Below are 56979 nucleotides of genomic sequence, written 5' to 3' on the forward strand. Positions count from 1 at the left end.
TCGATGCCCGGCAGGTCAGCGTTGTCGCTGTCCAGGATCGCCTCTTCCTTGTCGCTCGCCGGGTTGCCCGCCTGGTCGGTCACGTCCGCCTTCACGGTGAACTTGCCATCCGCCAGGCCGCTGGCGCCCAGGTCTACGGTGGTGCTGAACTTGCCGCCGCTCACGGTCGCCTCGAAGGTCACCGACTTGCCGTTCACGTCGGTCACGGTCAGGGTGACCTTCTGGCCATCTTCCACGTTGCTGGTCGTGCCCTTGAGCTCGACCGCCTTGGCTTCCGCCACCGACAGGTTGCCATCGCCAATCGCCGCCAGGTCGATGCCCGGCAGGTCAGCGTTGTCGCTGTCCAGGATCGCCTCTTCCTTGTCGCTCGCCGGGTTGCCCGCCTGGTCGGTCACGTCCGCCTTCACGGTGAACTTGCCATCCGCCAGGCCGCTGGCGCCCAGGTCTACGGTGGTGCTGAACTTGCCGCCGCTCACGGTCGCCTCGAAGGTCACCGACTTGCCGTTCACGTCGGTCACGGTCAGGGTGACCTTCTGGCCATCTTCCACGTTGCTGGTCGTGCCCTTGAGCTCGACCGCCTTGGCTTCATCCACCGACAGGTTGCCATCGCCAATCGCCGCCAGGTCGATGCTCGGCAGGTCAGTATCCACTTCATAACCTTCGCTGTCGGTCGCGGTGGCGCTGTTGCCCGCCACGTCGGTGCTGGTCACGCTGGCATCGATGGTGCGGTCGCCATCGGCCGCCAGATCGCTGCCCGCCACCAGGATGGTGAAGCGGCCATCGGCAGCCACCTTGCCGGTGTATTCGGTGTTGTTGACGGTCAGGGTGACGGTGTCCCCTACCTTGAACTCGCCCGTCACGGTGCCGCTGACCGGGATCTGCTGACCCGCTTCAGCGGCGTTGATGACGTCGTCGGCGGTGATGTCGGCATCCAGGGTGATGGCCAGGTCAGGGGCCTTGCTATCAACACTGCCATCGTCGGTAGCGGTACCTGTGTTGCCAGACGGATCGGTGATGCTGGCCGTCACCTTATAGCTGCCTTCCGCCAGCGGAGTAGTGACATCTACGCTGTAACCACCACCCGGTTGCACGATGGCGGTCAACGTTTGTTGAGTGCCATTGGCATCGGTCACGACCAGAGTGACCGTGCTGCCAGCAGGTGCATCCGTAGTGCCCGTAATGGTCGGGGTGGTGTCATTGGTATTGTCAGGTGCATCAACAGTAATCACCGGAGCGGTTACATCCACACTGCCATCATCGGTCGCGGTGCCGGTGTTGCCGGCCGGATCGGTCACGGAAGCCGTCACCTGATAGCCCCCTTCGGCCAGCGGTGTGGCGACATCCACGGTGAAGGTGCCATTAGGTGTGACAATAGTGGTCAGGGTCTGCTGATTGCCGTTGGCATCGGTCACCACCAGGGTCACCGTGCTGCCAGCAGGCGCATCCGTGGTTCCGGTCAGGGTCGGAGTGGTGTCATTGGTATTGTCTGGCGCTACCACGGAGATGGTTGGAGGCGTAAGGTCAAATACCTCATCTTCTCCTGCAGCATCCAGCGGTGGCTCGCCATTGGTGTTGTAGGTGGTATCGAAGGTCGCTTCGGCAATGGTTGCGGAGCCGGTACGGTCGATGGTGACAAAACCGCCGTTGCCACTGGCTCCGGCGACACCACCAACCCCGCCACCACCGGCAGCAGGTGCACCGCCTGCGGCGGAGGCTTCAAAGGCCTGGGTCGGGTCAGCGCCACCCAAAATGGCTTCTTGCAGGGCACTGATATCATCGGGTGTGCCTGCGGCACTGTTTTGCGCCAGCTGGGGAGCATCTTCCTCTTCGGCAGGCTCACTCTGCTCGCTGGCAGGTTGCACATTGAAAGACTGTCCGCCGCCCATGAAACTGGCGCCATCCGGCGACATGATCACCGCCCCTTTCGGCAGCACATCCCCTTCCACCAGCAACTTGCGGCTACCATCTGCAGCCACCTGATAAACTTGACCTTTGAGCTGGGTGACGGTTACGCCCTGTTCCAGAGTAACGGAATTGGTAATCATGTTCTCTCCTGAATCCTGATTTGCATGCAAAAAGCCACAGCCTACTCTGCACAGAGAGAGAGCAAATAACCAGTTCGAAAATTCGAAAGAATAGACTGATTTGAGGCTGGACCGTTCAGCCAGACAGAAGGGTGATGAGGGGATTACCGAAAAATAAAAACTAAAATTATCAATATATTACATTATAATGGCAGGAGCATGACAAGGCATGCTCCTGTCCGGTTTAACCCTATGCACCGGCCCAGAGGATGATGGCCAGCAGTTGTGGCGAGATGATCCGCAAGAACATCACCAGCGGGTAGACAGTGGCGTATGAGAGCGCACTGGCACCACTGGTCGGGTGCATGGCGTTGGCAAAGGCCAATGCGGGAGGATCCGTCATGGAGCCAGCCAGCAAGCCACAGAGGGTGAGATAGTTCATCTTGCCATAGAGACGCGCCAGCACCCCGACCACCAGCAAGGGGATCAGGGTAATCGCTGCCCCATATAGCATCCAGGAGGGGCCATCACCGTTGATCAGGGTATCAACAAAGCCGGCCCCTGACTTGAAGCCAACCACCGCCAGAAACAGCACGATCCCGATCTCCCGCAGCGCGAGGTTGGCGCTGGGGGGCATGAACCAGTAGAGCTTGCCGATGCTGCCGATCCGCGACAGGATCAGCGCCACCACCAGCGGCCCCCCCGCCAGACCCAATTTGAGAGCGGCCGGGAATCCGGGCAGGTAGAAGGGGATGGAGCCGAGCAATACGCCGAGGCCAATCCCGATAAATACCGGCAACATCTGCACCTGTTGCAGTTTTTGTTGCACGTTGCCGACCACATTGGTCACGGCCTCGATGGCATCGAGACGACCTACTAGGTTGAGGATGTCACCAAACTGCAGACTGGTCTGGCTGGTCGGTACCAGCTCGATACCGGCCCGGTTGAGGCGCGAGATCACCACGTCATAGCGCTGTTTGATGTCAAGATCGCGGATCTTCTTGCCCAGCACCTGCTCGTTGGTCACCACGACCCGCTCCACCCTCAGGTCGGTACCGCGAGTCGATAGGGAGGTGTCGACCTCTTCACCCAGCACCAGCAACACCTTGTGCAGTGCATGGCGCTCACCAACCAGGTGCAGCAGGTCGCCCAGCTCGATACGGGAATCAGGGCGCGGCACCATCAGCTCGTCGCCACGCTTGAGGCGTGAGCAGATGACATCAGACTCGTCGAGACTCGGGATCTCGCTCAGCATCAAGCCATGCATGTTGGGGTTGCGTACCGCGATGTTGATGGTCTGCAAGCTCTCCTTGGTTTTACCTGTCTGCAACTCGAACTGGGCGGCTTCATCGTCGATCTTGATGCGAAAGAAGACCCTGACCAGCCACATGGTGAGCAAAATGCCGCAGATGCCGAATGGATAGGCCACTGCGTATCCCATCCCCATCAGCCCGGTTGAACCATGGGGAGCTCCCAGCTCCGCCAGGATCTGCTGACCCGCACCAAGAGATGGGGTATTGGTCACGGCACCGGAGAAGACCCCGAGGATCACCGGTAGCGGCACATCAAACAGTTGATGAAGTGCCGCCGCAACGATGCACCCCAGGATAACCAGCAAAGCAGCAAAGGCATTGAGCTTGAGTCCGGAGCTGCGCAGAGAAGAGAAGAAGCCGGGACCAACCTGAATGCCGATGGTGTAAACAAACAGGATCAGACCGAACTCTTGAATGAAGTGCAGGGTTTGTTCATCCAGTGCGAGACCGGAGAGGCCGGCAAAGTGCCCGACTATAATGCCGCCGAACAGCACCCCTCCTATCCCCAACCCGACGCCATAGACTCGCCAGTTCCCCAGCCAGAGTCCCAGCACTGCCACCAGCGACAACATGCTGATGGAAAGCGCGATATCACTCATTGTGTGCATCCTTTGCGAATTGAACTGTCCTTAGCTTGTCAGCAAACGATGCCGCCAACTGTGTGATAACGCACGAATTTATCCTTTGGTGCGGCAAAAATACCAATTAAGGGTTAATTAAACGACATAGCCGTAAATGGCCATAAAGTGACAAATGCTGCCCCCCAGCACAAACAGATGCCAGATGGCGTGGTTGTAGGGAATTCGCTTGGCCACGTAGAAGATCACCCCGAGGCTGTAGACCAGCCCGCCCGCCGCGAGCAGCAGCAGCCCTTCACCAGCCAGATGGATATAGAGCTGATAGATAACCACCAGCGACAGCCAGCCCAGCATCAGATAGGTGAACAGCGACAACTTGTTGAAGCGATTGATGAATATCAGCTTGAACACCACCCCGGCCAGCGCCAGCCCCCAGATCACCACCATCAGCCCGCGCGCCAGCGGCGTATCGAGCGCCACCAGCAGGAAGGGGGTATAGGTACCGGCGATCAGCAGATAGATGGCGCAGTGATCAAACACCTTGCACCAGCGTCGCGCCTTGCCCTCCGCCATGCTGTGGTAGAGGGTCGAGGCGAGATAAAGCAGCACCAGACTGCCACCATAGAGGCTGTAGCTCACCAGCGCTTGCGTGCCCTGCCCCCACCCCTTGATGAGCAGCAGCACCAACCCGGCAATACCCAGCAACAATCCCGCTCCGTGGCTCAGCCGGTTGGCCAGCTCTTCTCGGGGGGAGTAATCCATCACACCACTCATAACATTCACTCCGTCATCATTGGCGACACTCTACCCAGCGCCATTTCAGAGTACAAGTGTTCGCTTAAAAAATGGAGTGGCTGTCACCCGCCCCCCTTTGGTGTATGCTCTGCCGCCGATGCCCGACAGAAGCGGCATAGACACCTACCCCGGTGACCTAGTCTGGAGAACCTGATGAAGTTGACTGAGCTGTTTGCACAAGCGGATCCCGCCTTTGGCGAGGCGATGAGCACCTTGCTGGAGACCTTCCACCACTCCGACGACAGTCAGGCCCCCTACCAGCGCGACCTGTTCACCCATCAGCTCGACCAGTCCCGCATGCCCGCCAGCGGCTGCTCGACCGAGGCCTATCTCGCCCGGCTGGCCACCCTGATACCCGGCGCCTCTCACCTCACCTCGCCACGCTACATGGGTCATATGACGGCACCATTGCCGGCCTTCACTGCCGAGCTATCCCGTCTGGTGGTGATGCTCAACCAGAATCCGATGAAGATGGAGTCCTCACGCCTGCTCAGCTTTCTGGAGCGGGAGGTGCTGGCCAAGCTGCACCGCCTCATCTACGGCATGGACGCTGCTTTCTACGGCGAACAGATGCATGCCAAGGATGCCGCCCTCGGCGTCATGACCAGCGGCGGCACCATCGCCAACGTCACCGCCCTCTGGCTGGCCCGCAACCGCGCCTGCGGCGACAACCTGTTCGCCCTCTACGAGCAGGGCTATCGCGGCGCCGTCATTCTCGGCTCCCGGCTGATGCACTACTCCTTCGACAAGGGAATGGATCTGCTGGGACTGGGCGCCCGCAGCGTCTGGCGCCTCGAGACCGACGAGCAGAACCGGCTCAGTCTGGCCGCGCTGGAGCAGGCGCTGATCCAGTGCAAAGAGCAGAAATTGAAGGTACTGGCGCTGGTCGGTGTGGCGGGCAGCACCGACTTTGGCTCCATCGATCCCCTGCCGGAGCTGGCCGCCATCGCCGAGCGCGAGCAGATCCACTTCCACGTGGATGCCGCCTGGGGTGGTCCAACCCTCTTCTCCCCCCGCTATCAAAACCTGCTGGCCGGGATCGAGCACGCCGATACCGTCACTCTGGATGGCCACAAACAGCTGCTGGTGCCGCTCGGTACCGGCATGCTGCTCTGCCGCCAGCCGGACCTGATGATGGCTGTCAAGCGGGAGGCCCCCTACGCCATTCGTGCCACCTCGTTTGATCAGGGCCGCTTTACCTTGGAGGGCACCCGCCCGGCCAATGCCCTCTATCTGGATGCCGCCTTCCAGCTGTTCGGCCAGCAAGGCTATGCCGACCTCATCGAGGCCAACTACGACCGGGCCCGACTGATGGCCGAGCTCATCACCAGTAATCCGGCCTTCGAGCTGATGTCTGCTCCGGTGATGAATCTGCTCTCCTATCGCTGCATCCCGCTCCATCTGCAGGGTAAGGTGCTGGATGAAGCGGCCAACGAGCAGATCAATACCTTCAACGTGGCGCTGCAAAAAGCCCAGCGCGCCGAGGGGCACAGCTTTGTCTCCCGTACCCAACGCGCCGTGATGCGCTACGGCGCCCAGCCTCTCACCCTGCTGCGCGCCGTACTGCTCAACCCCCTGATTGAAGAGCGCCATATCCGCGACCTGCTGGCCGATCAGCAGCGACTGGGGATCACCATTGCTCGCCAACTGTTTGGCTGCAGCGCGGAACCGGCGTAAAAATGAGCGGTCTTATTCATTTGCCGTTGTCCACCGTGCAGGTAGACTGGGCAAAATTTGCAGGCCATCTTTGAGGACTAGGCGTCAGAAATGAAGCAATTTATTGAATTTATTCCACTTATCGTTTTCTTTGCGGTCTACAAGTTCTACGACATCTACATGGCCACTGGCGCCCTGGTGGTGGTCACCGGTCTGCAGCTCGCCTATAGCTGGATCCGCTATCGCAAGGTCGAGAAGATGCAGCTTTTTACCTTCCTGCTGGTCGGCTTCTTTGGCGGTCTCACCGTGTTCTTCCACGATGACACCTTCATCAAGTGGAAAGTGACCGTCATCAACGCCCTGTTTGCGCTGGGGCTGCTTATCAGCCGCTATGGCTTTGGCAAGAACCTGATCAAGCAGATGCTGGCCAAGGAGCTGCAGGCGCCCGACGCCATCTGGGATCGGGTCAACCTCGGCTGGGCCGGTTTCTTTGCCGTCTGCGGCCTGCTCAATCTCTATGTGGCATTCAACCTGCCGCAGGAGATGTGGGTCAACTTCAAGGTGTTCGGCCTGCTGGGGATGACGCTGGTCTTTACCCTGCTGAGCGGTGTCTACCTCTACCGCCACATTCCGGCTGATCAGAAAGAACAGCTGAAAAAATAACCCTCATCAGAAAAGGATTGTCTCATGTGGTATCTCATCTACTCCGAAGATGTTCAGGGCAGCCTGCCGCTGCGCAAGCAGGTTCGCCCCGCCCATCTGGCTCGCCTGCAAGCCCTGCAGGATGAGGGTCGGCTGCTGACTGCCGGCCCCAACCCGGCCATCGATGCCGAGGATCCGGCTGATGCCGGCTTTACCGGCAGCACCGTCATCGCCGAGTTTGCCTCGCAAGCGGACGCCCAGGCCTGGGCCGATGCCGATCCCTATGTGGCAGCTGGCGTCTATGCCAAGGTCACCATCAAGCCGTTCAAGAAAGTCTTTTAAAACTGCGTCAAATACAAAGAGGCCGGAGTGGGTATGCAACCTGCTCCGGCCTCTTTTTATTGGGCGATGCTCAGCGTACTGGCAAGGTCACGCCCTGGCGACAAACCAGGGGTTGAGGATGTCGGGCTTGTTGTAGGCAAGGGGTGAGCCATCGAGTTGGGTGACGCTGCCCCCCGCCCCCTCCAGCACCGCCTGCGCAGCGCCGGTATCCCACTCGCAGGTGGGGGCGAGGCGCGGATAGAGCTCGGCGCCCCCCTCGGCGATGATGCAGAACTTGAGCGAACTGCCCATGGAGACCAGTTCGATCTCACCAAAGGGAGCCAAGAAATCGAGGGTCTCCAGCGACAGGTGGTTACGACTGCCCACCACCCGCCACGCCTCTCCTTCACAATGAGGCCGGGTCTGGATGGACTCGCGCTTGCCATCGGCGATGCGCCAGGCACCGAGACCCTTTCCGCCATACCAGAGCTTGTCCAGCACAGGGGCATAGACCAGCCCCCAGCGCGGCCCCCCCTCTTCAATCAGTGCGATATTGACGGTGAACTCGCCGTTGCGGGAGACAAACTCCTTGGTGCCATCGAGGGGATCCACCAGCCAGTAGCGTGACCAGCCGTGGCGCGCTGCCATCACCTCTGGCCCCGACTCCTCGGACAATACAGGGATGTCGGGAGTCAGCCGTGCCAACGCCTGAACGATCACCTCATGAGCCCCCTTGTCGGCCGCGGTCAGCGGACTCTCGTCGTTCTTGTACTCCACCGCGAAGGGCTGGCTGTAGATGGCCATGATGGCCGCCCCCGCCGCGCGGGCGACAGGTTCAAGTTCGGTGATCTCGGGGTGGTACATAACAGGCTCGATCAGTGGGTGAGAAACCCAGTCTATCGCGTTTGTCATCAACCGCTTATAGCTGATTGCACTGGATTATATTGCCCCCGCTTCTCCTGTCCCGTGCTGCCATCGGCCGGTACCAGCAGCACTTCGATACCGGCGTTGCGCAGGCCGGAAAGGATATCGGCAGGCACGGCATCGTCGGTAATCAGGGTGTGAATTCGCAGGGTATCGATGATCTTGTGCAGGCTGCGCCGGCCAAACTTGCTGGAGTCGGTGACCACCACAATCCGCTCGGCCACCTGACACATGCAGCGGTTGAGGCGTGCTTCGTCCTCATGATGGGTGCTGACGCCGCGCTCCAGATCGATGCCATCCACCCCGAGAAACAGCATGTCAAAGTGGTAGTTTTGCAGGGACTGCTCCGCTTGTGCACCGTAGAAGGAGAGTGACTTGCGGCGCAGATGTCCGCCCGTCATCAGCAGCTCCACCCCTTCTGCTTCGAGCAGCTCATTCGCCACATTCATACCGTTGGTCATCACCAGGATCTCCTGATGTCCCTTCAGATGACGCGCCACCTCCAGTGTTGTCGTCCCCGAATCGAGGATAATCCGACAACCTGAGGGCACCAGGGTCGCCGCCAGCGCGCCGATCCGCTGTTTCACGGGAGTATTGAGCACACTCTTGTCGGCAATAGTGCGCTCCGGCACCGTCTGGCCCGGTTCACACAGCAGGGCGCCGCCGTAAGCGCGCACGGCCACCCCCTGCTTCTCCAGAAAGGCCAGATCGTTGCGGATGGTCACGGTAGAGACCTGATAGTGACTCGCCAGCTCGTTGACCTGAACGCTGCCATTGCTGCGCAGCTGCTGAATAATCCGCTCCCGCCGCTCGCTGGTTCCGAGCGCACCTTTTTCACTTGTTTGCATAGTTCTTCTGCCGGAATGCTGTAGTGAAAGATCGCTTTCACTTCGTTACGTTTGCATATTAACGCTCAGCGAAGGTGCCAAATCAAGCCTTCATTACGCTTTACCACCACTCTTCCCATCTTTCCTCATCATCCAAAGCCTTTCGATACCTTTCTTTTTGTGATCCCTTTCAAGATCTGACGACTCTTTTGTTTCGTTTTCTTTTCCTCCCTACTACCGTAAAGAAAAGAAATCGAAAGAACCTTTCCATACGCAGCAACCAAGGAACATCAAAATGAAATCCATGCTGGCACTGGTCGAAAGACATAAACAGGGAGAACAGACCGGGATCTACGCCGTCTGCTCCGCTCACCCGCTGGTGCTGGAGGCCGCGCTGCAGCTGGCCGCCGAAGGGGATGAGCTGCTGCTGGTCGAGGCCACCTCCAATCAGGTGGATCAGTTTGGCGGCTATACCGGCATGACCCCCGCCGACTTTCGCGATCGCCTCTACGAGCTGGCGGCACAGTGTCACTTTCCGGCGCAGCGCCTCATTCTGGGGGGCGACCATCTGGGCCCCAACCGCTGGCAGGGGGAACCGGCCGAGCAGGCCATGGCCCATGCCGGAGATCTCATCGCCAGCTATGTCGCTGCCGGGTTCAAGAAGATCCACCTCGACTGCAGCATGTCCTGTCAGGGCGATCCCGTTCCCCTGACCGATGAGCTGGTCGCTGAAAGGGCGGCACGACTGGCGCAGATCGCTGAGCAAACCTGCCTGGCCACTTTTGGCGAGAGCGATCTGGTCTATGTGATTGGCACCGAGGTGCCGGTGCCGGGCGGTGCCCATGAAGATCTTGCCGAGCTGGCGGTCACCACGCCGGAGGCGGCGCACCACACCCTCGAGGCCCATCAAGAGGCCTTCAACAAGGCGGGGCTGGCCCATATCTGGCCGAGGGTGATCGGTCTGGTGGTGCAACCCGGTGTCGAGTTTGACCATACCCGTGTCATCGATTACCGGCCCGAAAAAGCGGCTCCCCTTAGCCGGATGATCGAAGCCTATCCCCACATGGTGTTCGAGGCTCACTCCACCGATTACCAGACTCCCGAGGCCTACCGCCAGCTGGTACGCGACCACTTTGCCATTCTCAAAGTCGGCCCAGCCCTCACCTTCGCCCTGCGCGAAGCGCTGTTTGCCCTTGCCGCCATCGAGGAGGAACTGGTGGTTGCCAAGGCCTGTTCAGGTCTGCGCAAGGTGATGGAAGAGACCATGCTGGAGCGCCCCGACTTCTGGCGCAGCCACTATCAGGGCAGTGCCAACGAGTGCCGACTGGCCCGTGGCTACAGCTATTCGGATCGCATTCGCTACTACTGGCCCGATAGCCGGGTCGATGAGTGCTACGCCAGATTGCTGGCCAATCTGGCGGCGGAGCCCATCCCGCTCCCCCTGCTGAGCCAGCATCTGCCCCTGCAGTATCGCAAGGTGCGTCAGGGCACGCTCTCGGCCAATCCCCATGACCTCATTCTCGATCAGGTGCAGGAGGTGCTGCGGCACTACGCCAGCGCCTGCACTGCGGCCTCTCGCCGCCATTCCCAGCTCGACCCCGTTGTATAAGGAGTTGCAGACATGATCCTTGGTTATTCAGAAGAGATGTTGCGCAGTGCCAATGGCCTGGCGACTGCCCGTGAAATTCGCCAGCAACCCGCCACCTGGCGCGAGACCCTTGCCATGGTCGAAGAGTGCCGTCCTGCACTGACCCGTTTTCTGCCCCCCCTGCTCGCCCGGCAAGAGCTGCGCATCATCCTGACCGGAGCTGGCACCTCCGCCTTTGCCGGTCGGGCGCTCGCCCCCTATCTCTCGGCCCACCTGCATGCCCGGGTCGAGGCGATCGCCACCACAGATATCGTCACCGATCCGGCCGAGTATCTGGCCGAAGATTGCCCGACCCTGCTTATCTCCTTTGCCCGCTCCGGCAACAGCCCCGAGAGCGTGGCGGCGGTCGAATTGGCCAGCCAGCTGCTCAGCCACTGCCACCATCTGGTACTGACCTGTAACGGTGAAGGGGCGCTCTATCGTCGCTGCCAGCAAGATGCCCACTCTCTGGCCCTGCTGATGCCGCCCCAGACCAATGATCGCAGCTTCGCCATGACCAGCAGCCTGACCAGCATGATGCTGAGCTGTCTGGCTCTCTTCCTGCCAGAGCGGTTTAACCGCCAGCGCTGCGAGCAGCTGGTCACCACCAGTGACGCAATTCTGGAGCAGGTTGTGCAGCGCGTACCGGCCTGGAACGAGCCGTTGCCCGAACGGGTCATCTATCTTGGCAGCGGCAGTCTGCAAGGGGTGGCGCAGGAGGCGGCACTCAAACTGCTGGAGCTGACCGCCGGCCGTCTGGTCGCCATGTTTGACTCCCCCACCGGTTTTCGCCACGGCCCAAAATCGGTCGTCAACGAGCAGACGCTCATCGTGCTGCTCATCTCCAACGACCCTTACACCCGGCAATACGATCTGGATCTGCTACGCGAGCTGAGAAGCGATGGCAAGGCCGCACGGGTGGTCGCCATCGCCGACCAGCACCATCCCGCCATCGAGGAGGGGGAGTACATCTATTTGCCCGCCACCCTGCATGGCGACGATGCCCAGCTCGCCTTCTGCTACCTGCTCTATGCCCAGTACTACGCCTTCCATACCTCGCTGGGACTGGGGATCAGCCCGGACAATCCCTGCCCCACCGGTCAGGTCAACCGGGTCGTACAGGGGGTCAATATCTATCCGTTCCACCAAGAAGGAGTGCTGTGATGCCCAATATCGTATTGAGCCGGATCGATGAGCGCCTGATCCACGGTCAGGTCGGTGTCCAGTGGGTCGGCTTTGCCGGTGCCAATCTGGTGCTGGTAGCCAACGACGAAGTGGCAGAGGACCCCATCCAGCAGAACCTGATGGAGATGGTGCTAGCCGAAGGTATTGCGGTGCGGTTCTGGCCGCTCCAGAAGGTGATCGACAACATCCACAAGGCAGCGGATCGCCAGAAGATCCTGCTGGTCTGCAAAAACCCGACCGATTTCAACACCCTGGTTCAGGGAGGTGTCCCCATCTCCCGGATCAACGTCGGCAACATGCATTACGCCGACGGCAAGCGTCAAATCCACAAGACCGTATCCGTGGACGAACAGGACATCACCGCATTTCGCGCCCTGCGGGACGCCCGTGTCGAGTGCTATGTCCAGGGCGTGCCGACCGAACCGGCACAGGACATTTTCAATTTGCTCTGATTAAGGACAATTGTGATGGAAATCAGTTTGTTACAAGGTCTGCTGCTTGGCATCCTGGCGTTTTTCGCTGGACTCGACCTGTTCAACGGTCTGACCCACTTCCACCGTCCCGTGGTGCTGGGGCCGCTGGTTGGCCTCATCCTCGGCGACCTGCCTACCGGCATTCTGGTGGGCGGCACCCTGGAGCTGGTCTGGATGGGGCTGGCCCCGCTGGCGGGGGCGCAACCGCCCAACGTCATTATCGGCACCATAGTCGGCGCCACCTTCGCCATCACCACCGGGGTCAAACCGGATGTGGCGGTCGGGGTTGCCGTTCCCTTCGCAGTGGCCGTGCAGATGGGGATCACCTTCCTCTTCTCGGTGATGTCGGGGGTCATGTCCCGCTGCGATCGCATGGCCGAAGCGGCTGACGTGCGCGGTATCGAGCGGGTCAACTACCTGGCGCTGCTGGCGCTGGGCACTTTCTACTTCCTCTGTGCCTTCCTGCCCACCTACTTCGGAGCCGAACATGCCAAGGCGGCCATCGACGTGCTGCCTGCCCGCCTCATCGACGGCCTCGGCGTTGCTGGCGGCATCATGCCCGCCATCGGTTTTGCCGTGCTGCTCAAGATCATGATGAAGAACGTCTATATCCCCTACTTCATCCTCGGTTTCGTTGCTGCCGCCTGGCTCCAGTTACCGGTGCTGGCCATCGCCGCCGCCGCGCTGGCCATGGCCCTGATCGACTTCATGCGCACCACCACCCCGCAAGCTCGTCCTGTTCAGGAGGAAACCGAAGATGGCATCTAACAACACAGCTGCGCGGATCATCTCCAGCGCCGAACCGCACAATACCCGGCCACAATCCGACGACACCTATGAAGATCAGCAGCTTGGCGCCGAGCTGACCAAGCAGGATATCAACCACTTTGCCTGGCGCTCCCTGCTGCTGCAGGCCTCCTTCAACTATGAGCGGATGCAGGCCTCCGGCTGGCTCTATGGATTGCTGCCGGCACTGCAGAAGATCCACACCAATCAGCGGGATCTCTCCCGGGCCATGAAAGGGCACATGGGCTTCTTCAACACCCACCCCTTCCTGGTCACCTTCGTGATGGGGATCGTGCTGGCGATGGAGCGCTCCAAGCAGAACGTCAACAGCATCCAGAGCACCAAGATTGCCGTCGGCGCACCACTCGGCGGGATCGGCGATGCCATGTTCTGGCTCACCCTGCTCCCCATCTGCGGCGGCATAGGGGCAGATCTGGCGCTGCAAGGCTCCATCATGGGTGCCGTGGTCTTCTTCCTGCTGTTCAACGTGGTCCACTTCGGCCTGCGTTTTGGTCTGGCGCACTACGCCTACCGCATGGGGGTAGCGGCCATTCCGGTCATCAAGGCCAATACCCGCAAGGTGGGGCATGCTGCCTCCATCGTCGGTATGACGGTGATCGGCGCGCTGGTCGCCACCTATGTGCGTCTTGGCACCACGCTGGAGATCACTGCCGGTGATGCAGTCGTCAAACTGCAGGCGGATGTGCTCGACAAGCTGATGCCCGCCTTCCTGCCGCTGCTCTACACCCTGGCAATGTACGCCCTGATCCGCAAAGGCTGGAGCCCGCTGCGCCTCATCGTCATCACTGTGGTACTCGGTATCGTCGGCAAGTTCGCCGGTTTCCTCTAATCCGGAGCCGGCAGCAAGCCGGCCCCCTTTGCAGTAAAGGAACAGACTATGTTGGGCATCATCATTTGTGGTCATGGCGGTTTCGCCAGCGGTCTGGAGCGCGCCATGCTGCAGATCCTCGGCGAACAGGAAGCGGTTATCGCCATCGACTTTCCCGAGAGCTCCACCACCGCCCTGCTGCAGGCACAGTGCGAAGCGGCGCTGGCAGAGGTCGACAAGGGGGATGGCGTGGTCTTCCTGACCGACCTGCTCGGCGGCACCCCGTTTCGGGTCGCCTCTACCCTCTCACTGCACCAGCCAGAGCGGGAGGTCATTACCGGTACCAACTTGCAGCTGCTACTGGAGATGGTGCTGGAGCGCGATGGCCTCAGCGCCCGTGAATTCCGCCGGCAGGCCCTTGATTGCGGCCACCGGGGTCTCACCTCGCTGGCAGATGAGATAGGTAAAGAGCGTCAGGCAGATGCCGCTCTCGTCGAGGAGGGCATCTGATGGCCTCACGGATCCGTGCCCGTCGCCTGCTGACCGAACAGGGTTGGCTGGAACATCAGGAGCTGACCCATGAAGGGGGCATCATCACCGCCATCGCTCCCATCACGGATGGCGATCCGGCGCGGGATGTCGATCTGCTGGTGCCTGCGCTGATCGATGGTCATGTCCACGGCGGTGCAGGTGTCGATGTCATGGATAGCGAGGACAATGCCTTGGCAACCTTGTCGATGGCCAAGGCGACAGAAGGGGTCGGCGCTTTTCTTGCCACCACGGTCACCGCCCCACTCCCCGAGATAGAGCAAGCTCTTGCCCGCATTGCCGATGGCGTTGCCCGTGGCATGCCGGGCGCAGAGCTGCTCGGCTGCTATCTGGAAGGGCCCTACTTCACACCGGACAACAAGGGCGCCCACGATCAGGCGCTGTTTCGGGAGCTGGATATTGCCGAGCTGAACCACCTGCAACAGCTGGCGCGCGGCACCCTGAAGGTGGTCGCGCTGGCACCGGAAAAGCCCAACGCCATCGCGTCCATTCACCATCTTGCCGCAAACGGCGTGCGGGTAATGCTGGGCCACTCGGCGGCGGATCACAATACCACCATGGCGGCGCTGGCAGCGGGCGCCTCCGGGCTGGTGCACTGCTTCAATGGCATGCGCGGCCTGCACCACCGCGAACCCGGCATGGTCGGTGCAGGTCTTGTCCATCCCGCAGCTTGGCTGGAGCTGATCGCCGATGGCAATCATCTCCACCCGAGCGTGCTCAAGCTCTGTCACTGCTGCGCCGGCCAGCGCCTGCTCTTGATCACCGATGCGATGCGCGCCGCCGGTATGCCCGACGGTCACTATCTGCTTGGCAACTATCGGGTCGAGATGAAGAACGGCGTGGTACGCACCGAAACCGGCGGTCTGGCGGGCAGCACTCTCACCCTGCTTGGCGCCGTACGCAACATGGTGCAGCTGGCGGATGTGCCGCTCGATGAGGCCATCACAATGGCCTCGCTGGCACCCGCAAAGATGCTCGGCATTGCCGATCGCCTCGGTTCACTGGCAGTTGGCAAACAGGCCAATCTGCTCGCCCTCACCACTGAACTCAATCAACAACACATCTGGGTGGCTGGCCGGGAGATAAATCCGACCAACCTTTCCTCCCTTTTCTCAGGATCTCGCGTCAATCAGGACGCTCAGGAGTCACTATGTATCTGATCTCTTCCCATGAAATGCTCAAAGATGCCCAGCGCCGTGGCTACGCCGTACCGGCTTTCAACATCCACAACCTGGAAACCGTGCAGGTGGTGGCTCGCACCGCCGCTCGCATGCGCTCTCCGGTGATTTTGGCTGGCACCCCGGGCACCTATCGCCATGCCGGAGTCGAGTATCTGGTCTCCATCTGTCAGGCCGCGGCCCATGAGTACCGTATCCCGCTGGTGCTGCATCTGGATCACCACGAAGACGAGCAGGACATCCACAGCAAGGTCGAAGCGGGTATTCGCTCGGCCATGATCGATGCCTCGCACTTTCCGTTTGAAGAGAACATCGAGAAGGTGCGCAGCGTGGTGACCTTCTGCCACCGCATGGGCGCCAGCGTCGAAGCGGAGCTGGGCCAGCTGGGGGGTCAGGAGGATGACCTCATTGTCGATGCCGCTCATGCCAAATTTACCGACCCGCTCAAGGCGGCCGAGTTTGTCCGCCGTACCGGTATCGACTCGCTGGCGGTGGCCATCGGTACCGCACACGGCCTCTACAAGGAGGAGCCCCGCCTAGACTTCGCCCGCCTCGCCGCCATTCGCGAGCAGGTTGATATTCCGCTGGTGCTGCACGGTGCCTCCGGTGTACCGGAAGCCGATGTGCGCCGCTGCATCGAACTCGGGATCTGCAAGGTCAACGTTGCGACCGAACTGAAGATCGCCTTCGCCGATGCGATGAAAGCCTTCCTTGGCTCTCATCCGGATGCCAGCGACCCGCGCCAGTATCTGGTGCCCGCCATGGCCGCCATGGAGGAAGTAGTCGAGGCGAAAATCCGTATGTGCATGAGCAATAACAAGATTTGATAACAATAAAATTACGGTAACAGGTCTGGGAGATAATAATGATGGCTCGCGCATCCTTGCGAAATAAGGTATGGGAATTTGCCCAGAGTTTGGGGAAAACATTTATGTTTCCCGTCTCTCTGATGGCATTCATGGGATTACTGCTGGGGGTGGGATCATCCATTACCAGCCCCTCCACCATAGATAATTTTCCTTTTCTTGGTGGGGAATATACCCAGCTCGTCTTCAATCTGGTGGCAACCGTAGGCAGCTTCGGCTTTACCTATCTGCCCATCATGTTTGCCATCGGAATTCCGATGGGATTGACCGAAAAGAACAAGGGTGTCGCGGCCTATTCCGGTTTCGTCGGCTACATGGCGATGAATATCGGGATCAACTTCTATCTCGCCAGTACCAATCAACTGGCTTCGCCGGAAAATATCAAACTGGCGGGGCAAGCCATGGTGATGGGGGTTCAGACCCTCTCCATGGGGGTGCTGGGTGGCATAGTGTCGGGGATCGTGACCTACTTCATCCATCGCCGTTTCTATAACCTCAAACTGCACGACGCCTTCTCGTTCTTCAGCGGCCTGCGCTCCGTGCCCATCATCACCGTGCTGGTCATGTCGCTGATAGGTCTCGCCATGCCGCTCTTCTGGCACTATGTGGCGCTCGGTATTACTGCGGTCGGCAACATGATCATCTCTGCCGGCTCTTTTGGTGCCTTCCTCTACGGAGTGGCCATCAACCTGCTCAAACCGCTCGGTCTGCACCACATCATGCTGGCCATGGTGCGCTTTACCCCGGCAGGCGGTACCGAGCTGGTCAATGGCGAAACCATTTCCGGCGCGCTCAATATCTTCTTCGCCCAGTTGAAAGCGGGTGAACCCATCAGCCCGGCAGCAACCGCCTTCCTGTCGCAAGGGTTTATGCCGACCTTTATATTCGGTCTGCCTGCTGCAGCGTTGGCCATGTATATGGCAGCCACGCCCGGCAATCGAACCAGAATCAAGAGCCTGATTATCTCCGGGGTACTGGTCTCTATCGTGACCGGTATTTCCGAGCCCATCGAATTCCTGTTCCTGTTTGTCGCGCCGGTACTCTATCTGTTCCATGTCTTTATGACCGGCGCCGCGCTCTTTGTGGTGGCCATGTGTGGCGTCACCATCGGCAATACCGATGGCAGTGCACTCGACCTGCTTATTTTCGGCATCATGCAGGGCTGGCAAACCAAGTGGTATCTGATAATTCCCATTGGGCTTATCTGGTCTGCCATCTACTTCACCGTCTTCTACTGGTACATCAAGAAATATGACATCAAGACCCCCGGCAGGGATGAGGTCGATGATATCCAGATTGCGAAACACGACCCGGCCGTGATCCTGAGTGCCCTCGGTGGCAAGGAGAATATCGTCAGCCTGGACAACTGCGTCACCCGGCTGAGACTGGTGGTACACGATATGGGCAAGCTGCAGGAGAAGATCCTGAAACAGGCTGGCGCCCTCTCCGTCGTCAAGATCGACGAGCACAGCGTACAGGTCATCATTGGCGCTCAGGTTCAAACCGTGAAGGATAATCTCGATGCTCTCCTGTAAAGATCGGGAGGCCCTGCGCCTCCCAACCCCCTCTGCCGACTTGCAATCCTCCCGTTTCGACGAGCTGGCAGATCGCATCAGCGACAAATGTCGCAAGTGGGATATGAAAGTGATCGAGAGCCGCTTTGGCCCCGTTCCCGCCGACAGCATTCCCATGTGGATTGCCGATATGGATTTCAAATCGCCGCCGGCTGTGGCTCGCAAGTTCAGCGAAATCATCAGCTGGGGCACCTTCAGCTACACCCACTGCATCGATGATTTCTACGAGGCGGTCATCAACTTCCAAGCCCGCCACCACAAGGTCGCAGTGGAGCGGGAGTGGATCACCCTCTCCTACGGCACCGTCTCGACCCTGCACTACACGGTGCAGGCATTCTGCCAGCCGGGTGACAGCATCATCATGAACACCCCTGTCTATGATCCCTTTGCCAAGGCGGCCGAAAGGCAGGGGGTCAAGGTTGTCGCCAACCCGTTAGCCCTGAACAAAGGACGATATCGGATCGATCTGGCGAAGCTGGAGGAGCAGATCATTGGCCACAAGCCCAAAATCTATTTTCTCTGCTCGCCCCACAACCCGTCGGGCAGGATCTGGAGTCAGGCCGAACTGGAAGCCGTTGCCGACATCTGCCTGCGCCATCAGGTGTTGATGATGGTCGATGAAGTGCATGCCGAGCACATCATCCATGGCGAATTCATCTCATTTCTGGCACTGGAGGAGCGTTACCGCAACAACATGATGCTGATGAGCTCGCCCAACAAGGCATTCAATCTGGGCGGATTGAAAACCTCCTACAGCATCATTCCAAATCCGCAGATCAGAAGTCGGTTCAGAGCGCGTCTTGAGCAGAACTCCATCACCTCTCCCAACGTGTTCGGGCTCTGGGGCATTATCACCGCCTATAACGAGTGCGATGAGTGGCTGACCGAATTGAATCTCTATCTGAGAGAGAACTACGCCCTGCTGGCGCGCTACTTCAGGGAAAATCTGCCCGACTTCCAAGTCATGCCGATGGATGCCTCCTATCTGGTCTGGGTCAGCACCAAAGGGAGCGGTATGAGCGCAAGTGAGGTGACCCGCAGGTGGGCAGTCGAAGCGGGTGTCATCATCGAAGATGGCTCCCACTACGTCAGCGATGGCGAAGAGTATGTGCGGATCAACATAGGCACTTCCCGCCAGCTGCTCGGTGAGGCGCTGCAGCGTCTGGGAAAATGGGCGCAGCAGCAGGTCTGACGACAGCGATATTCCCATCGGCAGAAACAACAAAAGGGACGCCATGGCGTCCCTTTTGTTTCATATGACCACTGTGCGTTGCCAGTGCCCGAAGCATCAGATCCCCTGACGGGCTTCCTGCATCAGCAGGCGCATGTCGCTGACCGCCTTGGCCAGACCGTCGAAGGCGGCGCGGCCGATGATGGCGTGGCCGATGTTGAGCTCATAGAGCTCGGGGATGGCGGCGATGGCCTTGACGTTGTGGTAGTGCAGACCGTGGCCGGCATTGACCTTGAGCCCCTTGCCAGCGGCATAGGAGGCACCGGCGGCGATGCGCTTGAACTCGGCGTTGCGCTCGGCATCGGTAGTTGCATCGGCGTAACGGCCAGTGTGGATCTCGATAAAGGGAGCACCACTCTCGGCAGCCGCATCAATCTGAATGGGATCGGCATCGATAAAGAGGGATACCTGAGCCCCCACCGCGGAGAGACGGGCAACGGCATCAGTCACCTTGTCCAGCTGACCGGCCACGTCCAGACCGCCCTCGGTGGTCACTTCGGTGCGCTTCTCCGGCACCAGACAGACGAAGTGAGGCTTGATGCGGCAGGCGATGCCGATCATCTCTTCGGTCACCGCCATCTCCAGGTTCATTCTGGTCTGGATAGTCTGGCGCAGGATCTCCACATCACGGTCGGTGATATGGCGGCGATCTTCTCGCAGATGCACGGTAATGCCATCGGCCCCGGCCTGTTCGGCCACGAAGGCGGCCTGTACCGGATCCGGATACTGGGTGCCCCGGGCGTTGCGCAGGGTGGCGATATGGTCGATGTTCACACCCAGATAGATTTCACTCATTGAGAACTCCTTGAAAGGCTTCATCTGTTGACTGCGCGGTCAGCGAATCACCCCGCGTCAATATCCGTATGTCTGTTATCTGTGTCAGCCTTGCATGCTGGCTTTGCGTTTTAAAAACAGCTCCCGGCTCTTTAGCTGGCGCTTGCCCAGATAGGGTTGCAAGGCCAATCGGCTGAAACGTTTGGCCGCCTGCAGCAAGGGAGGGGTATCGAAACGTCCCTCAGCAAAGGCGAGCAGGTGGGCACCGAGAAACAGGGTACGGGGATCCGGCGCCCGCTCGCAAGCAACAAAGCCCAATTCACGCTCGAAGCCATAGAGCAGGGTCGGCTCGATGGGCGACTCGTCATCCGCCGTGTACTCGAAATCGACCGCATAGCCGAGCGCCTGCAGCAGCAGGAACTCGAAGCGGCGCAGCGGCAGCTCAGGCGTCTCGCCGTCAGCCAGCGCCATGATGGCACGGGCATAGGCATCGAACACCTCGGGGAACGGGGTGTGCGCTTCCAGCAGGTAGTAGACCAGCTCGTTGAGATAGAGACCGTAGAAGAGGCGATCGCCACCAAGTCGCAGGGAGTGGTCGGGACATTCGACCTGGGTGAGGTTCTTGAGATCCCCCTTGCCGCGCCAGGCGATGGTGAGCAGGGTAAAGGGTTGCAGCAGCCCCTTGAGAGGGGAGCGTGGCCCGCGAGAACCGCGAGCCACCAGAGTAAAGCGGCCACTATCCTGGGTAAAAACCTCGACCAGCTGGCTGGTCTCACGATAGGGCCGGCTATGGATGACGAAAGCCGGGGTCAGCAATCAGTCAGCGCCACTTAATCGTCACCGTAGCCAAGACTGCGCAGGGCGCGCTCGTCATCGGCCCAGCCGGATTTGACCTTGACCCACAGCTCGAGGTGCACCTTGTTCTGGAACAGCCGTTCCATATCGAGGCGCGCCTCGGTGCCGATGGTCTTGATCTTCTCGCCCTTGTTGCCGATGACCATCTTCTTCTGGCCATCGCGCTCGACCAGAATGAGGCCGTGGATGTGATAGATACCGCTCTCTTCCACCTTGAAGCGCTCGATCTCCACCGTCACCGAGTAGGGCAGCTCCTCACCGGTGAAGCGCATCAGCTTCTCGCGGATGATTTCGGAGGCCATAAAGCGGGAGGAGCGGTCGGTCACGTAATCTTCAGGGAAGAAGTGGACGTTTTCCGGCAGCAGATCCTTGGCCCACTCGCGGATCTTCTCCACGTTGGTGCCCTTTTCGGCACTGATGGGCAGAATATGGGCGAAATTCATCTGTTGGCCCAGCCACTCGAGGTGGGGCAGCAGATCTTCTTTCTCTTTGACGTTGTCAATCTTGTTGACCGCCAGCACCACAGGGCACTTGAGATTGCGCAGCTTGCCCAGCACCATCTCGTCGTCTTTGGTCCAGTGGGTACCGTCGACCATGAACACCACCATGGCCACATCACCCAGCGAACTGGTGGCGGCACGGTTCATCAGACGGTTGATGGCCCGTTTCTCTTCAATGTGCAGACCCGGGGTATCTACATAGATTGTCTGGTAGTTATCCTCGGTGTCGATCCCCAAAATCCGGTGACGGGTGGTCTGGGGCTTCTTCGAGGTAATGCTGACCTTCTGGCCAAGCAGCTTGTTGAGCAGGGTGGACTTGCCCACATTCGGGCGGCCCACGATGGCGACAAAGCCGCAGTAGGTGGTATCTGTCATGACAGTTTTTCCAATGCTTGCTGCGCCGCGGCCTGTTCGGCCTTGCGACGGCTGGTGCCGACCCCGACGAGGGGACCATCCAGACCTTCCACGTCACACTGGACGGTGAACTCCTGGTTGTGGGCCTCGCCCTTGACGTTGGTCACAGTGTAGGTCGGCAGGGATTTGCGGCTTCCCTGCAAAATTTCTTGCAGACGGGTCTTGGGATCTTTCTGCTCGATGCCTGGCTTGATCTCTTCCAGGCGGCTGGCATACCAGCTCAGCAGCAGTGTCCGCACCGTCTCAAGATTGGTATCCAGATAGACGGCACCGATCACCGCCTCGACCGTGTCGGCCAGAATGGATTCGCGGCGAAAACCGCCGCTCTTGAGTTCGCCGGGACCGAGGATCAAGTGATCCCCGAGGTCGAACTCCCGGCCCAGTTCGGCCAGGGTCTTCTCGCGCACCAGGGTGGCGCGCATCCGGCTGAGATCCCCTTCCGCCGCTTGCGGGAAGCGGTGGAACAGATCGTCGGCAATCACCAGACTCAAAATGGAGTCACCCAGAAATTCCAGTCGCTCATTGTGACGGGAACCGGCGCTGCGGTGAGTCAGCGCGCGGGTCAGCAGTTCCAGATCCGCAAAAACATGCCCGAGACGGGACTGCAGTCTGTTCATCTTGATATTCATTTACTTGATTCCGCCAATGCGGTTGAAGCGCACACCTGTCGGTACCCAACTTGGCAGCAGGGAGCCTTCTTCGCGCTCGAATTCAAAACTTATCCAGATAGCGACCGCCTTGCCGACCAGATTCTGCTCGGGCACAAAGCCCCAGAAGCGGCTGTCGGTGCTGTTGTCGCGGTTGTCGCCCATCACGAAATACTGGCCTTCCGGTACCACCCACTCGTCGGGATAGGTGCCGGGCTGGCGATAGTAACGGCCAACCATGTCGGGCATCAGCGGATTGCGCAGGGTCTCGTGGGAGACATCACCCAACTGCTCGGTATAGCGGTCAAGGGGGATCCCCATCTGGGTAAATTCGCCTCTTTGTTCAAACTTGACGTCGAGCTTCTTGAAGCCCGGGCACGTTTTCCCTTCCTGCTCTTCGCACTTGGGCCGGATCATCAGTTCCTTGTTGCGATAGATGACCCGATCACCCGGCATGCCGACCACCCGCTTGATGTAGTCAACGCGCGGTTCAAGGGGATACTTGAACACCACCACGTCGCCACGCTTGGGCTCGCCGGTCTCGAGGAACTTGGTGTTGGTCACCGGATCCCGCAGACCATAGGCAAATTTTTCCACCAAGATGAAGTCGCCCACCAGCAGGGTGGGCATCATGGAACCTGACGGGATCTGGAACGGTTCAAAAATGAACGAACGCAGGATCAGCACAAAGGTGATGACCGGGAAGACCCCGGCGGTCTGTTCAATCCAGACCGGCACGGGGGCGACCTTGGCCAGGGTCTTCTCATCCAGGTGGGCACCGCCATGGGCACGAGCCACGGCAATCTTGGCGGCGCGCTGCTTGGACCAAATCATCTTGTCCAGACACCAGATAACACCGGTGATCGCGCAGACCACCACTAGGATCAGGGAAAACGTGCTTGCCATCTATTAATCCTTTCCGACGTGGAGAATCGCGAGGAAGGCTTCCTGCGGCACGTCGACACGGCCGAGAGACTTCATCCGCTTCTTACCTTCTTTCTGCTTGTTCAGCAGTTTCTTCTTACGACTCACGTCACCACCGTAACACTTGGCGGTTACGTCTTTACGCAGTGCCTTGACGGTGCTGCGTGCGATGATCTGGTTGCCGATGGCCGCCTGAATGGCGATATCGAACATCTGGCGCGGGATCAGCTCACGCATCTTCTCCACCACCTGACGACCGCGATACTGGGCGTTGTCCTTGTGGGTGATGATGGCCAGGGCATCAACCCGCTCACCGTTGATCATGATGTCCAGACGGACCATGTCGGAGGTTTCGAAACGCTTGAAGCCATAGTCCAGCGAGGCGTAACCACGACTGGTGGATTTCAGACGGTCGAAGAAGTCGAGCACCACTTCCGCCATCGGGATTTCATAGGTCAGTGCCACCTGCTTGCCGTGGTAGACCATGTTGGTCTGTACGCCACGCTTCTCGATACAGAGGGTGATCACGTTGCCCATGTACTCCTGCGGCAGCAGGATATGACACTCGGCGATCGGCTCGCGCATCTCCTTGATGCTGGTGATGGCAGGCATCTGGGCCGGGCTGTCGATGTGGATGGTGGAGCCGTCGGTCAGCTCGATCTCGTACACTACGGTCGGCGCCGTGGTGATCAGATCCAGATCGTATTCACGCTCCAGACGCTCCTGAATGATCTCCATGTGCAGCATGCCGAGGAAGCCACAACGGAAGCCGAAGCCCAGCGCAGTGGAGCTCTCTGGTTCGAAGAACAGGGAGGCATCGTTCAGGGAGAGCTTGTCGAGGGCGTCACGGAACGACTCGTAGTCATCGCTGGAGATGGGGAACAGACCCGCATAAACCTGCGGCTTCACCTTCTTGAAGCCGGCCAGCGCCTTGTCGGCACCGTTCTTGGCCTGAGTCAGGGTATCGCCCACCGGCGCGCCGTGGATGTCCTTGATACCGCAGACAACCCAACCTACCTCGCCACAGCCCAGACCCTGGGTATCCACCTGCTTGGGCGTGAAGATACCGATACGATCGACACCCCACACCTGACCGGTGCTCATCACCTTGATCTTGTCGTTCTTCTTCAGGGAACCGTTCTTGATCCGCACCAGAGAGACAACACCCAGATAGGAGTCGAACCAGGAGTCGATGATCAGCGCCTGCAGCGGGGCATCCGGGTCACCTTCCGGTGCCGGGATCTTGGCAACGATCTCTTCCAGCACAAGATCAACACCCAGGCCGGTCTTGGCGGAGCAGCGCACCGCATCGACCGCGTCGATACCGACGATGTCTTCGATCTCCTCGGCAACCCGCTCCGGCTCTGCGGCCGGCAGGTCAATCTTGTTCAGCACCGGCACCACTTCCAGATCCATTTCCATGGCGGTGTAGCAGTTGGCCAGAGTCTGTGCCTCAACCCCCTGGCCGGCATCCACCACCAGCAGCGCCCCTTCACAGGCCGCCAAAGAGCGGGAGACCTCGTAGGAGAAATCCACGTGGCCCGGGGTGTCGATAAAGTTCAGCTGGTAGGTGTTACCGTCTTGTGCCTGGTAGTTCAGGGTCACACTCTGTGCTTTGATGGTAATGCCGCGCTCGCGCTCCAGATCCATGGAGTCAAGCACCTGAGCCTGCATCTCGCGGTCGGACAAGCCACCGCAAGTCTGGATCAGACGGTCCGACAGGGTCGATTTACCGTGGTCGATGTGCGCAATAATCGAAAAGTTACGAATGTGTTTCATCGAGCAAGAGTCACTCAAAATTAGTTAAGGTCAGTTATGGAGGCGCGATTTTACTGGATAACCCGGCTGACGGCCATTCTTTAGTCGCCAGCGCCAGTGAAATAGCGCCTGTTCGGTCAGGGGAGGATGCGGACAGGGACCACGACGCCGAGCATCTGCGGGCCGTAGCGCCCCTGATCCAGGCGGTTGGAAAAGTAACGAACCAGTAAAAAGCCCAGCACGCCCCCCAGCAGGCAGCAGAGAATGGTAATTCCCTCCCCGCCCGAGAGCAGCGGTGCCAGCCAGAGCTGCCCCAGCAAGGCGCCGGCCAACAGGCAGAAAAGCGGCAGCACATAGACCAGCGCCGCCCCGCGCAGCAGACTCTCCTGCGGGATACCGAGCCTCACTTGCTGGCCAACCCGCACCTCGGCGGTCAGCCTGACCCGCAAGCGGGGAGCTTTCAGGGAAAACGCCTTGGCCACGGTGCCGGTACCGCAGTTGGATTGCTGCTGACAACCACTGCAGGCGGAGCGACGCTCGCACTCCACCCAGGCATGGTCACCCTCAATGGCCACCACGGTCGCCAGCTCTTCACTCATCTCGTTCACGGCAACACCTCGTGCTCATGCAATGGCAGGATCTGAACACGACTCACAGCCAACGGCAAGCCGCACACTACTGTGAACCCAGAACATGGACTCACTGCACCGCTTCGTTGCGAGCCAGCGGCTGCACCGACTCGGCGATGCGTTTGGCTGTCTCGGCAGGCACTTCCCCAACCACGGTGATCTCGACCCCCACCTCGTTGACGTAGCTCACCAGCGAGGTCGCCCCCTGGCGGATCAGCTGCTGGCGCACCGCCTGCTTGGGATCGACCCGAGAGACGTAGACCGAGAGATCCACCAGGCCATCGGAGAGCATCATGTAATCCACCGGTACACTGGTGGTCACCAGCTGGTGCCGGTCTTGCGACAGCACCTTGAAGCCATCGGGCAACCAGGTGATCTGCCAGTTCAACTGCTGTTGCGGTGCAGGATAGGCATCCTCCAGCGCCAGCGCCGAGGGCTGCTTGCTGTTGGCCAGCTTTACCAGCCATGGGGACGGTTTTTGTTGCAATTGCAGATCCACCCCCAGCATCTGCTCCACTAGATTGCCCTCCCGCTCCACCATGTCGACTCGCAGCAACAGGTGACTACGTTCGTCAATCCAGAGCACAAAGCCATACTTGTCAGCTTCCTTGGGCACCAACCTGACGACTTGAGCGACCTCGCCGGCCACCCGGCTACGGCCAGCAAGCACAGGATCATAACTCTCCAGCACCTGTGCCAACGGCATCTTCACCAGGGTCGACCAGATACCGGGAAAGCGGGCATCCTTCAGGGTGTAGGGATCATGGCTGTTTTCAAAGAAGGTGTATTCATTCTGGCGCTGGAGATACTCGATCGCCTTGCCATCGAGATAGCTGAGATGGGCTACCTCCTTGCCATCGATCACGGCATGGCTGATGCGGATCGGTTCAAGACGTCCCTGACGGGCCTTGACCATGGACAATTCGAAGTTCTGTTGCTGCACGGCACTCTGCATCTGCTGCAACAAGGCCTCGGCCGACTTATCGTCGGCCGAGGCCTTGGCACTGATCAGCAGGAGAGAGGCCAGTAAAATACGGCTGTACTGGCGCACGTTGATATCCCTGACGACTCGTTATTGTTGGTTCTGCCTGTCTTGCAACAGGCGTTGTTGCAACTGGTGGTCACGCAGGAAGGCGTTGATCCGCTCCCGCTGTTCCTGCATCTGCTGTTCGGTCAGACCTTGCTGACGGGCACGGGCACCATCCTGTTGCGGATAATGGACGCTCACAGGCGCCGCGCTGCCACCGATTGGAATGGTATTGAGCACCGGATTGGCCGGAACGCCATCCTGTCCCTGATAATGCTGCACTCCGAAGATAACAGCGGCGGCCACGGAGGCGGCAATGGCGTATTGCCCCAGTTGCTGACCGACACGGCGGAACAACGGAACCACATTGGAATCTGTCTTGACAGGTGCAACGACAGGTTGCAGTACGGGAGCCGTCTCGACCGGCTTGGGTGCCAGTATGGTGGGCTCATCCTCCAGCGCAGTCATGATGCTGTCACTGAGATCCAGTTGCAGATTGACCGGCAGGTCACCCCGCATGGCATCGCCGATCAGGTGGTAACGACCCCAAGTATCTTGCAAGTCGGAGTCCATCTCCAGCTCGTTCAGTACCTCTGCGTCACTCAGCTCACCATCCATCAGGGCAGAGATTTGCTCTTTATTTGCCATAAGTTAACCCGTCTTTCCCCAGTTAATTCTCGATCAGAGGTTGCAGCTTTTTATCGATTGCTTCCCTCGCCCGGAAGATACGGGATCTGACCGTACCCACAGGGCAATCCATGATTTCGGCAATCTCTTCGTAGCTCAGCCCTTCCAGTTCGCGGAGGGTGATAGCTGTCCTCAGGTCTTCCGGCAATGCCTCTATGGCTGAAAACACGGTGCGTTTGATCTCGTCAGTCAGCGCCAGGTTTTCGGGGGTTGAGACCTCTTGCAAGGCTTCACCGCCGCCATAAGACTCCGCTTCGTCAGCCTCCACATCACTGCTGGGCGGCCTGCGCCCCTGGGAGGTGAGATAATTCTTCGCCGTGTTCACGGCAATTCGGTACAACCAGGTGTAAAAAGCACTTTCGCCACGGAATGTCGGCAATGCACGGTAGGCTTTTATAAAGGCCTCTTGCGCCACATCGGGCACATCACCGGGATTGTTGACATACCTGGCAACCAGGTTGACCACCTTATGCTGGTATTTTTTTACCAACAGGTTGAAAGCTGCTTTATCGCCGCGCTGGACCCGTTCAACCAGCTGTTCGTCCAGTAGATTCTGGTCGCTCATCAGAGCCGTAAAACCCCCATCAGGTTATCGTTTTTCTTTTCCGGCCCTTCCTAAGCGCACAAGTTCAGACAGGGAGAATCAGAGAAAGTTCGCTTCAATTGAAAAAAATGTGATGCAGGCTGCATCCTCGCCCTCGCTTGGGCTACCATGGTGCCAGTTCTTAATCCAGGCCAATGATACTTATGAAAGCAAGTGTTGAATACCTTTGCGATGTACTGATCATTGGCAGCGGTGCCGCTGGTTTGTCCCTCGCGTTGCGATTGGCAGACCACGCCAAAGTCCTGGTTCTGAGCAAGGGGCCTATCAGTGAAGGGGCCACTTTCTATGCGCAAGGAGGCATCGCTGCCGTTTTCGACGAAACCGACAGCATCGAATCCCACGTGAGCGACACGCTCAACGCGGGCGCCGGGTTGTGTGATCCGGCAGTGGTGGAGTTCACCGCTCGCCACGCCCGCGAGTCCATCCAGTGGCTCATTCAGCAAGGGGTCCCCTTCGATCAGGAGGAGAACGCCGACGGTGAATCCCAGTACCACCTCACCCGGGAAGGGGGCCACAGCCATCGCCGCATCTTCCACGCGGCGGATGCCACCGGCAAGGCGGTGCAGCTCACCCTGATCGATCAGGTGCGCGCTCACCCCAATATCCAGCTGATGGAGCGCTTCAACGCGGTCGACCTCATCACCACACGCAAGCTCAACCTGCCAGGCAACAAGGTGCTGGGCGCCTACGTCTGGAACCGCAACGCCGAGCAGGTCGAGGTGATCCGCGCCCGCTTCGTGGCACTGGCCACCGGCGGTGCTTCCAAGGTCTACCAGTACACCTCCAACCCCGATGTGAGCTCTGGCGATGGCATCGCCATGGCGTGGCGGGCCGGCTGCCGAGTGGCGAACCTGGAGTTCAACCAGTTCCACCCCACCAGCCTGTTCCACCCGGATGATCCCAACTTCCTGCTGACCGAAGCACTGCGTGGCGAGGGGGCCTATCTGCGCCGCCCGGACGGCAGCCGCTTTATGCCGGAGTTTGACGAGCGGGCCGAACTGGCGCCACGCGATATCGTCGCTCGCGCCATCGACCACGAGATGAAGCGGCTCGGGGCGGATTGCATGTATCTGGATATCAGCCACAAACCGGCCGATTTCATCATCAAGCACTTCCCGACCATTTATGAGCGCTGCCTTGCGGTCGGTATCGACATCACCAAGGAACCGATGCCCATCGTCCCAGCCGCCCACTACACCTGTGGCGGAGTGATGATCGACAGCAACGGCCAGACCGATATTCCCGGCCTCTACGCCATCGGTGAAGTGACCTACACCGGGCTGCACGGTGCCAACCGCATGGCCTCCAACTCCCTGCTGGAATGCGTGGTCTATGCCCATCAGGCGGGGGCCGACATTCTGGCCAAGCTGCCGATGAGTGTGGAGCCGCCGCGCCTGCCGGTGTGGGACGAGAGCAAGGTGGAAGATTCCGACGAACTGGTGGTGATCCAGCACAACTGGCACGAGCTGCGGTTGATGATGTGGGACTACGTGGGGATAGTGCGTACCAACAAACGCCTGGCCCGCGCCAAGCGCCGCATCGACCTGCTCAAGCAGGAGGTGCAGGAGTACTACGCCAACTTCCGCGTCTCCAACAACCTGCTGGAGCTGCGCAACCTGCTGCAGGTGGCCGAGCTTATCGTCAACTGCGCTCTGCAGCGCAAGGAGTCCCGCGGCCTGCACTACAACCTGGATTATCCGGATATGCTGCCGGACTCCAAACCGACCGTGCTGACCCCGGAGCGGGATTAATCCCCTTCCCGCAAAGCGTTACAGCAATCAGTGACCCCGCCCCGGCGGGGTCACTTGTTTTCAACCGCTTTTCAGCCACAAAAAGAGTGCCGCCAACCACATGGCAGCAGCTTATCGCGATAAATCAGCGCATGGTCATCACGGGAAGCAGGGGTCAGCGCCGGGATGGCAGAAAGTGGATGGCTCGCGCCAGCAGGCGGTAATGTTCGGGGGGAAGGGCGTCGGAGAAGAGCCACAGTTGTCGTGGCGACACGGCTCCACTCTCTTGCGGCTCGGGGCAAAGCGCCAGCCTGAGCACACCGGGCAGAATGCGGCTTTTCTTGTCGAGCTGATAGCGACGACCTTGCCACTGCAACCACTGACCATCCCAAACAAGCTCGAACGGGGGCTCGGCGAGCGCCCGCCAGCTCAACCAGAGCGTCGCCAGCCAGACGGGCAGCAACAGCGCCCACTGCCAACCGGCAATCAGGCCAGCCACCGGCCAGAGCAGCAACAGAAAGAGGGCCACCAGCCAGTAGCGCTGATGGCGGGAGGGGTGAACAGGGATGATCACCCGCTCCACGGCATCAGGCCTGACGGTCGTGACGGGCCTGATTGCGCTCCAGGATCATCTTGATCATGGCGCTGAAGGCGGGATCGGCCGGTACTGCGTGCCCCATGGTCCAGCGGAACAGGTCCGGATCATCGCTCTCCAGCAGGCGGATAAAGGTCTGCTGATCGGCTTCGCTCAGGGAGTCGAACTCGTGTTCGAAAAAGGGCATAAAAACAACATCCAGCTCGAGCATGCCACGGCGGCAGGCCCACTTCAGGCGGGATTTTTCAACTGGGCTCAACATGGAACTCTCCTTACAAAGACCCGGGGATGGTACCAGCTGGATTTTCCGGCTGACAAACATTAGTTACGTCTTTACCATGCAGGTCACATACTTTCTCTCTGGAATACCATCGTGAGCCTGCAACCCCCTGTTTTTCCTGCCGAGCCGACCCGCTTCGCCCTGACCAAGATAGCCATCACCCGACTGAGTGGTCAGGATCGCGTCAAATATCTGCAAGGTCAGGTCACCTGCGACGTCAACGCCCTGCAACCGGGGCAGAGCACGCTGGGTGGTCACTGTGATCCCAAGGGCAAGCTGTGGAGCGATTTTCGCCTGCTCTGCCTTGAAGAGAGCCTGCTGCTGCTGACTACCCCTTCGGTGCTGGAGCGCCAGCTGCCGGAGCTGAAAAAATTTGCCGTCTTCTCCAAGGTGGAGATTGCTGCCGACGAACGCCACGCCACCGGTCTGGCAGGCAAGGGCACAGATGCGTGGCTCGCCGCGCAGTTTGGTCTGGAGCAGAGCGGCCTTATCGCTGGCGGCATGGCGGTGAAGATCGAACAGGATCGCTGGCTGCTGGTGAGCAGTGAGCAAGCCGATGCGCTGCCGGCGGGTGACGAATCCCTCTGGTGGGGTCTCGAGATCAAGGCCGGTCTGCCGCACATGGAGGCGGTGCATCAGGGCGAGTTCATCCCGCAGATGCTCAACCTGCAGACACTGGACGGCATCAGCTTCAACAAGGGCTGCTACATGGGGCAAGAGACGGTGGCTCGCGCCAAATATCGCGGCGCCAACAACCGCGCCCTGTTCCTGCTGGCGGGCAGTGCCAACGAGCCGGTCAATGCGGGCGATACCCTGGAGATCCAGCTCGGTGACAACTGGCGTCGCAGCGGCATGGTGCTCAACGCCTGGCAACATCAGGGTCAGGTATGGCTCACCGCCGTACTGCCGAAAGATACCGAGGCTGACGCCCGTTTTCGCCTCAAGCAGGAGGAGAGCTCCCAGCTCACCCTGCAACCTCTCCCCTACGAACTGACCGAGTAAGGTCGGCTAGCGAGGCACCCGCGCCAGCAGTGCCTCCTTCAGCCAGCGCCCCGCCTGCCCCAGCGGGCGGGCGCGATGCCACTGCAGTTCCAGCGCCAGCGCGTGGCTGGCGATAAAGTCCGGCTCCAGCACCACCACTTCGCCGCGAGCCAGCGGTTGATGCAGCAGAAATTCCGGAATGGCGGACCAGCCAAGGCCCCGCTTGACCAGCTCCAGTACCCCGAGATCCCCCTCGACCCACCACACCTGAGCCGAGATGCGAAAACGCTGGCGCTCGCTCCCTTCCCGTCTACCGGTCACCATCAGCTGGCGTGCCCCCTGCAGATCGACCTCCCGCAGCGGCTGCTTGCGGGCCAGCGGATGATCCGGTGACACCACCAGCGGCATGGTCACCTCCCCCAGCGAATGGGCGACAATCTCCCGCTGGGGATGCACTTTCTGATAGCTGATGCCGAGCTGGGCCCGCCCGGTCACCAGCATCTCGGTCACGTCCTCCATCAACGGGAAGAGCAGCTCCAGCTCCACGGTCGGATAGCGAGTGGCGAACTCCTCCAGCAGGGTGCCGAGCCAAGGTAGGTGGGAATCATCATCGATAGCCAGGGTGAGGCGCGTCTCCACCCCGGCCGCCAGTTCACCGGCGATGGACTGCAACCGCTCGCTCTGCGCCAGCAGGATCCCCGCCTCCTGCACCATGCGGGCCCCCGCCTCCGTCAGCTGCGGATAGCGGCCGCTGCGGTCAAACAGGGTGAGCGCCAGATCGATCTCCAGATTGGCGATGGCGCTGCTCACCACCGACTGCGCCTTGCCCAGCTTGCGGGCGGCAGCGGAAAACGAGCCGGTTTCGGCGGCCGCCAGCAAGATCCTCAGTTGTTCCAGTGATGGCGTCATCTTATGGCCCTCCGGCAAGCTCTCTCATCCATCTATTTTAGCGATGGATACCAACATGAATCTATCGCTAAAGATCTATAGATTAACCAGCAATCCGTGAATGAACCTGATTGAGAGAGTGACTTATGCGTACCCGTAACGATCGCCTGCGCCATGCCATTGGCTTTGAATTCATTGGGCTGCTGATTGCCGCCCCGCTGGCCAGCTGGGTTACCGGGGTCGGGCTCAACCATATGGGCCCGCTGGCACTGTTCTTCTCGGTGCTGGCCACCGTCTGGAACTACATCTACAACATCGGGGTCGACAAGCTGCTGCTCAAATATCAGGGCCATACCCACAAGACCCTGTGGCAACGGGTGCTGCATACCTTCGGCTTTGAGGGCGGTCTGCTGATCGTCGCGCTGCCGGTCATGTCCTGGTGGCTGAGCGTCAGCCTGCTGGAGGCGCTGGTGCTGGATCTGGGCTTCGTCGTCTTCTACCTGATCTATGCCTTCGTCTACAACTGGGGCTATGACAAGGTGTTCCCCATCCCCCGCGAAGTGCCGCACGGCATGCCACAAGAGGCGCGCTAAGGCACGAATCCGTTGGATTGAAACCGAGAAATGAAGGGCAACAAGGAAAGACTACAGAAGAAACGACACGGCCCCATCATGGCAGACATGATGGGGCCGCAAGAGGGATCAGCGCTGGCAGGCCGGCTGATTCAGAGGTAAGGATTCAGGCCTGCCCGTCGCTCAAGCCTGTGCCTTGAGCTCTTCGCCGCTCTCGTCAGTTGCGACAGCCTCTTCAGGCTGGGCCTGAGCGGCCTGCAGCGCTTCCAGCTCGCTCTGATAATCGCTCAGGATCTGCTGGGCAACCGCCATATCTCCCTTGTGTTTGCGCTCGAACAGATGGTGCTGCACCACGCCGTTGAGATACTCCACTGTAATGGGCTGCTCCAGGGTGGCCATCAGCTCCTCTTTCTCCAGCTCGGCATTGATTTCATCGGCGGTTGTGCGCAGCAGCCCGGCCAATTGAACCAACATGCGGCGCTCACCTTCGCGCAGCAGGCTCAACATGCGGTTTCTCTGCTGCTCATTCTGTTGGGTCATACATTTCCTTACGTCAATTGGGAACAAGCCCGCTCATTCTGCCCTGTCCCCATGACAGCGTCTATCTCATGCCCCCCACAAATTTTTGGCGCTGGCTCACAAATGGCTACAGATGCTATTTGAAGCGGCTCTGGGGTATAGTAGCCGCTGATTTTCAGGCGCTTTTTTCACCTTCATCCGCAGAAAAGGATGACACGGCAAGGGCGCCTGCCCGGTTTACCCCAACGAGGTGAAGATCCGCTTTATGACCGACGCCATTGTGGTGCTCTGCACCTGCCCAGATCAAACCAGTGCCGACCTTCTCTGCGAACAGCTGCTGAACCAGCGGCTGGCCGCCTGCATCAATCAACTGCCGGGCATTACCTCTGTCTATCGTTGGCAAGGCAAGGTGGAGCGCGCCACCGAGATCCAGCTCATCATCAAATCCCGCCAGCCACTCTTTGCCGAGCTGCAGGCATGTATTCAAGCCAATCACCCTTATGAGGTGCCCGAGCTGCTGGCCCTGCCGGTGAGTGCCGGACTACCCGCCTATCTCGACTGGCTCAATGGGGAGACCTCATGACATTCACTCGCTTGCTCTCTCCACTGCTGCTCTGTGCCCTACTGATGATAGCGGTGGGCAGCGCCCCTGCCCACGCCAGCGGCGCCGACCTGCTCAGCTCGCTGGGCATTGAGGCCAACGCCAAACCCAAATTTTTGCAGGTCGATGAGGCCTTTCAGATCGAGAGCGAACAGCGCGGCGATCAGCTGCTGCTGACCCTCCACATCGCCGACGATTACTACCTCTATCGCCACAGCCTGCGCTTCAAGGGGAACAACCTCACCTTCAGCGAGCCGACCCTGCCGGAAGGCACCGAGCACGAGGATGATTTCTTCGGCAAGACCCGGGTCTACTACCAGCAGGTGAGCATCGCGGTGCCGCTAAAGGAGGTGGGGGAAAATGCTACCCTGCGGGTGCGCTATCAGGGCTGTACCGACGGCCTCTGCTATCCACCGACCGACAAACTGATCGATGTGGCCCCGCTGGTCACGGCAACCACAGCGTCAACTGCTGATACGGCACAAAGCGTCGCACCGGTTAGCCAGCAGGATCAGCTCGCCGCCGCCCTTGGCAATCAGGGTTTCTGGCTCAGCATCGTCGCCTTCTTCGCGCTGGGGCTGGGGCTCGCCTTCACCCCCTGCGTCTTCCCCATGTACCCGATCCTGACCGGCATCATCGCCGGTGCCGGCCATCGCCTCTCCACCGGTCGCGCCTTCCTGCTCTCTCTGGTCTATGTGCAGGGGATGGCGGTCACCTACACCCTGCTGGGGCTGGTAGTGGCCTCGGCAGGTCTTAAATTCCAGGCGGCGCTGCAACACCCCTATGTGCTGATCGGCCTCTCGGTGATGTTCGTGCTGCTGGCCCTCTCCATGTTCGGACTCTACACCCTGCAACTGCCGAGCAGTTTGCAAACCCGGCTCTCCGGTCTCTCCAACCGCCAGCAGGGCGGCTCTGTGGTCGGGGTCGCTATCATGGGAATGATCTCCGGGCTGGTCTGCTCCCCCTGCACCACAGCACCGCTCTCGGGGGCACTGATCTATGTTGCCCAGAGCGGCGATCTCTGGCTCGGCGGGGCGGCGCTCTATTCGCTGTCACTGGGGATGGGTCTGCCGCTGCTGCTGCTCGGCACCTCGGGTGGCAAGCTGCTGCCAAAAGCGGGCGCCTGGATGGATGTGATCAAGCAGCTGTTTGGCTTTGCCCTGCTGGCAGTGCCGATCCTGCTGCTGTCACGGCTCTGGAGCGATCAGATTGCTACTCTCGCTTGGCTCGGCTGGGGGCTGCTGCTGTGCGGCTATCTCTATCACCACAACCAGCACCAGCCCCACTCGGTGGCCAGAAGTGTGCGCGGCTTCGTGCTGTTGCTGGCGATGATCAGCGCCGTGGTGGTGGGCAAGGATCTGCTGCAACCGGCCGGTCCTGCTGCCGCCACGGCGGATGCCAGTCAAACGGCGCCGCAGTTTATCCGCGTCAAGACGCTGGATGATCTCAAGGTGCAGCTGGCCGCCGCCCGCGGCAAGCCGGTGCTGCTCGACCTCTACGCCGACTGGTGCGTCGCCTGCAAGGAGTTCGAGCACAAGACCTTCAGCGACCCGGCGGTGAGGGTGCGCTTCGGCCAGATGGTGCTGCTGCAGGCGGATGTCACCGCCAACGACGATGCCGATGTGGAGCTGCTCAACAGTCTCAATGTGCTGGGGCTGCCGACCCTGATCTTCTTCGACCGCGAGGGCAAGGAGCTGACAGGGCAGCGGGTCACCGGTTTTATGGGGCCTATCCCCTTTGCCAAACATCTCGAGATGGTAAGTGATGCACACTGAGTTGCGTCGGCTGCAGACAAGCGATGCACCTGCCTTGCAGCGGCTGTTCGAGCAGGCCCCCTCCTATCAGGCGGCGGTGAGCAATGACCCTCTCTCTGCACAGGCAGGAGAAGAGGAACTTGTCGCCTGCCCACCCGGCCTGCCTCTCTCCGACAAACATCTCATCGGCCGCTGGGAGCAGGGAGAGCTCACCGCTGTCATTGATCTGCTGCGCGGCTACCCCAATCCAGACACCGCCTATCTGGGTCTGTTACTGGTGGGGGAACCCTGGCAAGGGAGTGGCCGTGGTCAGTCGCTCTATCTTCACGCCTGCACGCTGGCAAGCTCATGGGGGGCTACCCGGCTTCGCCTGTCAGTGATTGCCAGCAATGAGAGTGCTCTATCCTTCTGGCTGCGCAGAGGCTTCACCGAGTGCTATCGCCGCGAGCTTGCTGATTATCGGGCCGAGGCCATCGTGCTGGAACGTTCACTGGAACCGTGAGCCGAGGTTTGCCGCCGCGCATTCGCGTGGCACAATCGCCCCTCTCGTTTTGCACTTGTCCGGAGTTTTGATGAAAAAGTGGTTCATCCCCCTGCTAGCCCTCTGGCTTTATGGCTGCAGTGCAGGGCCCGGTGAAGAGGATATCCGCCAGCAGGTCACCGCCAAGCTACTGGCCGAGACAGACGCCAACCTGTTCGATATCAGCGACTTCACCATCCTCGGCAAGGAGGAGCGGATGGAGGGGGTCTATCTGGTCAAGGTGAGTTACCAGCTCCACTTCAAGCAGGGGCTCGATCAGTTGCAGGTATTGCACGACGAGGATCTGGTCTACGACCGGGTTGGCCCCTTCCAGCAGGAGATGGGTCTGATGGAGCTCGAGCGTAAATATGGCGAGTTCGAGGCGGGCCAGGTGCTGCCGCAAGAGGCAGAGGTGTGGATGATGAAGAGCGAACAGGGCTGGCGGCTGGCGGAATCAGCGCAATAAAAGGCAACAAGCCCCTCATGTCTCTGCAACGGCGGGGCTGCCGTTGCCAACCAGCTCAAACCTGGGTATCGACCCGATACCCTTTTCGCTCGGCAGGTTCGTTCGGCAGCTTGCTGGCCAACCCTGACAGTACCTCCTTGAGGGTGACCCCGCTCTCTGCCGCACCGCTGCTCTCCAGCAGCTTGGTCAGCTGGCTCTGCAAGGGGTTCACCGCTTCGATCTCGGCTCCTGGTTCGCTCTCTTTTCCCTGCCCGCCCTGTTGATCCAGCGTCTCCAGCAGGCGCTCCAGATCCCGCTTGAGCGGATTTTCGCTGCTGTCGGCGATGGCGAGTTTGCGCTGTTCCTGCTCTTGCCGCTGTTGTTGCTGCAATGCCAACTGTTGTTCCTGCTGCTGTTGCAGGGCGCCCATCATGGTGTTGATGAACGCTTCCAGCGAATCTCTGATTGAGATGCGGCTCCCGCTGCTATCCTCCCCTTGCGGCGACAGCCCGAGCTCATCCAGCACGGCGCCAAGATCGCGTACCATACGGCTGTCACTGCCCGTTGATGGTGAGGTCACAGCCCGCTCCTGTGCCTGCGCAGCGGGAGATCCCTGCCGTTGCGCCAGCGGGGTGAGCCCGCCTGACGCGACCACATTTATCTCCATCTTGGCCCTCCTTCACATCTTTTTCGGCCAGCGAACCCGCTCTTGTTCGCCTGGCCCGGCATCACGCTCACACCTAAAAGATAGCGCCAACCAGCAGGGATTGGCGCGAATGCATCTTTTGGTCTATCAGGCGGGATAATTGTGCCAACCCGCTATAAACAAGGGGCTGGCAAGAGTGCCTCGTTCAACCATCACTACGCAGGCTGATAATCGGAGTCAGAAGATATCCTTCATCCGGTGCCACAACATTCCCAGTGCCAGCAGCGGGGAGCGCAGCGCCGGGCCGCCGGGGAAGGTGATATGGGGCACGCTGGCAAAGAGATCGAAGCCCCGGCTCTCGCCGCGGATCGCCTCGGCCACCAGCTTGCCCGCCATATGGGTGGCATTGAGGCCGTGACCCGAATAGGCCTGGGCGTAGAGCACGTTGGGGTGTTCCTTGAGACGGCCAATCTGCGGCAGCCGGTTGGCGCCGATCCCGATCATGCCTCCCCACTGAAACTCGATGGCAGTGCCAGCGAGCTCGGGGAAGACCCGCAGCAGCTTGGGCAACATAAAGGCCTTGATATCGCGAGGATCCCGGCCGGAGTAGTTGCAGGCGCCGCCAAACAGCAGGCGGCCGTCGGCGGAGAGGCGGTAATAGTCGAGCGCCACATTCTGATCGCACACCGCCATGTTTTGCGGCAGCAATCGCTGGCGCAAACGGCGATCCAGCACTTCGGTGGCGAGGATGTAGGAACCGGCCGGCAGCACCCGCCCCCCCAGCTCCGGATTGAGGTCGTTGAGATAGGCGTTGCAGCCGATCACCAGATAGTCGGCAGTGACCCGCCCATGAGCCGTGGTCACCTCGACCTGCTTGCCGTAATCGATATGGGTCACTCTGGAGTGTTCAAACAGGGAGACCCCGAGGCTGGCGGCGGCGCGCGCCTCGCCGAGCGCCAGATTGAGGGGATGGAGATGGCCGGAGCCCATGTCGATAAGGCCGCCGATGTAGCGATCCGATCCCACCACGCTATGGATATCTTCCCGCGGTACCAGCTTGAGTTCGTGCTCATAGCCGAGGCTCGCCAGATGGTCGAGAGCTTCCTCGAAGCCGGCCAGATGGCGCTGACGGGTGGCCAGATCGCAGTAACCCCAGGTGAGGTCGCAGTCGATATTGAAACGCTCAACCCGCTCGCGCACCAGCTGCACCGCCTCCAGCCCCATCAGGTCGAGTTCGCGCACCCCTTCCTCACCAATCCAGCGGGCGAACTGGCTGGTATCGTGACCGATACCGCGAATAAGCTGGCCGCCGTTGCGCCCGGAGGCGCCCCAGCCGATACGGTTGGCCTCCAGCAAGGCGACCTTGTAACCGGCATCAGCCAGATTGATGGCGGTATTGAGACCGGTAAAGCCGCCGCCGATGATGCAGACGTCAGCCTTGTGCTCCCCCTCCAGCTCGGGCCACTGTTGCGAGTCGTTGCGGGTGGCCGCGTAGTAGGAGGCGACGTGCTCCTGATATCCGTTGTGCTTTCCTGCCTGCATACTCAGCATCCTGCCTTGGTTGCAAATTGTTTAATAAAATAAGCAAAGTTGTTTCGATAATACCCAGTTCCTCCTCCACTCACCAACCGGTGCGGATCACAGAAATGCAAAAGGCGCCCCGAAGGGCGCCTTTTCATGCAATCAAGGTGCTGTAACGAATTACAGTACGTCGATGGCGTTCAGGTCGGAGAATGCTTTCTCCAGACGAGCGATCATGGAAGTCTGACCTTCACGCAGCCATACGCGCGGATCGTAGTACTTCTTGTTCGGCTTGTCGGCGCCTTCCGGGTTGCCCAGCTGGCCTTGCAGGTAAGCTTCGTTCTTCTTGTAGAAGTTCAGCAGACCTTCCCAGGTTGCCCACTGGGTGTCGGTGTCGATGTTCATCTTCACTACGCCGTAGGAGATGGACTCGCGGATCTCTTCCAGAGTGGAACCTGAACCACCGTGGAATACGAAGTCCAGAGACTTGGCTGGAACGCCAAACTTCTCAGAAACGTACTTCTGGGAAGCGTCCAGGATGGACGGGGTCAGTTTGACGTTACCCGGCTTGTATACACCGTGTACGTTGCCGAAGGAGGCAGCGATGGTGAAACGCGGGCTGATCTTGGACAGACGCTCGTAAGCGTAAGCAACATCTTCCGGCTGGGTGTACAGAGCGGACTGATCCATGTGGCTGTTGTCGACGCCGTCTTCTTCGCCACCGGTGCAACCCAGTTCCAGCTCCAGAGTCATGTTCATCTTGGCCATGCGGGTCAGGTACTCGCAGCAGATGTCGATGTTCTCTTCCAGAGACTCTTCGGACAGATCCAGCATGTGGGAGGAGAACAGCGGCTTGCCGGTTTCAGCAAAGTGCTTCTCGCCCGCTTCCAGCAGACCGTCGATCCACGGCAGCAGCTTCTTGGCAGCGTGGTCGGTGTGCAGGATTACCGGCACGCCGTAGGCTTCGGCAACAGCGTGAACGTGCTTGGCACCGGAGATGGCACCCAGGATGGCAGCTTTCTGACCTTCCAGCTTCAGACCCTTACCGGCGGTGAACACGGCACCACCGTTGGAGAACTGAACGATAACCGGCGCTTTAACCTTGGCGGCAGCTTCCAGTACGGCGTTCACGGAGTCGGTACCAACGCAGTTTACGGCCGGCAGAGCAAAGCCGTTCTCTTTAGCGATGGCGAACACTTTCTGAACGTCATCACCAGTGATCACGCCGGGTTTTACGAAGTCGAAAATTTTCTTAGACATGTTTAATCGTCCTGTCTCGTATGCCGTTAATAAAAAATGGGGGGTTCATCATGAACCGGCACAGCGGGCACATGATAAACGAAACGGGAGGCTTTTGCCCCCCGTTCCGGGTCAATTAGGCTTTGGCGCGCTGTTCCAGAATCGCAACAGCCGGCAGAACCTTGCCTTCTACGAACTCCAGGAAGGCGCCGCCGCCAGTGGAGATGTAGGAGACTTTGTCAGCGATGCCGAACTTGTCGATGGCAGCCAGGGTGTCACCACCGCCAGCGATGGAGAAGGCCGGAGAAGCAGCAATGGCTTCAGCGATAACCTTGGTGCCTTCAGCAAACTGGTCAAACTCGAATACACCAACCGGGCCGTTCCACAGGATGGTCTTGGCGTTCATGATGATGTCAGCCAGGGCCTTGGCAGAATCCGGGCCGATGTCGAAGATCATGTCGCCGTCGGTCACATCGTTAACAGACTTGATGGTAGCCGGAGTGGACTCGGAGAACTCGGCACCTACAACCACGTCGGTGGTCACAGGAATGTTGGTCTCGGCAGCCAGTTTCTTGGCGGTGTCGATCAGGTCGTGCTCGCACAGGGACTTGCCGACGTTGTGACCGGCAGCAGCGATGAAGGTGTTGGCGATGCCACCACCGACAACCAGCTGGTCAGCGATTTTGGAGAGGGATTCCAGAACGGTCAGCTTGGTGGAGACCTTGGAGCCGCCAACGATGGCAACCATCGGGCGCTCGGGCTTCAGCATGGCTTTGCCCAGGGCTTCCAGTTCACCCGCCAGCAGCGGGCCGGCACAAGCGACCGGAGCGAACTGAGCCACACCGTAGGTGGAACCTTCGGCGCGGTGAGCAGTACCGAACGCATCCATTACAAAGACATCACACAGGGCGGCGTATTTTTTGGCCAGCTCTTCGGTGTTCTTCTTCTCGCCTTTGTTGAAGCGGCAGTTTTCCAGTACAACCAGCTCACCGGCAGCGACTTCTACGCCATCCAGGTAATCCTTGGCCAGGCGAACCGGGCAGGACAGAGCGTCTTTCAGATAGTTGACAACCGGAGCCAGGGAGAATTCTTCGTTGTATTCACCCTCGGTCGGACGACCCAGGTGGGAGGTGATCATCAGCTTGGCGCCCTTTTCCAGAGCCAGCTTGATGGTCGGCAGAGTCGCAACGATACGTGCATCGGAGGTGACCTTGCCGTCTTTTACCGGTACGTTCAGGTCAGCACGGATCAGAACGCGTTTACCCGCCAGATCCAGGTCAGTCATCTTGATAACAGACATATTCAGTCCTCTATATTTTCCAGGTAATGTTAAAAACAGTAACCTTTCGCCCGGGGCAGGCTCAGCCTGCGGCCATCATGGCCCGGGTGGTATCCAGCATCCGGTTTGCGAAGCCCCATTCGTTATCGCACCACATCAACATCTTGACGAGGTTGGCATCGCTCACCCGGGTCTGGGTACCATCAATGATGCAGGAGTGTGCATCATGATTGAAGTCTACGGAGACCAGAGGTTCTTCCGTGTAATCCAGAATACCGTGTAATGTACCTCTGGATGCCCGTTGCAGGGCTTGATTTACGTCAGTAACTGTCACTTTTTTACGAACAGTAATACTGAGATCCATCGCTGTTACATTGATGGTCGGCACCCGCACCGCGATCGCCTCAAACTTGCCGGCGAAGTGGGGCAGGATACGCTCCAGCCCCTTTGCCAGCTTGGTGTCCACCGGAATGATGGACTGACTGGCAGCGCGGGTTCGGCGCAAGTCACTGTGGTAGGCATCGATGACTTGCTGATCATGCATGGCCGAATGAATTGTCGTAATAGTACCACAATTTATCTCGAATTCTCGATGCAATGTTTCAATCACCGGCACCACGCAGTTGGTGGTACAGGAGGCGTTGGAGACGATCCGCTCCGCTCCGGTGAGGGTATGATGGTTGACCCCGTAGACCACGGTGGCATCCACATCGGCATCCGCCGGGTGGGAGAAGAGCACCTTGCCCGCCCCCGCAGCCAGATGCAGCTCGGCATCGGCCCGCGAGCCAAACACCCCGGTGCAATCGAGCACCACATCCACCCCCAGCGCCCGCCACGGCAGCTTTGACGGATCCCGCTCGGCAAACAGGGAGATGAGATCCTCCCCCACCAGCATGCTGTTGCCCGCCAGTTGCACCGGATGGTGGAAGCGACCGTGACTGGTATCGTAACGGGTCAGGTGCACCATGGCCTCGGGGGCCGCCAGCTCGTTGATGGCGACGATCTTGATGGTCTTGTCGCGCCCGCTTTCATAGAGGGCTCGCAACACGTTGCGACCGATCCGCCCGTAACCATTGATGGCAATCTTGATCATCGAGAATCCGTTTCCTTTAACCAGCAACAGGGCGGCACACCGGCCACCCGGGAGCCCCGGCTACGACAGCAGGGCCTCCTTGAATTCACCGCGGGCCAGCAGTGCGGCCCCGAATACCCCGGCACTGTCACCCAGGGCAGGAGCAATAATGGGGGTTGCGAAGCGGGGATTAAAGAGGAAGGGCAAAATTGTCTGCCGTCCGGCGCTGTAAAGGCTCTGCACATTGCCCACCCCACCGCCGATGACGATCACATCCGGGTCGAGAATGTTGACCACATTGGCCAGCGCCTGACCAAACAGCAGGTGCAGCCGGTCGATGGTGAGCTTGGCCACATGATCGTGAGCCGTGGCGGCCGCGATTTGGGCGAGCGAGAGGTGGCGCTTGGCCTTCGCCTCGTACCAGGCCTCCAGCGCCGGACCGCTGATCAGGGTCTCGACGCAGCCACGCTTGCCGCAGTAGCACTCGGGGCCATCAGGGGAAAGCACGTTGTGGCCCCACTCACCGGCGATGCCGTGGTGGCCGTTGAGGATCTGGCCGTTGATGACGATACCGGAGCCGACCCCGGTGCCCATGATGATGCCGAATACAACCTTGGCATCGGGGTGGTGCTGGCGCACCGCCCCCAAATGGGTTTCTGCCAGCGCGAAGCAGTTGGCGTCGTTGGCAATCAGTACCGGCACGCCCAGCTTGCGCTCCAGATCCTCCTTGAACGGCTTGCCGTTGAGCTCGGTGGTGTTGCAGTTCTTCATCAGGCCGGTCTGCGGATCCCGCGCCCCCGGCGTGCCCATGCCGATGACAGTCGGGCGCTGGCCAATCTTCTCGGCGCACTCAGCTACCAGCTTGGCGATCTGGCCGATCATGTGCTCATAACCGCCAGCCCGCTCGGTGGGGATGCGGTGGCGCAGCAGCACCTCGTCGCCATCCAGCACCACGCATTCACACTTGGTACCGCCAAGATCGATACCCCAATCCAGTGACTTGCTGCTCATCTTGCCTCCTGCACGGCCGCCACGCTCTCGTCATCGCGGCGCCATTTTTTAATGTAAAACGGGGCCTGACGGCCCCGGATTTCAAACAAACTATTCTTCTCTCACCCCGGCCTTAGCGACCGTGGTACTGGGCGGAGAGCTCGTGTACCGCGTTGACAAACACGCCAGCGTGTTCCGGGTTCACATCCTGATGGATGCCGTGGCCGAGGTTGAATACGTGGCCATTACCGTGACCGAAACCGGCCAGAATGGAGGCGACCTCTTCACGGATGCGAGCAGGAGTGGCGTAGAGCATGGAGGGATCCATGTTGCCCTGCAGCGCTACCTTGTCACCGACCCGACGCTTGGCGTCGGCAATGTCTGTGGTCCAGTCCAGACCCAGCGCATCGCAACCGGTGGCTGCAATCTGCTCCAACCACTGACCACCGTTCTTGGTAAACAGGGTGACCGGCACGCGGCGACCGTCGTGCTCGCGGATCAGGCCATCGACAATCTTGTGCATGTACTGCAGGGAGAAGTCGCGGTAATCGCGCGGGGTGAGCACGCCGCCCCAGGTGTCGAACACCATGACAGCCTGCGCACCCGCCTTGATCTGGGCGTTGAGGTAGGCAATCACGCTGTCGGCCAGCTTGTCGAGCAGCAGGTGCAGGGTTTGCGGCTCTGCATACATCATCTGCTTGATCTTGGTGAACGCCTTGGAGCTGCCCCCCTCCACCATGTAGGTGGCCAGGGTCCATGGGCTGCCGGAGAAGCCGATCAGCGGCACTTCGCCCTTCAGCTCGCGGCGGATGGTGCGCACCGCGTTCATCACGTAGCCCAGCTCATCTTCCGGATCCGGAAGGGGCAGCGCCTGCACATCGGCCATGGAGGTGATCGGACGCTCGAAGCGCGGGCCTTCACCCTGCTCGAAGTAGAGACCGAGCCCCATGGCATCGGGCACGGTGAGGATGTCGGAGAAGAGGATGGCGGCATCGAGCGGGTAGCGGCGCAGCGGCTGCAGGGTGACTTCACAGGCCAGCTCGGCGTTGCGGCACAGGGACATGAAATCCCCCGCCTGGGCGCGAGTCGCCTTGTATTCCGGCAGATAACGGCCAGCCTGGCGCATCATCCATACCGGGGTCATATCCACGTCCTGACACAGCAAAGCGCGCAGGTATCGATCGTTCTTCAGCTCTTTCATCCCAGTTCCTGAGTTCGTATCACGCATAAAATGGCGGCCATAATACCACTTTGCCCACCGGATCGGACTGCCCAAAACGTGGCAAATGGGCGCACGGTTGCAAAGATGTGAAGGGGCGCAAACCAGATCGCCCCGTTTTTAAAAAGAAGTGCAAAAAGGTTGGCGAAAAGATAAGCGCCTCGTTACCCCTCGCCAGCCAGTGACAACTCGATCAGCCGCCGGGCAATGGTGCCGTGAGGCGGCAAACGCGGCAGCCGGTCGGCGGCAAAGAAAGCGGCAGCGACCAGTTCGTCATCCTGCACCCGGATCTCGCCGCTCTCGTAGTCGGCGGTAAAGCCCATCATCAGGCTGTGAGGGAAGGGCCAGGGCTGGCTCGCCACATAGCGCACATTGCGCACCCGGATGCCGCTCTCCTCGAACACCTCCCGTGCCACGCACTGCTCGAGGTTCTCCCCCGCCTCCACAAAGCCGGCCAGCACGGTATACATGGGATCGTCCGCCTGATAGTGACGGCGATGAGCCGCCAGCAGGATCTCCGGCCCCTTGCGCACCGCCACGATAATGCAGGGGGAGATGCGCGGATAGACGCTGTGCCCTTGCTGGCACACCTGCGCCCACTCCCCCGCCTTCGGGGTCATGGGGGCGCCGCACTCGCCGCAGAAACGGTGGGTGCGGCGGAAGGTGGCGAGCTGCCAGGCGCGGCCAGCGAGACGAAAGCCCTCTTCGTCCCCCGCCACCATCAGCTGGCGCAGAGGGCTCATAGCGCTCGTGTCAGCCTCATCACCCAGATCGAGCAGATAGCAGGGCAGCCCCTGCCACTCGTCAAAACGCTCGAAAGGGGCGTCAGCCAGCGCTGCGGGCAGGCACGCTTTACTACCCTGTGGCACCTGACCCTGCTGATCGAGCAGTACCAGATGATCGCCCCCCAGCACGAACCAGCGGGCTTGTTCAGTTAATGACATCGGATAAACACTCTCGTTAAAACAGAACCCTGACCACGGCTGGCCGAGCAAGGGGCAAACGCCGCGCGAATGGCTCCCATCTTACGACCAGCACGGGTCGCTGACGACCCCGTCGTGGCCGATTGTCCCATTCGTAAAAAACGGATGGTGCAAATAAAGAGGCCGCCCGAAGGCGGCCCGTTGTTATCCGGCATCCCGTATCCGGTTTCTATCGACGCGGATCAGGCATCGCCCATCGCCAGCAGGGAGGCGTTGCCGCCCACTGCAGTGGTGTTGATGGTGCGGGTCTTCTCGGTAACGAAGCGGCTCAGGTAGTGGGGGCCGCCCGCCTTGGGGCCGGTGCCGGAGAGCCCCTGGCCGCCGAACGGTTGCACCCCGACCATGGCGCCGATCTGGTTACGGTTGATGTAGACGTTACCCACATTGATGCGGCTTGCCAGCTCCTCGGCGTGGGATTCGTTGCGACTGTGGATCCCGAGCGTCAGGCCATAGCCGGTGCCGTTGATGTCGCTGATCACCTTGTCCAGATCCCGGGTGGCGTAGCGCACCACGTGCAGGATGGGACCGAACTGCTCCTTCACCAGCTCGCGGATGGAGCCGATCTCCAGCGCGGTCGGCTGGACGAAGTGTCCCTCCATGGTCGCGGCGGGCATCGGCGCCTGGGCAATCAGGCGAGCACGCGGGATCATGTAGGCGAGGTGAGCATCGAGACCGGCCTTGGCATCGGCATCGATCACCGGGCCGACGTCGGTGTTGTGCTCGGCCGGGTTGCCCACTTTCAGCTCCTGCATGGCGCCGGTGAGGATCTCCAGCACCCGCTCGGCAATCTCCTCCTGCAGGTAGAGCACCCGCAGGGCCGAGCAGCGCTGACCGGCGCTCTGGAAGGCGGCGCTCACCACGTCGCGCACCACCTGCTCCGGCAGGGCGGTGGAATCAACAATCATGGCGTTCTGACCACCGGTTTCAGCGATAAGCGGCAGGATGGCACCATCGCGCTGGGCCAGGGTCATGTTGATGAGCTTGGCGGTCTCGGTGGAGCCGGTGAAGCAGACGCCGCCGATACGCGGATCGGCTGTCAACTTGGCACCTACGGTGGCACCGTCACCGGGCAGCAGTTGCAGCACGTCGCCCGGAATACCGGCCTGATGGGCCAGAGTCACCGCCAGATGGGCGATAAGGCCGGTCTGCTCCGCCGGTTTGGCGATGACGGTGTTGCCGGTGGCCAGCGCCGCAGCGATTTGGCCGAGGAAAATCGCCAACGGGAAGTTCCACGGGCTGATGCAGACAAAGACGCCGCGCCCCTGCAGGAACAGCTCGTTCTGCTCGCCGGTATAACCGGGCAGCAGGGTCGCCTGCCCCATCAGGCTGCGGGCCTGCACCGCGTAGTAGCGGCAGAAATCGACCGCTTCACGCACCTCATCGATGCCATCTTGCAGCAGCTTGCCCGCCTCGCGGGTACAGAGGGAGACAAACTGCTCGCGGTTAGCTTCCAGCAGATCCGCCAGCTTCTCCAGCGCGGCAGCACGCTCGCTCACCGGGGTTTCACGCCAGCGCGGGAAGGCAGCATAGGCAGATGCCAAGGCCTGCTCCACCGCCTGCTCGTCGGCCCAGTGGATCTTGCCGACGGTGAGGCTCACATCCTGCGGGCTCAGCACGGTTCGTGCCTCGCTGCGCTTGAGGGTCTCGCCATCGACGATGGGGCCCGCCAGCCACTGCTTGCTCTCCAGCTCTTTCAAGCGGGCGAAGAAGGGGCGCTGGATGGAGAGGATGTTCATGTTGACGCCGCTGGAGTTCTTGCGGTCGCTGAAGAGGTTCACCGGCTGCGGAATGCGGTCGTTGGCAAAGCCGGAGTAGCGCTTGAGGGTGCGCAGCGGGTGCTCGGCCAGCGAGTCCACCGGGGTATTGGGATCCACCAGCTTGTGAACGAAGGAGGTGTTGGCCCCGTTCTCCAGCAGGCGGCGCACCAGATAGGGCAGCAAGTCCTTGTGGGCGCCGACCGGCGCGTAGATGCGGCAGTGCAGACCGGGATTGTCGCTCAGCACGGCGTTGTGCAGCTCCTCGCCCATGCCGTGCAGACGCTGGAATTCAAACTGGCGATCACCGGCCATCTCCAGAATGCTGACCACGGTATTGGCGTTGTGGGTGGCGAACTGGGGAGCGATAAAGCCGCGGGTCGGCTCGCTCAGCAGGTAGCGGGCGCAGGCGAGGTAGGATATATCGGTGCCCGCCTTGCGGGTAAAAAGCGGGTAGCCGGGCAGGCCCGCCTGCTGGGCATATTTCAGTTCGCTGTCCCAGTAGGCGCCTTTTACCAGTCGCACCGGAATGAGGTCACCCTGCTCGCGGGCCAGCGCGGTGAGCCAGCAGAGTACCGGCAGGGCGCGCTTGGAGTAGGCCTGCACCACCATGCCGAGTTTGCCCCAACCACGGTTGGCGTCGGAGCGATAGAGCTGCTCGAACAGATCGAGAGAGAGCTCGAGGCGGTCCATCTCCTCGGCATCGATGCTGATGGCCACATCCTTGTCGCGGGCCAGACGCACCAACCCCACCAGCCGCTCGCACATTTCGCCGAGCACCCGCTCGCGGTTCGCCACGTCATAGCGCGGATGGAGCGCCGAGAGCTTGATGGAGATGGAAGGGGCCGGGCCGCCGTCGCTGATGCGCTCGTTGCCGACAGCCTCGATGGCGTTACGATAATCGGTCAGATACTTGTCGGCATCCTGCATGGTCAGCGCCGATTCGCCCAGCATGTCGTAGGTGTGGGTGTAGCCCAGCTCGCGGGATTTGCGGCTCGCCTTGAGCGCCTCCTTCATGTCGCGCCCCAGCACGAACTGCTTGCCCATGATCTTCATGGCGGCATACATGGCAGAGCGCACCACCGGCTCCCCCAGCTTGTTGACCATGCGCCCCAGCAGGTTGGCCGGGTTGCCGTCCAGCTTTTTGTCGAGCTTGATGATCTTGCCGGTCAGCATCAGCCCCCAGGTAGAGGCGTTGACCAGAGTGGAATCGCTCTTGCGGAAATGGGAGGACCAGTTGGCGCCGGAGAGCTTGTCCTTGATCAGGGCATCGGCGGTCTCGGCATCGGGAATCCGCAGCAGCGCCTCGGCCAGACACATCAGGATGATCCCCTCCTGGGTATCCAGACTGTACTCCTGCAGGAAGGCGTCGATACCGTCACCGGAGCCGCTCTCCTTGCGCACCTTGGTCACCAGGGTACGGGCACGCTGGGTCACCTGCTCCAGCGAGGCGCCATCTCCCGGGAGCATGGCCGACAGTTCGGCCAGATAGGCATTTTCATCCACCACGTAGTTTTGGGTGATGGCTTCGCGCAGGGCGGCCAGATCGGAGGGGATATAGTCAGCGGCAAGCACTTGAGTAGCTTTGAACATATGGGGTCTTCCTGTACGCCCTAGGGCTGATATCGACAAAGGCGGACGCGCCGCCGAAACGCCGATAATGTATACAATGTTGCACCCTATATGAAATGAATTTGTTGCCACTCTTTAACAAAGATCGCTCATTCCCCCTATGAATTCCCTTTTGAAGCCAATACGCCAGCAAGCGTGAGGGTCATCTGACTTCATTTTGTATACGATCTGCCGCTGCTCTATCGCAAAGCAGCCACGCATTCCGCCCAATGCGCCCCAAAAAAGAAGGGTCGCCACGGCGACCCTTCTCAGCAATTCATTCAGCCAGAGGCTGTCAGTTCATCCAGCGATCGCCACGACTGCGACGACGGGGCAGCATGGGCAGCAGGATACCAAGCAGGATACCGGCCCCCACCATGGCACCACCACGGATAAACCAGTCCATCTGCATGTCGTGCTCCTGGTTGTCGTAGCTCTGGGTCAGGGCATCATTCTGCTCTTTGAGATTGCTCATCTCCTCACCCTGACTGACCAACTGGGCCTTGAGAGCGGCGATCTCCTTGCTCTGGGCAGCGATCTGGCCATCCTTTTCGGTAAAGCGTTTCTCGTTGTCACCGTTGAGATTTTGCAGGCGGGCCTTGAGCTCATCCCGCTCCTTTTCAACCTGAGGGAGCCGCTCACGCAAGCTGGGCTCACTCTGTAGTTCGCTGCTTTTTATCCACCCTTCGCGGCCACGCCCGTCCACCACCTGGGTGAATCCGGCCTCGCCGTTCACCGCCTTCACCTCCAGCGGTTCACCAGCCTTGACGCTACCGAGGATCCGGTACTGGGTACCCGGACCATTGTGGATATAGGTAAAGATGTTGTCTGAAACATAACGGGTATCGGCCAGTGCCTGTTGGGCACACAAGCAGATCAAAATCCCGAGAAGGGCGCGCATGGTCGATCGGTTCTCTTTTTCTGGTGTGGACAAGAGGTTGAATGTTAAGCCGCCAGCAGGCTAAAGGACAAGCAAAGAAAAAGCACCTCCCCCGCTCTGCCACAACCGATAGCTGGGAGCTGGCTCGCAACTTGCGCTCCCGTGCGACAACCTTACTTCTTCTTGAGCTCGCGCACCTCGCTGCGCAGGGCGCGGATCTCTCGCAGCAACTCCTCTTGCTGGTTATTGTAGTGATGACGCCACTTGTCGGTCTCGCTCTCCTTGGCAGGCTGCAAAAAGATGCTGGCCATAAAACCGCTTATGGCACCAAACAGACCGACCCCGAACAGGATCAGCAGGCTGGCGACAAAACGCCCCTCCTCGGTCTTGGGTACCAGATCGCCATAGCCCACGGTCGACAGGGTCACCAGCGTCCACCAGAAGGCGTCATAGGGGGTCTCAATCTGGCTGCCGGGCTGGCCCGACTCAATCCAGTACATGACGCCGGAGCCCAATCCCAGCAGCAGGACGAAGAGGAAGAGGATGCCGGAGAGGGTGGTCTCGTTGCGCTCGCGACGGAACATGGCCCAGAGATCCGGGTGCTCCTTGAACAGTTGATAGACCCGCCACAACTGGAGCAGTCGGGCCCAACGCAGCTGCTCCACCATCGGCAGACTACCCGGCAGATAGAACCAGTTTGCCTTGAAGTAGGCTTTGCGGTCTGGAGCACGGATCCAGCCATAAGCAAAATGCGCGAGGAAGAAGTAGCAGATCAGACTGTCCAGGTCATAGAAGAGCTGCAGGGTCTGGGGAGTCAGGGTTTCGTGGCCCCACCAGCGGGCCGTCACCAGCAGAACCGAGACAATCGACAGAAATGCCATCAGCAGATCCATCGCCCGTAGATGAGTTAAGTGATGTCGCATACATTTTCCAACTTTAAGCACAGTGCGAATTAATAAAAGAGAAGATAATGCCGATAGCCTTGAGGGCAAAGGAAAAGCGATATTCAAAGGAGATTATACGATGCAGTTGAACCTGCTGGAGAAGCGGATGAGCAACATTCGGCTGGTGCCGAAAGTGGTGTTGCTGATGGTGGTGAGTACCATTTTGCTACTGACCAAACTCTGGTTTGATACCAACAATCTGGAGACCACCCTGCTCAGCGAGGGGCTTGATCCGGACAAAGCCAACGCCATTGCCGACCGCCTGCTCTGGAGCGGCCTGATGGAGACCACCATCATGGGTCTGCTGTTCGTGATCCTGCTGATGACCGGTTCCCGCCTGATGGTCAAGCAGGTGCACTATCTGGTGGATCTGCTGGAGCGCTTCGCCAAGCGGGATCTCAGTCACAAGGTGTTGCTCAAATCTCGGGATGAATTCGGTGACATCGCCAAGGCGGTCTCCCACTCGCAGGAGAACCTCAAAGCAGTGTTTAACAACCAGCGCGCCGCCTGCAAGGAGCTCAACGACATCGCCTCTCAGGTCACCCTCTGCATGGAGGAGACCAACGAAGCGATCAACGAAGAGTTCACCCAGATCGAACAGCTGGCGAGCGCCATGAGCCAGATGGTCGGCGCCATTCGCGAAGTGGCTGCCCATGCGGATCAGGCCTCTCACGCCACCGCCGAAACCAGCCAGCTGGCGGAAGAGGGAAGCCGCTGCGTCGCCGATACCGTCAGCACCATCGACACCCTCTCCGGCAACATCCAGCGCTCCGCCACCGTGGTCAACGAGGTGGAGCAGGGGGTCGAGCGCATTGGCTCTGTGGTCGACACCATTCGCGGCATCTCGGAGCAGACCAACCTGCTGGCACTGAACGCCGCCATCGAAGCGGCTCGCGCCGGTGAAGCGGGTCGTGGCTTTGCCGTGGTGGCCTCCGAAGTGCGCGAGCTGGCCAACCGGGCTCAGGCCGCCACCGTCGAGATCCAGAAGATGATCGAACAGCTGCAGGGCAATGCCCATCAGGCTGGCGAACTGATGGCCCAAAGCGTACAGCAGGCCGACAAGGGGGTGGAACAGGTGACCCAGGCCGGTACCCAGCTCGCCACCATAGTGCAGCGGGTACAGGGTGTCGCCGACATGAACCGCCACATCGCCGCCGCCTCCGAGCAGCAGAGCTCGGTCGCCGAAGAGATGCGCGGCAATCTGGAACAGGTCAAGCAGATTGCCGAAGGCTCCGTCGTGGTGCTGCGCGAGCTGCAAGAGGCCTCCGAGCTGGTCGAACAGCACAGCAAGGAGCTCGACAGCCAGATCCACTCCTTCAAGCTCGCCTGACTGCTCGCCCTGGTCGGGCATGACCGCGTTGTGCCCTGCCGCCGCTCCCGGCCATAAAAAAATCCGAAACCAGTGGTTTCGGATTTTTTCTATCGGACAAAGGGCAGGCTCGGCTATCGCCTTGCCCACTCTTGCACAACTTACTCGGCAGCCATACGGGCTTCGATGTAAGCCAGTGCGCGGTCGATACGCGCCAGTACGCGCTCCTTGCCCACCAATGCCATTACGGCGTCGATGGCAGGGGATTGACCCAGACCGGTGACGGCCACACGCAGCGGCATACCAACCTTGCCCATGCCCTGACCCAGCTCGGCGGCAGTGGCTTCAATCAGCTCGTGCAGCGCTTCGGTAGTCCAGCTATCCAGTGCAGCCAGCTTGGTTTTGGCCAGAGCCAGCGGCTCGGCAGCCACGCCGCGCAGGTGCTTCTTGGCAGCGGCTTCGTCGATGGCCTCGCACTCTTCGAACAGGTAGCGGCTCTGGGCGGCCATCTCGACCAGGGTGTTGCAGCGCTCGGCCAGCAGGGTGACCACGTCGGCCAGCGCCGGGCCATTGCTGGTGTCGATCTTCTGGTTTTCCATGTGCCATGCCAGATGCTTGGCAACATAGGCCGGATCCAGGCTGCGCATGTAGTGGTTGTTCAGCCACAACAGCTTGTCGGTGTTGAAGGCGGAGGCAGACTTGGAGATGGCATCCAGGCTGAACAGCTTGATCATCTCTTCCAGGCTGAAGATCTCCTGATCGCCGTGGGACCAGCCCAGACGCACCAGATAGTTCAGCAGCGCTTCCGGCAGGTAGCCGTCGTCGCGGTACTGCATCACGGAGACTGCACCGTGGCGCTTGGAGAGCTTGGCACCGTCGTCACCCAGGATCATGGATACGTGGGCAAACTCAGGTACCGGCGCGTTCAGCGCCTTGTAGATGTTGATCTGGCGCGGGGTATTGTTGATGTGGTCTTCACCACGCACCACGTGGGTGATCTCCATATCCCAGTCATCGACCACTACGCAGAAGTTGTAGGTCGGCGCGCCGTCGGTACGGCGGATAATCAGATCGTCCAGCTCGGTGTTGGCGAACTCGATGCGGCCACGGACGTGGTCATCGAACACCACGGAACCTTCGGTCGGGTTGCGGAAGCGAATCACGTGCGGCGCATCGGCCGGGTGATCGTGGGCGTGGTCGCGGCACTTGCCGTCGTAACGTGGCTTCTCGCCGTTGGCCATCTGGCCTTCGCGCAGCGCTTCCAGACGCTCTTTGGAGCAGTAGCACTTGTAGGCGCGGCCATCGGCCAGCATCTCGTCGATCAGAGCGTTGTAGCGATCGAAGCGCTTGGTCTGGTAGTAGGGGCCCTCATCCCAGTTCAGCTCCAGCCATTCCATGCCCTCAATGATGGCGTCGATTGCCTCCTGAGTGGAACGTTCCAGATCGGTATCCTCAATACGCAGCACGAACTCACCGCCCTGGTTCTTTGCAAACAACCAGGAATAGAGTGCGGTACGGGCACCGCCGACATGCAAAAAGCCGGTCGGGCTGGGAGCAAAACGGGTTTTGACTTTCATCTTTAAGCCTTGTGTAGAGGGCCTTGGGCCAATTCGTTAAAAAAACCGTCGCATTTTAGCACCGACAATCACGGATGGGAAAACCATGACGCCATTGCGGGCTAAAGTAGGGGGTTAAATCTGTCGCCATTTGCATCTGTAGCCCGATATTTGAAGAGGATCGCAAAACAGAAGCCCCGTTTCCGATTTGCTATGCACAATGCTGGAGAGCTGCCTCCTCCGGTCGATACCCAAATAACGCTCACCACACTTCTCACGAACAAGGAAGAGACGATGCAGTTCCGTTCTATCCAGAATCGCATTCTAGTGATGGCCGGGATCGCCATGACCGCAGCCCTGGTCATCCTGATCCTGCTCAACCAATACTCCGGCCAACAGACCCAACAACTGACCATCAGCTCCAGCCGTGAAGCGCTGCAGCAGGAGGCATGGCAGAAGGTCAGCGCCAATGCCCGCGCCGAGGCGGCCACCATCACCCAGCTGCTGCAAAAAGGGCTCTCCTACACCCAGCAGATGGCCAGCGCCCTCGCCCTGCAACAACAGGGCAAACTACCGCTGGATCGCCAGCAGGCCACCGACCTGCTCAAGGCACAATTGGCGTTGGAGCCCCAGCTCTATGGCGCCTTTGCCGGCTTCGAGCCCAACGGTTTCGACGGTCAGGATGCCAGCTTTGCCGGTCAGACCGCGCTCGGTAGCGACAGCAAGGGGCGCTTTGTCCCCTATTTCTATCGCGACAAGGATCAAATCGGCACCGATCTGCTGCTCTCCATCGAAAAAACCGACCCGGACGAATTCGGCAATCCCGCCAACGACTACTACGCCTGCCCGAAACGGGAAGGACGGTCTTGTCTGATCGATCCCTTCAAGGTGGATATCAACGGTCAGCAGGTGCTGGTGAGCACTATCACCACCCCCATCATGGTGGATGGTCAGTTCAAGGGGATCGCCGCGCTGGATCTGGCGGTGGACTCCATCAGCCGTCAGGCACAGTCCCTCAACAGCAACATCTATGACGGCAAGGGGGAAACCCTGATCGTCAGCGCCGCCGGTGTCATCACAGGCACCAGCGGTGATGCCAGCCTGCTCGGCAGCAGCGCAAGTAAGGTGCTGGGCAACCAGTGGCAGCAGTACCTGAAACCGGAAGTTCAGCGTCAGGAGCTGGACGAGTCATTCCGTATTTCCGTCCCCATCATGGTGCCGGGAATGAGCCGCAACTGGGCCATCATCGTCACCCTGCCCTACAAGGTGGTACTGGCGGGGGCCGATCAGCTGGAGAGCCAGCTCAATGAGATGAACCGGGCCGCGGTGACCCAGCAGCTGGTCGGTGCCTTTATCGTACTGGTACTGGCGCTGGCCACCATGCTGGTGATTGCACGCAGCATCACAGGCCCCATCCGTCAGATGGTCAGCCTGGTGGATGACATCGCCGATGGTGAAGGGGATCTCACCAAACGCCTCACGACCCGCTCGGTGGATGAGCTGGGGGATCTCGCCAAGGGGATCAACCGCTTTATCGACAAGCTGCAAGGGTTGCTCGGGGATGTGCTCAAGACTGCCAGCGAGGTGAACCGCTACGCCGGTGACACCGATCGCATTGCCGGTCAGACCGACAACAATCTGCAGCATCATCAGGCCGAGATGGAGCAGATGCTGACCGCGGTACAGGAGATGTCCTACGTCAGTCAGGAGGTCGCCACCCACGCCAACAATACCGCCGACTCGGCTAAACAGGCGCAAAGCGCTGCCGATCAGGGCAAGGAGCGCTTCCAGCAGGTGATCCAGTCGATGCACAAGGTCGCGGCAGAAGCCGGTAAAGGGGCCGAAGTGGTGGAAGGGCTGGCTCACGACAGCGCCCAGATCACCAGCATCCTCACCGTCATTCAGGGAATTGCCGACCAGACCAACCTGCTGGCCCTCAACGCCGCCATCGAGGCTGCCCGGGCTGGCGAACAGGGCCGCGGCTTTGCGGTAGTCGCCGACGAGGTGCGCAAACTGGCGGGCAATACCCAGCAGGCGGTACAGAACACCCAGGAGTTGATCGAGAAGATCCGCCTCAGCTCCACCAATGCAGTCAACGCCATCAACCAGAGCCAGCAGCTGACCCATCAAGCGGTGGGCGAGGCGGATCTGGCGGAAGAGGCGCTCGGCAGCATCTACCAGGCCATCTCCACCATCAACGACATGACCTATCAGATCGCCTCCGCCGCCGAAGAGCAGAGCTCGGTCTCAGAAACCGTCTCCGGCAACCTGTCAAAAACCAACGCACTGGCCAACGACATTGCTCAGGATGCGACCGAAACGGCCAAAGCCAGTCAGGCATTGCGTCAGGCGGCCGACAAATTGCAGCAATTACTGGGTCAATTTCGTCTCAGCTGATAATTTTCCGCCTCAGGACTCTCCCCCTCGGGGGCGAGTCCGTTTACCATAGGCGACGAATTTGCCTGATGGCAGGCAATGTAGTGAGAGGTAAATGCCGTGCCCACCCCGGACCGTCGCCCACGAGGCCATAACAGACGAGCCCAGCAGCGTCGCCAAGACGAATCACAAGGCTCCCTGCTCCATCGCATCAATGCCGCGACCCTGTCCCTGCGCCAACGTTTTGGCCAAGGGATGAGCAACCTCGGCCAACGTCGCCAGGATGCCAAAGCAGGCAAATTCAAGCTGTCCAGCCCGCTGCCGCGTAAAAACACCATAGGTCTGCTGATCCTGATCCCGCTCTGGTTGCTGGTGCTGGCCTGGGAGCCGGCACCATCCGCCCCCAAAGCCGCCCCTTCCGGCTCGCTGGAAGTGCCGCTGGCCGTGCCTGCTCAAGCTCTAACTGTCGGTAATGGCGCGGCAGGTAGTGCCCCCGCGGCAGCCAAGCCGGTCGAAGA

At 60.1% G+C, this 56979-nt stretch carries 54 protein-coding genes (1 of these 54 only partly in view); 23 read left to right on the plus strand and 31 right to left on the minus strand.

From position 1 onward, the window contains the following. The 3 genes from G5193_RS10440 to trhA form a co-directional block, all read right to left on the minus strand. A partial coding sequence (locus tag G5193_RS10440) for a retention module-containing protein (protein ID WP_421205946.1) occupies positions 1-2045 on the minus strand: 2045 nt, incomplete at its 3' end. A gap of 229 nt (positions 2046-2274) precedes the next feature. Then, positions 2275-3936, minus strand: a complete 1662-nt coding sequence (locus G5193_RS10445; protein ID WP_421205947.1) for a putative transporter — start codon at positions 3934-3936, stop codon at positions 2275-2277. A 117-nt stretch (positions 3937-4053) separates the two neighbouring features. After that, complete coding sequence (gene trhA / locus G5193_RS10450; protein WP_421205948.1) at positions 4054-4689, minus strand: PAQR family membrane homeostasis protein TrhA; 636 nt, start codon at positions 4687-4689, stop codon at positions 4054-4056. 174 nt (positions 4690-4863) lie between these two features. Between trhA and G5193_RS10455 the strand changes: the two genes are divergently transcribed. The 3 genes from G5193_RS10455 to G5193_RS10465 all read left to right on the plus strand — a co-directional run bounded on the left by G5193_RS10455 (position 4864) and on the right by G5193_RS10465 (position 7350). Next, a complete protein-coding gene (locus G5193_RS10455) occupies positions 4864-6387 on the plus strand; it encodes an aminotransferase class V-fold PLP-dependent enzyme (protein ID WP_421205949.1) in 1524 nt (507 codons plus the stop codon). 90 nt (positions 6388-6477) lie between these two features. Beyond that, complete coding sequence (locus G5193_RS10460) at positions 6478-7029, plus strand: septation protein A (protein WP_041210614.1); 552 nt, start codon at positions 6478-6480, stop codon at positions 7027-7029. 24 nt (positions 7030-7053) lie between these two features. Next, complete coding sequence (locus tag G5193_RS10465) at positions 7054-7350, plus strand: YciI family protein (protein WP_033112808.1); 297 nt, start codon at positions 7054-7056, stop codon at positions 7348-7350. A gap of 87 nt (positions 7351-7437) precedes the next feature. Here the strand turns inward: G5193_RS10465 and cysQ are convergent, their stop codons facing one another. After that, entirely contained in the window at positions 7438-8193 is a 756-nt protein-coding gene (cysQ, locus tag G5193_RS10470; RefSeq protein WP_421205950.1) for a 3'(2'),5'-bisphosphate nucleotidase CysQ, read from the minus strand. A 47-nt stretch (positions 8194-8240) separates the two neighbouring features. Beyond that, on the minus strand, positions 8241-9101 hold the full coding sequence (locus tag G5193_RS10475) for a DeoR family transcriptional regulator (protein ID WP_421205951.1): 861 nt from the start codon (positions 9099-9101) through the stop codon (positions 8241-8243). Positions 9102-9375: 274 nt separating this feature from the next. On the opposite strand from G5193_RS10475, the gene kbaZ reads away from it, so the two are divergent. The 10 genes from kbaZ to G5193_RS10525 all read left to right on the plus strand — a co-directional run bounded on the left by kbaZ (position 9376) and on the right by G5193_RS10525 (position 19339). Beyond that, positions 9376-10689, plus strand: a complete 1314-nt coding sequence (gene kbaZ / locus G5193_RS10480; RefSeq protein ID WP_421192849.1) for a tagatose-bisphosphate aldolase subunit KbaZ — start codon at positions 9376-9378, stop codon at positions 10687-10689. A 12-nt stretch (positions 10690-10701) separates the two neighbouring features. Next, the gene (locus G5193_RS10485) at positions 10702-11871 is read left to right on the plus strand and encodes an SIS domain-containing protein (RefSeq protein WP_421205952.1); all 1170 of its coding nucleotides are present in this window, start codon (positions 10702-10704) and stop codon (positions 11869-11871) included. Then, positions 11871-12344 (plus strand): PTS N-acetylgalactosamine transporter subunit IIB, encoded by a 474-nt coding sequence (gene agaV, locus G5193_RS10490; protein ID WP_005335358.1) that lies wholly within the window; start codon positions 11871-11873, stop codon positions 12342-12344. The genes G5193_RS10485 and agaV overlap by 1 nt, the downstream gene beginning before the upstream one ends. Positions 12345-12359: 15 nt before the next feature. Then, on the plus strand, positions 12360-13133 hold the full coding sequence (agaW, locus tag G5193_RS10495) for a PTS N-acetylgalactosamine transporter subunit IIC (RefSeq protein ID WP_005354369.1): 774 nt from the start codon (positions 12360-12362) through the stop codon (positions 13131-13133). Beyond that, positions 13123-14001 (plus strand): PTS N-acetylgalactosamine transporter subunit IID, encoded by an 879-nt coding sequence (gene agaE, locus G5193_RS10500; protein WP_203975048.1) that lies wholly within the window; start codon positions 13123-13125, stop codon positions 13999-14001. The genes agaW and agaE overlap by 11 nt, the downstream gene beginning before the upstream one ends. Before the next feature lie 48 nt (positions 14002-14049). After that, complete coding sequence (gene agaF / locus G5193_RS10505; RefSeq protein ID WP_421205953.1) at positions 14050-14490, plus strand: PTS galactosamine/N-acetylgalactosamine transporter subunit IIA; 441 nt, start codon at positions 14050-14052, stop codon at positions 14488-14490. After that, positions 14490-15689: an N-acetylglucosamine-6-phosphate deacetylase gene (gene nagA / locus G5193_RS10510; protein WP_421205954.1), complete on the plus strand. Its 1200-nt coding sequence runs from the start codon at positions 14490-14492 to the stop codon at positions 15687-15689. Before agaF ends, nagA begins: the two co-directional genes overlap by 1 nt. After that, positions 15680-16534 (plus strand): tagatose bisphosphate family class II aldolase, encoded by an 855-nt coding sequence (locus G5193_RS10515; protein ID WP_108571592.1) that lies wholly within the window; start codon positions 15680-15682, stop codon positions 16532-16534. The genes nagA and G5193_RS10515 overlap by 10 nt, the downstream gene beginning before the upstream one ends. Before the next feature lie 104 nt (positions 16535-16638). Then, positions 16639-18108 carry a maltose/glucose-specific PTS transporter subunit IIBC gene (gene malX / locus G5193_RS10520; protein ID WP_231499775.1) on the plus strand — a complete coding sequence of 490 codons (1470 nt, stop codon included), beginning with the start codon at positions 16639-16641 and terminating at the stop codon, positions 18106-18108. Further along, complete coding sequence (locus G5193_RS10525; RefSeq protein ID WP_421205955.1) at positions 18095-19339, plus strand: MalY/PatB family protein; 1245 nt, start codon at positions 18095-18097, stop codon at positions 19337-19339. The genes malX and G5193_RS10525 overlap by 14 nt, the downstream gene beginning before the upstream one ends. A 96-nt stretch (positions 19340-19435) precedes the next feature. Here the strand turns inward: G5193_RS10525 and pdxJ are convergent, their stop codons facing one another. From pdxJ to rpoE, 10 genes are all read right to left on the minus strand, one after another. After that, positions 19436-20173, minus strand: coding sequence for a pyridoxine 5'-phosphate synthase (gene pdxJ, locus G5193_RS10530; protein ID WP_005335389.1), 738 nt, complete (start codon positions 20171-20173; stop codon positions 19436-19438). Between the two features lie 84 nt (positions 20174-20257). Continuing rightward, positions 20258-20968 carry a DNA repair protein RecO gene (gene recO / locus G5193_RS10535; protein WP_005335391.1) on the minus strand — a complete coding sequence of 237 codons (711 nt, stop codon included), beginning with the start codon at positions 20966-20968 and terminating at the stop codon, positions 20258-20260. A 14-nt stretch (positions 20969-20982) separates the two neighbouring features. After that, entirely contained in the window at positions 20983-21882 is a 900-nt protein-coding gene (era, locus tag G5193_RS10540) for a GTPase Era (RefSeq protein WP_100652981.1), read from the minus strand. Continuing rightward, entirely contained in the window at positions 21879-22550 is a 672-nt protein-coding gene (gene rnc, locus G5193_RS10545) for a ribonuclease III (RefSeq protein ID WP_005335394.1), read from the minus strand. The genes era and rnc overlap by 4 nt, the downstream gene beginning before the upstream one ends. Next, positions 22551-23474 carry a signal peptidase I gene (gene lepB / locus G5193_RS10550; RefSeq protein ID WP_005335395.1) on the minus strand — a complete coding sequence of 308 codons (924 nt, stop codon included), beginning with the start codon at positions 23472-23474 and terminating at the stop codon, positions 22551-22553. Positions 23475-23477: 3 nt separating this feature from the next. Further along, positions 23478-25271 carry a translation elongation factor 4 gene (lepA, locus tag G5193_RS10555; RefSeq protein WP_005335396.1) on the minus strand — a complete coding sequence of 598 codons (1794 nt, stop codon included), beginning with the start codon at positions 25269-25271 and terminating at the stop codon, positions 23478-23480. A gap of 116 nt (positions 25272-25387) precedes the next feature. Next, positions 25388-25849, minus strand: a complete 462-nt coding sequence (locus tag G5193_RS10560) for a SoxR reducing system RseC family protein (protein ID WP_421206047.1) — start codon at positions 25847-25849, stop codon at positions 25388-25390. A 100-nt stretch (positions 25850-25949) separates the two neighbouring features. Next, positions 25950-26930 (minus strand): MucB/RseB C-terminal domain-containing protein, encoded by a 981-nt coding sequence (locus G5193_RS10565; RefSeq protein ID WP_216980206.1) that lies wholly within the window; start codon positions 26928-26930, stop codon positions 25950-25952. A gap of 21 nt (positions 26931-26951) precedes the next feature. Continuing rightward, positions 26952-27554 carry an RseA family anti-sigma factor gene (locus G5193_RS10570; protein ID WP_421205956.1) on the minus strand — a complete coding sequence of 201 codons (603 nt, stop codon included), beginning with the start codon at positions 27552-27554 and terminating at the stop codon, positions 26952-26954. Between the two features lie 22 nt (positions 27555-27576). Next, positions 27577-28158 carry an RNA polymerase sigma factor RpoE gene (gene rpoE / locus G5193_RS10575; protein ID WP_005335411.1) on the minus strand — a complete coding sequence of 194 codons (582 nt, stop codon included), beginning with the start codon at positions 28156-28158 and terminating at the stop codon, positions 27577-27579. Between the two features lie 182 nt (positions 28159-28340). On the opposite strand from rpoE, the gene nadB reads away from it, so the two are divergent. Further along, positions 28341-29948, plus strand: a complete 1608-nt coding sequence (gene nadB / locus G5193_RS10580; protein WP_421205957.1) for an L-aspartate oxidase — start codon at positions 28341-28343, stop codon at positions 29946-29948. A 154-nt stretch (positions 29949-30102) separates the two neighbouring features. On the opposite strand, the gene G5193_RS10585 is transcribed toward nadB, so the two are convergent. Then, positions 30103-30495, minus strand: coding sequence for a protein YgfX (locus G5193_RS10585; protein WP_421206048.1), 393 nt, complete (start codon positions 30493-30495; stop codon positions 30103-30105). Between the two features lie 19 nt (positions 30496-30514). Beyond that, positions 30515-30784 carry a succinate dehydrogenase assembly factor 2 gene (locus G5193_RS10590; protein WP_033112786.1) on the minus strand — a complete coding sequence of 90 codons (270 nt, stop codon included), beginning with the start codon at positions 30782-30784 and terminating at the stop codon, positions 30515-30517. Positions 30785-30895: 111 nt separating this feature from the next. Between G5193_RS10590 and ygfZ the strand changes: the two genes are divergently transcribed. Further along, positions 30896-31804, plus strand: a complete 909-nt coding sequence (gene ygfZ / locus G5193_RS10595; RefSeq protein WP_421205958.1) for a tRNA-modifying protein YgfZ — start codon at positions 30896-30898, stop codon at positions 31802-31804. 6 nt (positions 31805-31810) lie between these two features. On the opposite strand, the gene G5193_RS10600 is transcribed toward ygfZ, so the two are convergent. Next, complete coding sequence (locus tag G5193_RS10600) at positions 31811-32692, minus strand: LysR family transcriptional regulator (protein ID WP_076494938.1); 882 nt, start codon at positions 32690-32692, stop codon at positions 31811-31813. A gap of 125 nt (positions 32693-32817) precedes the next feature. Between G5193_RS10600 and G5193_RS10605 the strand changes: the two genes are divergently transcribed. Continuing rightward, positions 32818-33264: a PACE efflux transporter gene (locus G5193_RS10605; protein WP_047436069.1), complete on the plus strand. Its 447-nt coding sequence runs from the start codon at positions 32818-32820 to the stop codon at positions 33262-33264. Positions 33265-33426: 162 nt separating this feature from the next. Here the strand turns inward: G5193_RS10605 and G5193_RS10610 are convergent, their stop codons facing one another. Next, the gene (locus G5193_RS10610; RefSeq protein ID WP_069529227.1) at positions 33427-33783 is read right to left on the minus strand and encodes a hypothetical protein; all 357 of its coding nucleotides are present in this window, start codon (positions 33781-33783) and stop codon (positions 33427-33429) included. Positions 33784-34027: 244 nt separating this feature from the next. Here G5193_RS10610 and cutA point away from each other — a divergent pair, with 244 nt between their 5' ends. The 4 genes from cutA to G5193_RS10630 all read left to right on the plus strand — a co-directional run bounded on the left by cutA (position 34028) and on the right by G5193_RS10630 (position 37103). Beyond that, positions 34028-34345, plus strand: coding sequence for a divalent-cation tolerance protein CutA (gene cutA, locus G5193_RS10615; protein ID WP_005335428.1), 318 nt, complete (start codon positions 34028-34030; stop codon positions 34343-34345). After that, on the plus strand, positions 34342-36138 hold the full coding sequence (locus tag G5193_RS10620; protein ID WP_421205959.1) for a protein-disulfide reductase DsbD: 1797 nt from the start codon (positions 34342-34344) through the stop codon (positions 36136-36138). The genes cutA and G5193_RS10620 overlap by 4 nt, the downstream gene beginning before the upstream one ends. Beyond that, positions 36128-36619 carry a GNAT family N-acetyltransferase gene (locus G5193_RS10625; protein ID WP_139477557.1) on the plus strand — a complete coding sequence of 164 codons (492 nt, stop codon included), beginning with the start codon at positions 36128-36130 and terminating at the stop codon, positions 36617-36619. The genes G5193_RS10620 and G5193_RS10625 overlap by 11 nt, the downstream gene beginning before the upstream one ends. A gap of 70 nt (positions 36620-36689) precedes the next feature. Next, on the plus strand, positions 36690-37103 hold the full coding sequence (locus G5193_RS10630) for a hypothetical protein (RefSeq protein ID WP_421205960.1): 414 nt from the start codon (positions 36690-36692) through the stop codon (positions 37101-37103). A 55-nt stretch (positions 37104-37158) separates the two neighbouring features. Here the strand turns inward: G5193_RS10630 and G5193_RS10635 are convergent, their stop codons facing one another. The 11 genes from G5193_RS10635 to G5193_RS10685 all read right to left on the minus strand — a co-directional run bounded on the left by G5193_RS10635 (position 37159) and on the right by G5193_RS10685 (position 51199). Then, complete coding sequence (locus tag G5193_RS10635) at positions 37159-37749, minus strand: hypothetical protein (RefSeq protein ID WP_266135361.1); 591 nt, start codon at positions 37747-37749, stop codon at positions 37159-37161. A 216-nt stretch (positions 37750-37965) separates the two neighbouring features. Further along, positions 37966-39270 carry an NAD(P)/FAD-dependent oxidoreductase gene (locus tag G5193_RS10640; protein WP_421205961.1) on the minus strand — a complete coding sequence of 435 codons (1305 nt, stop codon included), beginning with the start codon at positions 39268-39270 and terminating at the stop codon, positions 37966-37968. A gap of 159 nt (positions 39271-39429) precedes the next feature. Continuing rightward, positions 39430-40509, minus strand: a complete 1080-nt coding sequence (gene fbaA, locus G5193_RS10645) for a class II fructose-bisphosphate aldolase (RefSeq protein ID WP_005340963.1) — start codon at positions 40507-40509, stop codon at positions 39430-39432. A gap of 115 nt (positions 40510-40624) precedes the next feature. Continuing rightward, entirely contained in the window at positions 40625-41788 is a 1164-nt protein-coding gene (locus G5193_RS10650; protein ID WP_005340965.1) for a phosphoglycerate kinase, read from the minus strand. 61 nt (positions 41789-41849) lie between these two features. After that, positions 41850-42860, minus strand: coding sequence for an erythrose-4-phosphate dehydrogenase (gene epd / locus G5193_RS10655; RefSeq protein WP_005335438.1), 1011 nt, complete (start codon positions 42858-42860; stop codon positions 41850-41852). 60 nt (positions 42861-42920) lie between these two features. Next, positions 42921-43850 carry an ROK family protein gene (locus G5193_RS10660; RefSeq protein WP_201908573.1) on the minus strand — a complete coding sequence of 310 codons (930 nt, stop codon included), beginning with the start codon at positions 43848-43850 and terminating at the stop codon, positions 42921-42923. 112 nt (positions 43851-43962) lie between these two features. Then, positions 43963-45030 carry a uroporphyrinogen decarboxylase gene (hemE, locus tag G5193_RS10665; protein WP_421205962.1) on the minus strand — a complete coding sequence of 356 codons (1068 nt, stop codon included), beginning with the start codon at positions 45028-45030 and terminating at the stop codon, positions 43963-43965. Between the two features lie 182 nt (positions 45031-45212). Continuing rightward, a complete protein-coding gene (gene nudC / locus G5193_RS10670) occupies positions 45213-45992 on the minus strand; it encodes an NAD(+) diphosphatase (protein ID WP_201908576.1) in 780 nt (259 codons plus the stop codon). A 221-nt stretch (positions 45993-46213) separates the two neighbouring features. Next, positions 46214-49378 carry a bifunctional proline dehydrogenase/L-glutamate gamma-semialdehyde dehydrogenase PutA gene (gene putA, locus G5193_RS10675; RefSeq protein WP_421205963.1) on the minus strand — a complete coding sequence of 1055 codons (3165 nt, stop codon included), beginning with the start codon at positions 49376-49378 and terminating at the stop codon, positions 46214-46216. 313 nt (positions 49379-49691) lie between these two features. Then, a complete protein-coding gene (locus G5193_RS10680) occupies positions 49692-50297 on the minus strand; it encodes a TIGR04211 family SH3 domain-containing protein (protein WP_216952951.1) in 606 nt (201 codons plus the stop codon). Between the two features lie 152 nt (positions 50298-50449). Further along, the gene (locus G5193_RS10685; protein WP_421203755.1) at positions 50450-51199 is read right to left on the minus strand and encodes a potassium channel family protein; all 750 of its coding nucleotides are present in this window, start codon (positions 51197-51199) and stop codon (positions 50450-50452) included. A gap of 100 nt (positions 51200-51299) precedes the next feature. Here G5193_RS10685 and G5193_RS10690 point away from each other — a divergent pair, with 100 nt between their 5' ends. Beyond that, complete coding sequence (locus G5193_RS10690; protein ID WP_421203753.1) at positions 51300-52550, plus strand: methyl-accepting chemotaxis protein; 1251 nt, start codon at positions 51300-51302, stop codon at positions 52548-52550. Positions 52551-52690: 140 nt separating this feature from the next. On the opposite strand, the gene gltX is transcribed toward G5193_RS10690, so the two are convergent. After that, positions 52691-54106, minus strand: coding sequence for a glutamate--tRNA ligase (gene gltX / locus G5193_RS10695; RefSeq protein ID WP_421205964.1), 1416 nt, complete (start codon positions 54104-54106; stop codon positions 52691-52693). Positions 54107-54379: 273 nt separating this feature from the next. Here gltX and G5193_RS10700 point away from each other — a divergent pair, with 273 nt between their 5' ends. Both G5193_RS10700 and G5193_RS10705 read left to right on the plus strand, forming a co-directional pair. Then, positions 54380-56482, plus strand: coding sequence for a methyl-accepting chemotaxis protein (locus G5193_RS10700; RefSeq protein ID WP_421205965.1), 2103 nt, complete (start codon positions 54380-54382; stop codon positions 56480-56482). 99 nt (positions 56483-56581) lie between these two features. After that, positions 56582-56979 carry the 5' portion of a LysM-like peptidoglycan-binding domain-containing protein gene (locus G5193_RS10705; RefSeq protein ID WP_103250429.1) on the plus strand. The gene runs 271 nt beyond the window's last position, so the window shows 398 of its 669 coding nt (coding positions 1-398); the start codon lies at positions 56582-56584; its stop codon lies beyond the right edge, outside the window.

The organism is Aeromonas sp. 601027, from assembly GCF_049174455.1.
Taxonomy (GTDB): domain Bacteria; phylum Pseudomonadota; class Gammaproteobacteria; order Enterobacterales; family Aeromonadaceae; genus Aeromonas; species Aeromonas veronii_A.

Bases quoted from the DNA above. Each gene is read 5' to 3' on its own strand.
- nudC (WP_201908576.1), bottom strand. From the start codon at position 45,992: ATGTCATTAACTGAACAAGCCCGCTGGTTCGTGCTGGGGGGCGATCAT.
- G5193_RS10525 (WP_421205955.1), top strand. From the start codon at position 18,095: ATGCTCTCCTGTAAAGATCGGGAGGCCCTGCGCCTCCCAACCCCCTCT.
- rnc (WP_005335394.1), bottom strand. From the start codon at position 22,550: ATGAATATCAAGATGAACAGACTGCAGTCCCGTCTCGGGCATGTTTTT.
- G5193_RS10590 (WP_033112786.1), bottom strand. From the start codon at position 30,784: ATGTTGAGCCCAGTTGAAAAATCCCGCCTGAAGTGGGCCTGCCGCCGT.
- G5193_RS10685 (WP_421203755.1), bottom strand. From the start codon at position 51,199: ATGCGACATCACTTAACTCATCTACGGGCGATGGATCTGCTGATGGCA.
- G5193_RS10680 (WP_216952951.1), bottom strand. From the start codon at position 50,297: ATGCGCGCCCTTCTCGGGATTTTGATCTGCTTGTGTGCCCAACAGGCA.
- G5193_RS10660 (WP_201908573.1), bottom strand. From the start codon at position 43,850: ATGAGCAGCAAGTCACTGGATTGGGGTATCGATCTTGGCGGTACCAAG.
- G5193_RS10620 (WP_421205959.1), top strand. From the start codon at position 34,342: ATGACATTCACTCGCTTGCTCTCTCCACTGCTGCTCTGTGCCCTACTG.
- G5193_RS10610 (WP_069529227.1), bottom strand. From the start codon at position 33,783: ATGACCCAACAGAATGAGCAGCAGAGAAACCGCATGTTGAGCCTGCTG.
- G5193_RS10600 (WP_076494938.1), bottom strand. From the start codon at position 32,692: ATGACGCCATCACTGGAACAACTGAGGATCTTGCTGGCGGCCGCCGAA.
- trhA (WP_421205948.1), bottom strand. From the start codon at position 4,689: ATGAGTGGTGTGATGGATTACTCCCCCCGAGAAGAGCTGGCCAACCGG.
- G5193_RS10630 (WP_421205960.1), top strand. From the start codon at position 36,690: ATGAAAAAGTGGTTCATCCCCCTGCTAGCCCTCTGGCTTTATGGCTGC.
- G5193_RS10560 (WP_421206047.1), bottom strand. From the start codon at position 25,849: ATGAGTGAAGAGCTGGCGACCGTGGTGGCCATTGAGGGTGACCATGCC.
- G5193_RS10475 (WP_421205951.1), bottom strand. From the start codon at position 9,101: ATGCAAACAAGTGAAAAAGGTGCGCTCGGAACCAGCGAGCGGCGGGAG.
- rpoE (WP_005335411.1), bottom strand. From the start codon at position 28,158: ATGAGCGACCAGAATCTACTGGACGAACAGCTGGTTGAACGGGTCCAG.
- cutA (WP_005335428.1), top strand. From the start codon at position 34,028: ATGACCGACGCCATTGTGGTGCTCTGCACCTGCCCAGATCAAACCAGT.
- G5193_RS10690 (WP_421203753.1), top strand. From the start codon at position 51,300: ATGCAGTTGAACCTGCTGGAGAAGCGGATGAGCAACATTCGGCTGGTG.
- G5193_RS10570 (WP_421205956.1), bottom strand. From the start codon at position 27,554: ATGGCAAATAAAGAGCAAATCTCTGCCCTGATGGATGGTGAGCTGAGT.
- G5193_RS10700 (WP_421205965.1), top strand. From the start codon at position 54,380: ATGCAGTTCCGTTCTATCCAGAATCGCATTCTAGTGATGGCCGGGATC.
- agaF (WP_421205953.1), top strand. From the start codon at position 14,050: ATGTTGGGCATCATCATTTGTGGTCATGGCGGTTTCGCCAGCGGTCTG.
- hemE (WP_421205962.1), bottom strand. From the start codon at position 45,030: ATGAAAGAGCTGAAGAACGATCGATACCTGCGCGCTTTGCTGTGTCAG.
- G5193_RS10625 (WP_139477557.1), top strand. From the start codon at position 36,128: ATGCACACTGAGTTGCGTCGGCTGCAGACAAGCGATGCACCTGCCTTG.
- G5193_RS10460 (WP_041210614.1), top strand. From the start codon at position 6,478: ATGAAGCAATTTATTGAATTTATTCCACTTATCGTTTTCTTTGCGGTC.
- G5193_RS10650 (WP_005340965.1), bottom strand. From the start codon at position 41,788: ATGTCTGTTATCAAGATGACTGACCTGGATCTGGCGGGTAAACGCGTT.
- epd (WP_005335438.1), bottom strand. From the start codon at position 42,860: ATGATCAAGATTGCCATCAATGGTTACGGGCGGATCGGTCGCAACGTG.
- fbaA (WP_005340963.1), bottom strand. From the start codon at position 40,509: ATGTCTAAGAAAATTTTCGACTTCGTAAAACCCGGCGTGATCACTGGT.
- agaE (WP_203975048.1), top strand. From the start codon at position 13,123: ATGGCATCTAACAACACAGCTGCGCGGATCATCTCCAGCGCCGAACCG.
- G5193_RS10635 (WP_266135361.1), bottom strand. From the start codon at position 37,749: ATGGAGATAAATGTGGTCGCGTCAGGCGGGCTCACCCCGCTGGCGCAA.
- agaV (WP_005335358.1), top strand. From the start codon at position 11,871: ATGCCCAATATCGTATTGAGCCGGATCGATGAGCGCCTGATCCACGGT.
- G5193_RS10465 (WP_033112808.1), top strand. From the start codon at position 7,054: ATGTGGTATCTCATCTACTCCGAAGATGTTCAGGGCAGCCTGCCGCTG.
- agaW (WP_005354369.1), top strand. From the start codon at position 12,360: ATGGAAATCAGTTTGTTACAAGGTCTGCTGCTTGGCATCCTGGCGTTT.
- G5193_RS10640 (WP_421205961.1), bottom strand. From the start codon at position 39,270: ATGCAGGCAGGAAAGCACAACGGATATCAGGAGCACGTCGCCTCCTAC.
- era (WP_100652981.1), bottom strand. From the start codon at position 21,882: ATGACAGATACCACCTACTGCGGCTTTGTCGCCATCGTGGGCCGCCCG.
- nadB (WP_421205957.1), top strand. From the start codon at position 28,341: ATGAAAGCAAGTGTTGAATACCTTTGCGATGTACTGATCATTGGCAGC.
- malX (WP_231499775.1), top strand. From the start codon at position 16,639: ATGTTTCCCGTCTCTCTGATGGCATTCATGGGATTACTGCTGGGGGTG.
- pdxJ (WP_005335389.1), bottom strand. From the start codon at position 20,173: ATGAGTGAAATCTATCTGGGTGTGAACATCGACCATATCGCCACCCTG.
- lepA (WP_005335396.1), bottom strand. From the start codon at position 25,271: ATGAAACACATTCGTAACTTTTCGATTATTGCGCACATCGACCACGGT.
- putA (WP_421205963.1), bottom strand. From the start codon at position 49,378: ATGTTCAAAGCTACTCAAGTGCTTGCCGCTGACTATATCCCCTCCGAT.
- gltX (WP_421205964.1), bottom strand. From the start codon at position 54,106: ATGAAAGTCAAAACCCGTTTTGCTCCCAGCCCGACCGGCTTTTTGCAT.
- G5193_RS10455 (WP_421205949.1), top strand. From the start codon at position 4,864: ATGAAGTTGACTGAGCTGTTTGCACAAGCGGATCCCGCCTTTGGCGAG.
- cysQ (WP_421205950.1), bottom strand. From the start codon at position 8,193: ATGTACCACCCCGAGATCACCGAACTTGAACCTGTCGCCCGCGCGGCG.
- G5193_RS10515 (WP_108571592.1), top strand. From the start codon at position 15,680: ATGTATCTGATCTCTTCCCATGAAATGCTCAAAGATGCCCAGCGCCGT.
- G5193_RS10605 (WP_047436069.1), top strand. From the start codon at position 32,818: ATGCGTACCCGTAACGATCGCCTGCGCCATGCCATTGGCTTTGAATTC.
- lepB (WP_005335395.1), bottom strand. From the start codon at position 23,474: ATGGCAAGCACGTTTTCCCTGATCCTAGTGGTGGTCTGCGCGATCACC.
- nagA (WP_421205954.1), top strand. From the start codon at position 14,490: ATGGCCTCACGGATCCGTGCCCGTCGCCTGCTGACCGAACAGGGTTGG.
- kbaZ (WP_421192849.1), top strand. From the start codon at position 9,376: ATGAAATCCATGCTGGCACTGGTCGAAAGACATAAACAGGGAGAACAG.
- G5193_RS10485 (WP_421205952.1), top strand. From the start codon at position 10,702: ATGATCCTTGGTTATTCAGAAGAGATGTTGCGCAGTGCCAATGGCCTG.
- G5193_RS10445 (WP_421205947.1), bottom strand. From the start codon at position 3,936: ATGAGTGATATCGCGCTTTCCATCAGCATGTTGTCGCTGGTGGCAGTG.